At 71.0% G+C, this 51165-nt stretch carries 50 protein-coding genes and 1 tRNA gene (1 of these 51 cut by a window edge); 24 read left to right on the top strand and 27 right to left on the bottom strand.

Annotated features, from left to right (window positions below):
* Nucleotides 1-124: 124 nt before the first annotated feature.
* The 6 genes from AB0N17_RS10925 to fabG form a co-directional block, all read right to left on the bottom strand.
* Nucleotides 125-496: a hypothetical protein gene (locus AB0N17_RS10925; RefSeq protein ID WP_366010862.1), complete on the bottom strand. Its 372-nt coding sequence runs from the start codon at nt 494-496 to the stop codon at nt 125-127.
* A 28-nt stretch (nt 497-524) separates the two neighbouring features.
* Complete coding sequence (locus AB0N17_RS10920) at nt 525-743, bottom strand: hypothetical protein (RefSeq protein WP_366010861.1); 219 nt, start codon at nt 741-743, stop codon at nt 525-527.
* Nucleotides 740-1045, bottom strand: coding sequence for a hypothetical protein (locus AB0N17_RS10915; RefSeq protein ID WP_366010860.1), 306 nt, complete (start codon nt 1043-1045; stop codon nt 740-742). Before AB0N17_RS10915 ends, AB0N17_RS10920 begins: the two co-directional genes overlap by 4 nt.
* Before the next feature lie 112 nt (nt 1046-1157).
* Nucleotides 1158-2120: a ParB/RepB/Spo0J family partition protein gene (locus AB0N17_RS10910; RefSeq protein WP_366010859.1), complete on the bottom strand. Its 963-nt coding sequence runs from the start codon at nt 2118-2120 to the stop codon at nt 1158-1160.
* A gap of 189 nt (nt 2121-2309) precedes the next feature.
* Nucleotides 2310-2630 (bottom strand): hypothetical protein, encoded by a 321-nt coding sequence (locus AB0N17_RS10905; protein ID WP_366010858.1) that lies wholly within the window; start codon nt 2628-2630, stop codon nt 2310-2312.
* A 137-nt stretch (nt 2631-2767) separates the two neighbouring features.
* Nucleotides 2768-3499 carry a 3-oxoacyl-ACP reductase FabG gene (gene fabG / locus AB0N17_RS10900; protein WP_366010857.1) on the bottom strand — a complete coding sequence of 244 codons (732 nt, stop codon included), beginning with the start codon at nt 3497-3499 and terminating at the stop codon, nt 2768-2770.
* Nucleotides 3500-3843: 344 nt separating this feature from the next.
* Between fabG and AB0N17_RS10895 the strand changes: the two genes are divergently transcribed.
* The gene (locus AB0N17_RS10895) at nt 3844-4668 is read left to right on the top strand and encodes a helix-turn-helix domain-containing protein (protein ID WP_366010856.1); all 825 of its coding nucleotides are present in this window, start codon (nt 3844-3846) and stop codon (nt 4666-4668) included.
* 78 nt (nt 4669-4746) lie between these two features.
* On the opposite strand, the gene AB0N17_RS10890 is transcribed toward AB0N17_RS10895, so the two are convergent.
* The gene (locus tag AB0N17_RS10890) at nt 4747-5658 is read right to left on the bottom strand and encodes a recombinase family protein (RefSeq protein ID WP_366010855.1); all 912 of its coding nucleotides are present in this window, start codon (nt 5656-5658) and stop codon (nt 4747-4749) included.
* A gap of 311 nt (nt 5659-5969) precedes the next feature.
* Complete coding sequence (locus AB0N17_RS10885) at nt 5970-6212, bottom strand: DNA-binding protein (protein ID WP_289921348.1); 243 nt, start codon at nt 6210-6212, stop codon at nt 5970-5972.
* Between the two features lie 143 nt (nt 6213-6355).
* On the opposite strand from AB0N17_RS10885, the gene AB0N17_RS10880 reads away from it, so the two are divergent.
* The gene (locus tag AB0N17_RS10880; protein WP_366010854.1) at nt 6356-7972 is read left to right on the top strand and encodes a tyrosine-type recombinase/integrase; all 1617 of its coding nucleotides are present in this window, start codon (nt 6356-6358) and stop codon (nt 7970-7972) included.
* 136 nt (nt 7973-8108) lie between these two features.
* Here AB0N17_RS10880 and AB0N17_RS10875 read toward each other — a convergent pair whose 3' ends face one another.
* From AB0N17_RS10875 to AB0N17_RS10865, 3 genes are all read right to left on the bottom strand, one after another.
* Entirely contained in the window at nt 8109-8663 is a 555-nt protein-coding gene (locus AB0N17_RS10875) for a histidine phosphatase family protein (protein ID WP_366010853.1), read from the bottom strand.
* Nucleotides 8664-8999: 336 nt separating this feature from the next.
* Nucleotides 9000-10730: an IclR family transcriptional regulator C-terminal domain-containing protein gene (locus AB0N17_RS10870; protein WP_366010852.1), complete on the bottom strand. Its 1731-nt coding sequence runs from the start codon at nt 10728-10730 to the stop codon at nt 9000-9002.
* A gap of 100 nt (nt 10731-10830) precedes the next feature.
* Entirely contained in the window at nt 10831-12291 is a 1461-nt protein-coding gene (locus AB0N17_RS10865) for a M6 family metalloprotease domain-containing protein (RefSeq protein WP_366010851.1), read from the bottom strand.
* 278 nt (nt 12292-12569) lie between these two features.
* On the opposite strand from AB0N17_RS10865, the gene AB0N17_RS10860 reads away from it, so the two are divergent.
* Nucleotides 12570-13217 carry a helix-turn-helix domain-containing protein gene (locus AB0N17_RS10860; protein WP_366010850.1) on the top strand — a complete coding sequence of 216 codons (648 nt, stop codon included), beginning with the start codon at nt 12570-12572 and terminating at the stop codon, nt 13215-13217.
* A gap of 303 nt (nt 13218-13520) precedes the next feature.
* A complete protein-coding gene (locus tag AB0N17_RS10855) occupies nt 13521-15059 on the top strand; it encodes an MFS transporter (protein ID WP_366010849.1) in 1539 nt (512 codons plus the stop codon).
* A 10-nt stretch (nt 15060-15069) separates the two neighbouring features.
* Here the strand turns inward: AB0N17_RS10855 and AB0N17_RS10850 are convergent, their stop codons facing one another.
* Nucleotides 15070-15579 carry a MarR family transcriptional regulator gene (locus AB0N17_RS10850; protein WP_366010848.1) on the bottom strand — a complete coding sequence of 170 codons (510 nt, stop codon included), beginning with the start codon at nt 15577-15579 and terminating at the stop codon, nt 15070-15072.
* Nucleotides 15580-15685: 106 nt separating this feature from the next.
* On the opposite strand from AB0N17_RS10850, the gene AB0N17_RS10845 reads away from it, so the two are divergent.
* Nucleotides 15686-16477: a class III extradiol ring-cleavage dioxygenase gene (locus tag AB0N17_RS10845; protein WP_366010847.1), complete on the top strand. Its 792-nt coding sequence runs from the start codon at nt 15686-15688 to the stop codon at nt 16475-16477.
* A 19-nt stretch (nt 16478-16496) separates the two neighbouring features.
* On the opposite strand, the gene AB0N17_RS10840 is transcribed toward AB0N17_RS10845, so the two are convergent.
* Nucleotides 16497-17015 (bottom strand): N-acetyltransferase family protein, encoded by a 519-nt coding sequence (locus tag AB0N17_RS10840; protein WP_366010846.1) that lies wholly within the window; start codon nt 17013-17015, stop codon nt 16497-16499.
* A 192-nt stretch (nt 17016-17207) separates the two neighbouring features.
* Here AB0N17_RS10840 and AB0N17_RS10835 point away from each other — a divergent pair, with 192 nt between their 5' ends.
* Together AB0N17_RS10835 and AB0N17_RS10830 are read left to right on the top strand one after the other, a co-directional pair.
* Nucleotides 17208-18206 carry a sigma-70 family RNA polymerase sigma factor gene (locus tag AB0N17_RS10835; RefSeq protein ID WP_366010845.1) on the top strand — a complete coding sequence of 333 codons (999 nt, stop codon included), beginning with the start codon at nt 17208-17210 and terminating at the stop codon, nt 18204-18206.
* 485 nt (nt 18207-18691) lie between these two features.
* Complete coding sequence (locus AB0N17_RS10830; RefSeq protein ID WP_366010844.1) at nt 18692-19366, top strand: TetR family transcriptional regulator; 675 nt, start codon at nt 18692-18694, stop codon at nt 19364-19366.
* An 85-nt stretch (nt 19367-19451) separates the two neighbouring features.
* On the opposite strand, the gene AB0N17_RS10825 is transcribed toward AB0N17_RS10830, so the two are convergent.
* The gene (locus AB0N17_RS10825; RefSeq protein WP_366010873.1) at nt 19452-20417 is read right to left on the bottom strand and encodes a YafY family protein; all 966 of its coding nucleotides are present in this window, start codon (nt 20415-20417) and stop codon (nt 19452-19454) included.
* A gap of 62 nt (nt 20418-20479) precedes the next feature.
* Here AB0N17_RS10825 and AB0N17_RS10820 point away from each other — a divergent pair, with 62 nt between their 5' ends.
* The 5 genes from AB0N17_RS10820 (at nt 20480) to AB0N17_RS10800 (ending at nt 26998) form a co-directional block, all read left to right on the top strand.
* Nucleotides 20480-21982 carry an MFS transporter gene (locus AB0N17_RS10820; protein WP_366010843.1) on the top strand — a complete coding sequence of 501 codons (1503 nt, stop codon included), beginning with the start codon at nt 20480-20482 and terminating at the stop codon, nt 21980-21982.
* 240 nt (nt 21983-22222) lie between these two features.
* Nucleotides 22223-22984, top strand: a complete 762-nt coding sequence (locus AB0N17_RS10815) for a DeoR/GlpR family DNA-binding transcription regulator (RefSeq protein ID WP_366010842.1) — start codon at nt 22223-22225, stop codon at nt 22982-22984.
* Nucleotides 22981-23928, top strand: coding sequence for a 1-phosphofructokinase (gene pfkB / locus AB0N17_RS10810; protein ID WP_366010841.1), 948 nt, complete (start codon nt 22981-22983; stop codon nt 23926-23928). Before AB0N17_RS10815 ends, pfkB begins: the two co-directional genes overlap by 4 nt.
* A gap of 487 nt (nt 23929-24415) precedes the next feature.
* Nucleotides 24416-26614, top strand: coding sequence for a fructose-specific PTS transporter subunit EIIC (locus AB0N17_RS10805; protein ID WP_366010840.1), 2199 nt, complete (start codon nt 24416-24418; stop codon nt 26612-26614).
* 114 nt (nt 26615-26728) lie between these two features.
* On the top strand, nt 26729-26998 hold the full coding sequence (locus tag AB0N17_RS10800) for a hypothetical protein (protein ID WP_366010839.1): 270 nt from the start codon (nt 26729-26731) through the stop codon (nt 26996-26998).
* 90 nt (nt 26999-27088) lie between these two features.
* On the opposite strand, the gene AB0N17_RS10795 is transcribed toward AB0N17_RS10800, so the two are convergent.
* The 4 genes from AB0N17_RS10795 to AB0N17_RS10780 form a co-directional block, all read right to left on the bottom strand.
* Nucleotides 27089-27835, bottom strand: a complete 747-nt coding sequence (locus AB0N17_RS10795) for a DUF6227 family protein (RefSeq protein ID WP_366010838.1) — start codon at nt 27833-27835, stop codon at nt 27089-27091.
* 157 nt (nt 27836-27992) lie between these two features.
* Nucleotides 27993-29210, bottom strand: a complete 1218-nt coding sequence (locus tag AB0N17_RS10790) for an Ig-like domain-containing protein (RefSeq protein ID WP_366010837.1) — start codon at nt 29208-29210, stop codon at nt 27993-27995.
* A gap of 164 nt (nt 29211-29374) precedes the next feature.
* On the bottom strand, nt 29375-30400 hold the full coding sequence (locus AB0N17_RS10785) for a P1 family peptidase (protein ID WP_366010836.1): 1026 nt from the start codon (nt 30398-30400) through the stop codon (nt 29375-29377).
* A 44-nt stretch (nt 30401-30444) separates the two neighbouring features.
* Nucleotides 30445-31683, bottom strand: coding sequence for a low temperature requirement protein A (locus AB0N17_RS10780; RefSeq protein WP_366010835.1), 1239 nt, complete (start codon nt 31681-31683; stop codon nt 30445-30447).
* 80 nt (nt 31684-31763) lie between these two features.
* Here AB0N17_RS10780 and AB0N17_RS10775 point away from each other — a divergent pair, with 80 nt between their 5' ends.
* A complete protein-coding gene (locus tag AB0N17_RS10775; protein ID WP_366010834.1) occupies nt 31764-31940 on the top strand; it encodes a hypothetical protein in 177 nt (58 codons plus the stop codon).
* Between the two features lie 19 nt (nt 31941-31959).
* On the opposite strand, the gene mscL is transcribed toward AB0N17_RS10775, so the two are convergent.
* The 6 genes from mscL to AB0N17_RS10745 all read right to left on the bottom strand — a co-directional run bounded on the left by mscL (nt 31960) and on the right by AB0N17_RS10745 (nt 37721).
* Nucleotides 31960-32436, bottom strand: coding sequence for a large conductance mechanosensitive channel protein MscL (mscL, locus tag AB0N17_RS10770; RefSeq protein WP_366010833.1), 477 nt, complete (start codon nt 32434-32436; stop codon nt 31960-31962).
* A gap of 138 nt (nt 32437-32574) precedes the next feature.
* Nucleotides 32575-33147: a hypothetical protein gene (locus tag AB0N17_RS10765; RefSeq protein ID WP_366010872.1), complete on the bottom strand. Its 573-nt coding sequence runs from the start codon at nt 33145-33147 to the stop codon at nt 32575-32577.
* Between the two features lie 153 nt (nt 33148-33300).
* Nucleotides 33301-34134 carry an S-methyl-5'-thioadenosine phosphorylase gene (locus AB0N17_RS10760; protein WP_366010832.1) on the bottom strand — a complete coding sequence of 278 codons (834 nt, stop codon included), beginning with the start codon at nt 34132-34134 and terminating at the stop codon, nt 33301-33303.
* A 100-nt stretch (nt 34135-34234) separates the two neighbouring features.
* A complete protein-coding gene (locus AB0N17_RS10755; RefSeq protein WP_366010831.1) occupies nt 34235-34558 on the bottom strand; it encodes an FmdB family zinc ribbon protein in 324 nt (107 codons plus the stop codon).
* A gap of 67 nt (nt 34559-34625) precedes the next feature.
* Complete coding sequence (locus AB0N17_RS10750) at nt 34626-35924, bottom strand: MFS transporter (protein WP_366010830.1); 1299 nt, start codon at nt 35922-35924, stop codon at nt 34626-34628.
* A gap of 291 nt (nt 35925-36215) precedes the next feature.
* A complete protein-coding gene (locus tag AB0N17_RS10745; RefSeq protein WP_366010871.1) occupies nt 36216-37721 on the bottom strand; it encodes a potassium/proton antiporter in 1506 nt (501 codons plus the stop codon).
* 213 nt (nt 37722-37934) lie between these two features.
* Between AB0N17_RS10745 and AB0N17_RS10740 the strand changes: the two genes are divergently transcribed.
* Entirely contained in the window at nt 37935-40787 is a 2853-nt protein-coding gene (locus AB0N17_RS10740) for a penicillin acylase family protein (RefSeq protein ID WP_366010829.1), read from the top strand.
* Nucleotides 40788-40876: 89 nt separating this feature from the next.
* On the opposite strand, the gene AB0N17_RS10735 is transcribed toward AB0N17_RS10740, so the two are convergent.
* Entirely contained in the window at nt 40877-41458 is a 582-nt protein-coding gene (locus AB0N17_RS10735) for a 5-formyltetrahydrofolate cyclo-ligase (protein WP_366010870.1), read from the bottom strand.
* A 133-nt stretch (nt 41459-41591) separates the two neighbouring features.
* Here AB0N17_RS10735 and galU point away from each other — a divergent pair, with 133 nt between their 5' ends.
* From galU to AB0N17_RS10700, 7 genes are all read left to right on the top strand, one after another.
* Nucleotides 41592-42503: a UTP--glucose-1-phosphate uridylyltransferase GalU gene (gene galU, locus AB0N17_RS10730; RefSeq protein ID WP_366010828.1), complete on the top strand. Its 912-nt coding sequence runs from the start codon at nt 41592-41594 to the stop codon at nt 42501-42503.
* Nucleotides 42500-43822 (top strand): gephyrin-like molybdotransferase Glp, encoded by a 1323-nt coding sequence (gene glp, locus AB0N17_RS10725; protein ID WP_366010827.1) that lies wholly within the window; start codon nt 42500-42502, stop codon nt 43820-43822. The genes galU and glp overlap by 4 nt, the downstream gene beginning before the upstream one ends.
* 86 nt (nt 43823-43908) lie before the next feature.
* A complete protein-coding gene (moaC, locus tag AB0N17_RS10720) occupies nt 43909-44421 on the top strand; it encodes a cyclic pyranopterin monophosphate synthase MoaC (protein WP_366010826.1) in 513 nt (170 codons plus the stop codon).
* Nucleotides 44418-44918 (top strand): MogA/MoaB family molybdenum cofactor biosynthesis protein, encoded by a 501-nt coding sequence (locus AB0N17_RS10715; RefSeq protein ID WP_366010825.1) that lies wholly within the window; start codon nt 44418-44420, stop codon nt 44916-44918. The genes moaC and AB0N17_RS10715 overlap by 4 nt, the downstream gene beginning before the upstream one ends.
* Nucleotides 44919-44938: 20 nt before the next feature.
* Nucleotides 44939-45568, top strand: a complete 630-nt coding sequence (locus AB0N17_RS10710) for a GNAT family protein (RefSeq protein WP_366010824.1) — start codon at nt 44939-44941, stop codon at nt 45566-45568.
* Between the two features lie 186 nt (nt 45569-45754).
* A complete protein-coding gene (gene glpR, locus AB0N17_RS10705) occupies nt 45755-46939 on the top strand; it encodes a gephyrin-like molybdotransferase receptor GlpR (protein WP_366010823.1) in 1185 nt (394 codons plus the stop codon).
* A gap of 93 nt (nt 46940-47032) precedes the next feature.
* A tRNA-Ala gene (locus tag AB0N17_RS10700) sits at nt 47033-47106 on the top strand.
* A 49-nt stretch (nt 47107-47155) separates the two neighbouring features.
* On the opposite strand, the gene AB0N17_RS10695 is transcribed toward AB0N17_RS10700, so the two are convergent.
* The gene (locus AB0N17_RS10695; RefSeq protein ID WP_366010822.1) at nt 47156-47632 is read right to left on the bottom strand and encodes a GNAT family N-acetyltransferase; all 477 of its coding nucleotides are present in this window, start codon (nt 47630-47632) and stop codon (nt 47156-47158) included.
* Nucleotides 47633-47713: 81 nt separating this feature from the next.
* Between AB0N17_RS10695 and AB0N17_RS10690 the strand changes: the two genes are divergently transcribed.
* Nucleotides 47714-48517, top strand: coding sequence for an exodeoxyribonuclease III (locus AB0N17_RS10690; protein WP_366010821.1), 804 nt, complete (start codon nt 47714-47716; stop codon nt 48515-48517).
* 26 nt (nt 48518-48543) lie between these two features.
* Here AB0N17_RS10690 and AB0N17_RS10685 read toward each other — a convergent pair whose 3' ends face one another.
* Entirely contained in the window at nt 48544-49164 is a 621-nt protein-coding gene (locus AB0N17_RS10685) for a MerR family transcriptional regulator (protein ID WP_366010869.1), read from the bottom strand.
* Nucleotides 49165-49342: 178 nt separating this feature from the next.
* On the opposite strand from AB0N17_RS10685, the gene AB0N17_RS10680 reads away from it, so the two are divergent.
* The gene (locus AB0N17_RS10680) at nt 49343-50971 is read left to right on the top strand and encodes an NAD(P)/FAD-dependent oxidoreductase (RefSeq protein WP_366010820.1); all 1629 of its coding nucleotides are present in this window, start codon (nt 49343-49345) and stop codon (nt 50969-50971) included.
* Nucleotides 50968-51165, top strand: the beginning of a protein-coding gene (locus AB0N17_RS10675; protein ID WP_366010819.1) for an alpha/beta hydrolase. The gene runs 756 nt beyond the window's last position; 198 of the gene's 954 nt are visible here — the first part of the coding sequence; it begins with the start codon at nt 50968-50970; its stop codon lies off the right edge, out of view. Before AB0N17_RS10680 ends, AB0N17_RS10675 begins: the two co-directional genes overlap by 4 nt.

Here is a 51165-nt window from a genome sequence, read left to right as displayed (position 1 = left end):
CGCCCGCCGAGATGTGGGCGTTCAGGCTGAGACGGTTGAAGCCCTTGCCGTCGGCGGGTCGTGTCGGTGCTGGCTCAGGCAGGTAGATCGGCATGAAGGCTCTTACTGTGACGGGGAGTTGAGGTCAGGAAGTGAGCTGCTCGCCTGGTGCGGTCCTGGCCTTGCCGGAGCGGAAGGCGAGGAGGGCGACGAGCGTGCGGTCGGCCCTACTGCCGGGGTGTTCCGCATAGAGCCGTCCCACGATGAACTCCTGCTCCAGGTGGCGTTCGAGATGGAGGAGCCAGCCTGCGATCGCGGTGATGGTGCTGTGCACGGGCGTATGGGCGTGGGGGTCTTTCGCGCCGTGCCAGGTCAGGATCACGGCTGGAATGTCGTCCAGCAGCGTGGGTTGGGCGCGCCAGCCCGGGCGGCCCTTGTCCGGCGAGTAGGACCTTATGTGACGGCGGTGCAGGGCGCTTCGGACATCGCCGAGCAGCGTCTCGGTGTTCGTGCTCACAGACTTACTCCTTGCAGGGGTGCGGGTGTCAGAACAGTTCCTCTTGACCGTCGACGTCGCCCGGCTGCTCGCGGCCGGACCGACGCGGGCCGGGATCAGGGACGGTGTCGCCGAAGAGGGCGGCGGTGCCGAACCGGTCAGGTACGGCAGCGATCCGAGCGGGGCCCGCCGGTACGGGAAGCCCGTTGGGGGCCGCTACGTCGAAGTCGGCGCGGCCCATGACGGTCCAGTCCCTGCCAGTGGTCACTTGCTCTCCTTGTGAGGCTGGGCGTTCCCGGATGCTGCGAGGACGGCGTCCGCCCAGTCCCGTACGAGTGCGGTCCCGGCCCGGCCTGCCGCCTCGCCTGGCGTGTGGCCGTCCTCGAGGGCCTTCAAGTAGCGAGCCGCGGTGACCTCCAGAGCGTTGGACGAGGTGAAGGTCTTCATGAGGCGGTCGATGTTCGTGCCGTGCATGTGGTTGAGGGCCTTCGCGGCGAAGGCGACGATCATGCCGACGTCCTTACCGAGCTGCTCGGCCTGGGCGGGGGTGAGGGGCGCGCTGTAGCGCATGACGAACGTGCTCCTGTGCTGTAGCGGGGTTTCGGGAAAGAGGCGGCGCGGAGTTGTGGCTGCGCCGGCCGGGGTGCGGACGCGGTTGCCCGCAGCCCCGGAGCTGAGCCGGTCAGGCCGCGACCGGCTCCCGCTCGTCGGCGGCGTCCGACTCGTCGGTGTGGTCGGCCTCGGCCTCCGGGTTGACCGTGACGAGCTGGCGGGCCTCGGCGTGCGCCTTGGCCTGCTTGAGCTGGAAGCGGGCCTTGGTCAGCGACTCGGCGACCCGGTCGAGCTGCTCCAGGCGTGCCCCGACCTGCGTCTCAAGAGTCTCGGCGAGCTTCAGCGGATCGGTCTTGCCGATCTCGTCGAGCAGCGCCCGTACCTGCTCGATCTTGTCGAGCGTGCTGCGGGTCTTCTTCTGCGTGGCGGCGCGCTCGGTGCGCTGCTCCTCGGTCATCTCCTCGACGACCATGAGGACGGCCTGGTCCTGCTGTTGCTTCATCGCGTAGGCGAAGTGCACGATCTCGTTGTCCGAGGCGAACTCGCCGCGCACGAACTTGCTGAGGACGGAGCCCTGGTTGGCGAGGTTGAGGGCGGCGATCTGCACGGCTGCCTGCGTGCCGATCTTCCCGTCCTGTACGAGCTCCTGGACCTCTATGCGCAGGTCGAGCAGGGCCAGGCGCAGCTTCACGTAGGTGGTGGTCTTCGCGAAGTCGGCGGCCACGGACTCGATGGTCGCGCCCTCCTCCTCGTCGAGGATCCGCTGGTAGCCGTGCGCTTCCTCGAACGGCGTCATGTCCTCGCGGGTCACGTTCTCCGACATGGACCGCTTGAACCGCTGGAGTTCGCTCTTCTCGGAGATGATGTTGGCGCGGATCTTGGTGCGGCCGAGGATCTGGTGGGCGCGGAAGCGGCGCTCGCCGGAGACGATCTCGTAGCCGCCCTGCTCGTTGTCGGGGCGGACCTCGATGGCCTGCATGAGGCCGTACTTGTCGATCGAGCTGGCCAGTTCGTTCAGCGCGTCCTCGCTGAAGTACTCGCGCGGCTGGCGCGGGTTGCGGTGGACCTGGCTCATCTTGAGGACGCGCTGCATTTCGGGCTCCAAGTGGTGCTTGTGAGGTTTCTTTCTCCCTCATCTCTTGAGTTAATTCTACTATGCATATAGGAGGTGTCCACTCCCGGCATGCCGCGCCAACGTGACCTCGACCACGTTCGTAAATGGGCTCTGACATGCGGAAACGCTGATGGGCGCCGGGGGAATCCCGACGCCCATCAGCGTCATCTAAGACTGCTCGTCCACCTGCTCGCGCCAGCCCCGCACCTGCGGCGGCGCCCCCGAGACGGGAACGGCGAAGCACTCCTTGCGGATCGGGCACGCCCTGCATACCCGCGCCGCCGTCCGCTCGCCGCCCGGCGCCTTGAGTCCTGTCCACCCGGCATGCTCGGCGCACAGGGCCGCCGACCACGCCACAGGCTTGGCCAGCGCCTTACGCCTGCCTGCGAGTCCGGCCAGCGCGGCCATGCGGTCCGCATCGCGGCCGCGGCTCGATCCTGTCCGGGCGGGCTGCGCTGCCAGCGCCAGAATGCGGTCGACGTCGATCACGCCGGCCCCCTTGTCCCGGCAGTGCGTAGACCGGCTGCCCCTTTCCGAGCTTGTGCGCAGTGCCGCCGTCCCGCCTTACGGCCTTGCCTCCGTCTTCCCCCGCAGCCCCTAGCGGGCTGCCTCGATACGGCCACCTGTTAGTGCCCCATTCCCGCGCCGCCGTCGACCGGGATCACCGCGCCGGTGATGTAGGAGCCCTCGTCGATGAGGAACCGCACGGTGCGCGCGATCTCCTCGGGCTGCCCGAGGCGGCCGAGCGGGACCTGCCCAAGCAGTGCCTTGATGCGGTCATCCGGCAGGGCGGCGGCCATGTCCGTGGCGGTCAGCCCCGGCGCGACGACGTTCGCGGTGATGCTGCGCGAGCCGTACTCGCGGGCGATGGACCGGGCCAGTCCGATCAGCCCGGCCTTGGAGGCGGCGTAGTTGGTCTGCCCGGCCTCCCCGTGCATCGCAGTCGCCGACGAAATGAACACCATCCGGCCGCCCTTGGCGCGCAGCATGCTCGGCAGAGCGCGCTTGGCGACCCGGTAGGCGGCGGTCAGGTTCGCATCGAGGACTGCGGTGAAGTCGTCCTCGCTCATGCGGGCGAGCAGCCCGTCACGGGTGATCCCCGCATTGGAGATGAGGGAGGTGACCGGGCCGTGCTCGGCCTCGGCCTGCTTGAACGCCAGGTCGACCTGCTCAGGGTCGGTCACGTCACATCGCACGGCAAGGAAGCGACCCCCGGTGTGCTCCTGGCCCGGCAGGTAGGAATGGGCGGGGGGCTCGCCGGAGCGGTAGGTGACGGTCACGTTGTGGCCGGCCTCGGCAAGCTCGGTGGCTATGGCGTAGCCGATGCCTCGGTTGCCGCCGGTGATGAAGACGCTCATGCCTGACACCTCTGGGATCGTCGTCGATGCAATGTCCGCCCGCGGCTCGTCGCCCGGTGGGGCGGAGATCGGAGGCGAGAGGGCCGTCGAGGAGGTGGCCCCGGCGGCGGTGCCACACATTGCCCGGATTCCATCCCGTTAGGCCGGTTCTAGGCGTGCCGGTATCCGCAGAACCGGCACTGGGGGTACGGGTTATCGCCCGCCCGAGGTGTCGGAATGTCCGGAATGGTACTGAACATGCCCGTCTTATCCGGCAGGCCCCTCAAGTCGGACACATGTATAAGCTGCGTTAGGGTTTCCTAATACTTTTCCTGTTCTTTACTTCAGGGGAGCTCTACACCTTCATGTCGCGGAACCTGCCTCCGATCACCCGCATGCTCAAGTCCTGGCGCGAATCACGCGACCCGCACGCCGTGCCTGGATTCACCGCCCGCTACGGTGCGCGCCGCCGCACAGGCCTCACCCAACGGGACGTGGCCGAACTGACGGGAGTGACCGAGGGTTGGTACGGAAAGCTGGAGCGCGGCGTCCTCGATCACGTCGGCGACGAGTTCCTGGAGAGGATCGTGCGCGTCCTCGGCCTGGACAGCGCGCAACGCGCCCACCTGTGGCTGGAGGCCAACGGCTGCGAACCGCCACCACTCCCGCACTCAGACGCCAGCTCCATCGACCCCGTAGGTGCGGCCATCGTCCACAGCCAGATATATCCCGCGTACACCTACACCCACAGCTGGGACGTACGCGTCTTCAACCAGGCCGCGGCCCGCGACTACCCGTGGATGCTGCACGGCATCAACGTCATGATCTGGGCGCTCACCTTCCCCGAGGCGCGCCTGCAGCTCATCGACTGGGAGGAGACCTGGGCCAAGCCCATGGCCTCACAACTGCGCCTCGCGCACAAAGCGAACCCGGACGACGCACGCCTCAGCCAGGTCTGCGACCACATCAGGCAGGCCGATCCGGTCGCCCGCCGAATCCTCGACGACGACGTCACCACCGTCACCCATCCCGACGGCGACCGCCGCCGCGTCTACCTGCCGCACCAGCACGAGGAGACCGAGGTCGAGTTCGTGGCCCTGGAGAGGCTGCGCGACAACATCCGGCTCATGATCGTTGCACCCGGAGACCTCGCTCAGCAGGCCATGCCCTCCGCCATCCCTGGCATGTAGCGACTGGGGGGCGTTCGCGATCACCGACCGGGGTGCGGCTGGCCCCGCCCCGGTCACCAACGAGGTCGCGATATTGGTTCAGCTGACGGGCTGCCGCCAGTCGAGCAGGACCCGCTTCTCCGGGGCCTGGCTGCCCTCCGCGCGTCCAACCCGCACGTGCTCGATCTCCAGCAGTACCAGAGCCCGCTTCGAGGCGAACGGGGCCGTACGCCACCAGGCGACCAGGTCGTGCACGTCACCGATGGGCAGGTCTGTCATCTGCTCCAGGTACTTCAAACGCACCTTGGACGTCCGCAGGTCTTCCTTGCTGGCCTTTTGCGCGGCGACGAACGCGGCCTTCACCATCAGCCCGCGCCCGTACAGGTCGCCGATGCCGGCGAACCGCTCGTCGGCGCCCGCAATGTGCTCCTTCAAGCGGGCGATCTCCGCCTCGATGTCACGCTGCAACTGCTCAAGCCGCTCACGCGCCCCCGGCTTCAGCAGTTCAGCCAGAACGTGCTCGGCTACGAAGTCTTCGAGCTTCTCGGCGTTGATGCGTGTTCTCCCGCAGCCGTCGCACTTATAGGACGGCGGGGCCTCAGCGTGGGCGCGGCTGCCGATCATGCCCTGCGTGCACTCGTCGCACACCGCGCACCCGCCGGTGACCAGGTACTCGTGGGCGTCACGCGGCATGCCACGCTTCTCGCTGCGCTCCACGAACAGAGCCTGCAGACGCATGTAGACGTCCGGCTCCAGAACCCGCTCGTCCCAGCCCTCGATCGGCTCGCCGTTCTCATCTAGACCCGCGAGCCGCGGATTGACCAGCAGCCGGTGCAGAACTTCGCGGCGGAACTCGTTGCCGCGCGGAGTCAGCATGCCCTTGCTCGTCAGCCACCGCGTCGCCTCGGCTTCCGAATCGCCACCGAACAGCAGCGTGACGGCCTCCCGCAGCAACGGCGCCTCCTGCGGATGCACCACCCCTGCGCGCACGTAGCCCGACAACCGTCCCACGCAGCTGACTCCGATCAACAATTCGCACCTGCGACCCCTCGTGCCGACGACGCGTTAGGAGTCCCTTAGACCTGACATAGGCCAATGTATATCTGGGTCGAGGGTCATGTGTGCGTAAGTTCCCATGGAACCGGTCAGTCTTAACGCGATATTTGCAGGCCAGGGGACATCACCTGCTGGCGTATGTGGCGCAGTTCATAGCAACCTGTAGGGGGTGATCTGCATCTTCAGTAATTACATCCACGCTGGAGCGAGGCAGAAGAGAGGCCCGGACGTGTGCAAACGACGCAACGCCCGGGCCACATAGGTGGCTACACATCCAAAGTGATCCCCAACGCCTTCCACAAGCTCGCCGTCGACACCTTCTGCGTCTGACCCAGCGGAATCGTCTGTGCCGGGAACGCGCCGTCCCTGATCAACTCGTACGCCTTGTCCGAACCGATCCCCAACGCGCGAGCCGCCGTCACCACACTCACCGCAGCCGGCAGGGACCTCACTTCCTCGACCGACATCCCGCCGCGACGCCCCTCGGAACGAGTGCGCTGCACGGTCATCGCAGATGAGGACAAAGGTGGTCACATCCCTCTTCCCCGCGCCACCTGGCAGGAAGCATACGGCGCCCAAGGAAGCGTCACCTTCGCTACAGCAAGATCAGGACACGTAAGGAACAACCCAGCACATTCTTGGGGGGAACCGCGTGTTCAAAGGCAGCACCTACAAGCGATGCGCCTGCAAGGAGCCCGTACTCGACGCATCCGGACAGCCCGTGCCCGGCAGCAACGGACAGCCCAAGCTGCGCCAGCTCGGATCCGACTGCCCCCTCCTCAAGAAACGCGACCACGGCTCCTGGTACTACTACGTCAAGCTCCCCGACGGCCCCCGCGGCGAACGCCGACGCCCCCGCAAGGGCGGCTTCCTCACACAGAAGAAAGCCGAGGAAGCAGCACAAAAGATCTGGGACGAGGCCCAGGGCGGCGTCGACGTCGAATCCAAGGAGACCGTCAGCGAGTACCTGCACCGCTGGCTCAAGAAGCGCGTCGACCTCAAGCGCAGCACCCGCGACGACTACGAGACCATCCTCACCGGCGTCTTCATCCCCACCCTCGGCCACCTGCGCATGCGCGAGCTCCGCGACCGCCAGATCCAAGAAGTCTTCCAAGAGATATGGGACTTCAACGAGGTCAAGCGTGCCAACCGCATCGCCGCCCAGCAGGCCAAGACGATCTGTGACATCGCCTACAAGACCTGGAAGACCGCCCCCAAGCCCAAGCCGCCCGAACTCCGACAGGCCTGGCACCAGGCCCGCGAGGCACTCAAGGAAGCACGCACAAAGCCCCGCCAGGACACAGGCCCCGGCAGGCAGCTGAAGTTCCTCAACACCCTCTCCAAGGCCTTGGACGACGCAGTCGCCGAAAAGCTCATCACCGAGAACTGGGCCAAGCTCGTCACGATCCCCAAGTACGACAAGCCCGACCCGCTCGTATGGACCGACGAGCGCGTAGCCCGCTGGCGCGAAACCGGCGAAAAGCCCGGCCCCGTCATGGTGTGGACCCCGCAGCAGACCGGCGAGTTCCTCGACGCCGCCGTCGCACACCCCCTGTACATCATGTGGCACCTCATGGTCTTCCGCGCACCCCGCCGCGGCGAAGCAACAGGGCTGCCCTGGACCGAAGTCGACATGACCAAGGGCACCGCCAACATCGTCGAAACCCTCGTCACCAACTCCGCCTACGAAGTCTGGGAAGACACCCCCAAGAGCCGCGCCAGCAGACGCTCCGTCACCTTCGACCACGCCACCTTCGCCCTCCTCACCGCCTGGCGCGACGTGCAGAAAGCCCAACGCGAAGAATGGGAAGCCAAACACCGCGCCGAACCCGACACGTACGGCCCCTACGTGAACAGCGGCTGCGTCTTCACCCAGGCCGACGGAAGCCCCTGGCACCCAGATAACGTCTCCCAAGCCTTCGAACGCTTCATCAAACGCCTGGACCTGCCACCCATCCGCCTCCACGACCTACGCCACTGCGCCGCCTCCCTCAGCCTCGCGGCCGGCCTGTCCATGAAGGCCATCCAAGCCCTCCTCGGCCACGCCTCCTACTCGCTCACCGCCGACACCTACACCTCCCTCATGCCGCAGTTCGAGCAGGAAGCCGCCAACGCGCCCGTCAGCCTCGTTCCCCGGCAGAACGCACCCGAGAAGCCCACCGACCCCGACGGAGACAACGAGACGGAACCGACACCCGCGAACACACCCCAGGCAACGCCCCAACTCACCCTCGTTCACGGCGGAACCGCCAACGAGGCGGCAGCCTGAACTAGGAAGTCCCCGAAGGCGCCGGCCTTCGGGGACTTGCTCTTGAGCGGCGCGCTCGACCGCGCTGGCCGATCAGACCATCCGGACAGTCACGGCCCGGATCGCTGCACCACTCGGCGGACGCAAACGGCGACACCTACTCCAGATGCGATACCGAAGCGATCTCCATCACGGACAGGTGATCCAGCGTGGTAATCGCGCACGAGGGAACGCCCTGTTCCATGAGTTCGATCGGCACCGCTTGGTCGCCGATCAAGGTGCGCAACAGGTCCACCGTGGCGCCGCCGTGTGTCACGACGGCAATCGGGCCCGTTTCTTGGGCCAGGTCGGCCAGACAGGCCCGCATCCGCTCGGCGGTAGCGCGGGAGGAGCCACCAGAAGAAGGGACAAAATCTCGGTCCCTCACCGAAGCTGCCCAGTCCGCCTGGAACTCTTCGATGCGCTGGGACTCATCCCAGTTCATCCGCTCGCGCAGGCGGGCGTCCTCTTCAACCTGCAGTCCGGTCCGTGAGGCAATCATCTGCGCGGTCTCGCGAGCGCGCCGCAAGGGGCTGGTGAACAGCGCCCGCACACCAACCTGCCGTACCCACTCGGCCGTCTTGGCGGCCTGTCGTCGCCCCAGCTCAGTCAGGTCCGGATCACCAGGCTCACGCTTCTTCTCCGCGTGCTGCACCAGGTAGATGACAGTCATGTTCGTAGCGTGGCGGATCCACGGGGCGTCATCCACCGAAATACCGGCTGTCGAAGATCGCCTTGACCGACGACTCCAGCCGAAGCACAGCACTCTCTGACGGCGCGTCCCCACCCTGTCCCCACCGCAACGAAACAGCCCCCTGGAAGACCGTTTCCAGGGGGCTGTTGAATGCGTTGACGCAGGTCAGAGAGCTGCGATGGAGATTGATCAAAGGTGAGTCTCACGCTTTAGGAGAGCGGTGCTCTATCCCCTGAGCTACGAAGGCAGTGGTGCTGTGGTGGCGGTGCCACCGCCGACAGTGTAGCGGGTGGCGGATCACTGTGGGTGGTGTGTTCAGGACGGTGGGACGGGGGTGAAGCGGGACGCGGTGTGCAGGTCCGTTTCGAGGTGGTCGGCGGTTGCGCGCAGCTCCGGGAGTAGGTCCCGTACGCACGCGTCCAGGGTGCGGCGGGCCGCGTGGGTGGCGACGTTCAGCGCGGCGATCGTGCGGCCGGTGCGGTCCCGTACCGGTACGGCGATGGAGCGCAGGCCTGATTCCAGTTCCTCGTCCACCAGGGCGTATCCCTGTGCGCGGACCTCGGTGCCGGCCAGGAGGACGCGGCCCAGTGACGTCGTCGCCGCGGGCAGGCGGGTGCCCACCGTGATGTGGACGGTCAGGACCCGGCTCGCGCCGGCCCCCGCCGTGTACTGGATCTCCGTGCCGTCGGCCGTCAGTACCGCCAGTGCCGTCGGCTCGTGCAGTCGGTCCGCCAGGGCGCGGAGGTGGGGGTCGGCGAGGCGGGGCAGTGTCGTGCGGGACAGGGGTGGGAAGCCCAGGTCCAGGACGCGCGGGGTGAGGGTGAAGGTGTGGTCGGGGCGGGCGGTCACCAGGCCCAGGTGGGCGTGGGTGAGCAGGGCCCGGCGGGCCGTGGCCCGGGACAGGCCGGTGGCCCGGGACACCTCCGTCAGCGTCAGTGCCGGGCGGCCCGCGCCGAACGCGGTCAGCACGGTCAGGCCCCGGGCCAGGGACTCCACGAAGTCCCGGCCCAGCTCGTGCTTGGACGCCGTGGTCCAGGCGGCCAGGCCGGAAGGCGGCGGGCCGGGCTCCGGCGCGGGCGCGGTGCGCAGGTCGGCCTCCATCGCCGCGACCGCCGTACGCAGCCGGGGGAGGAGGCCGGTGCGCAGGCTGTCCGCCGAGTGGCGGCTGGTGTGGCTGACCACGCTCGCCACGCACGCCACCCGGCCCGTCTCCGGGTCCCGTACCGGTACGGACACCGCGACCAGCCCCGGTTCGATCAGCTGGTCGTCCACGGCCCAGCCCTCCCGCCGCGCCCGCTCCACGCGGTCCGGGAAGTCGTCGGCCGGTGCCGGGTGCGCGGGGACGGCGGGGAAGGAAGCGGCCTGTGGGTCCGTGGTGCGGCGGGAGTGCCAGCGGGCCCAGTCCTGTTCCGCCCACTCCGTCGCGAACAGCGGTCCCGGGGCGGTGCGTTCGGCGGGGAGCAGGTCGCCGATGCGGAAGCTCACGGACATCGCGCGGCGACGGGTGGCCTGGTGGATGAAGCGGATGCCGTCGAGGTCGGCGACCGCGAGCGACACCGACTCGTCCAGCTCGTCGGCGAGGGCGTCGGCCCGCGCGTCGAGCAGTGCGGGCAGGCGCAGGGCGGCCAGGTAGGCGTTGCCCAGCCGCATCACGCCCGGGGCGAGGACGACGTCCCGGCCGTCGAGGCGGACGTACCCCATGCGGGCCAGGGTCGCGGTGATCCGGTCGACCGTGGAGCGGGCGAGACCCGTGGCCCGCTCCAGCGCGCCCGGGCTCAGCGTGCCGCCCGCCTCGGTGAGGTGCCGGAGCAGCCCGACGCCACGGATCAGCGGCCCGACCGCCTCCGCCGGCGTCCCCCTTTCGGAGTGCGGCCCGCTTTCGTCGTGCGGCCCGCTTTCGACGTGTGGCCCGCATTCGGCGTGCGTTCCAGTTTCGGCGTGCGGCCCGCTGGCGACGTGCGCCCCGGTCGCGGAAGGTGTCCCGGCTCCGGTGGGCATCCCCGCCTCCGCCGGCGTTCCCGGCTCGGCGTCGGCGTCGGTATCCACTGCGGTCCTCGCGGGCATCGTCTCTCCGGTACGGCGTACGGGCCCGGTACGGCATACGGGCACGCCTACCGTAAACCCCGGCCGCCCCGGCCCAGCTCCGCTATCCCCGCGTCACCCGCACCCGGTAGTTCCCGTCCGAGTCGACGTCCACCACGTCGACGGTGATGTGGTGGGCGGGGTCCTTGAAGGACTCGCCGGGGGTGAAAGGGGCGTCGGAGAGTTCGGCCTGGACGTTGGGGCTTCGGGTGCAGCCGCCGCTGTTGCGGTGGCTGTCGAAGACCTTGACCGGACCGCGTCCGGTGTCGACCGTGGCGTCGATCCGGTAGATCAGCAGGCCCGGCCGGCACACCGCCTCGTCGTTGCCGCCCTGGGCCCGTACCTCCATGGCGTAGGCACTCCGACCGTCGATCGGTACGATGATCAGCTTGCCGCCGTCCTCTTTGTACAGCGGTGACAGCCGGTACTCGGCCTTGCCGCGCGTCGCGGCGCAGCCCACCTGGGAGCCGTCCAGCCAGCCCAGCTTCCACTTGTGCCAGCCGAGCATGTCGTTGCCGGCGCCCCAGTCCTCGCTCATGATGTCCCAGTGCCCGACTGCGCTCCCGCCCTCCTGGGTGTAGAGGTCGGGCAGGCCGAAGGTGTGGCCGTTCTCGTGCGGCAGCACCCGGTACCCGGTGTGGTCGTACGAACCGGAGCCGTCGTCCTGGCGGGAGTAGACGAAGGACGCGTTGGAGACGGGCACCCCGTCGGCGACCGGGGCGTCACCGTTGCCGGCGAAGGTCACGGACAGGACGGTGTCCAGGGCGGAGGGGCCGGCGTTCGGGGTGATCAGCACGTTCAGCAGGTCGTACGAGCGGAAGTCCACGCTCGGGTCGGCCGCGGCCACGATGTCCTGCACCAGCTGCCGGTACCCGGGGTCGAAGGGCGCGCCGCGCTCTATGCCGTACGCCTTGAACGGTTTCGGCATGCGCAGCCAGTGGGTGATGGGGGTCTCCGGCTGGTAGTCCAGGCGGCCGTACGACGCGGTGCGGAACCACTCCTGGGTCTGCGGGAAGAACTCGTGGAAGCGGTCCATCGCGTTGCCCGGCCCGGTCGCGTCCGAGAAATCGACCATCAGGGTCAGGGCGTGGACCGTGCCGGTGGAGCGGGAGTAGCCGTGCGGGGTGGGGACGCCCTCGGTCATCTGTACGTCGTGGCTTCCGTGGATCATGCACGGGGAGAAGGCGGCGGAGCGGGCCAGACCTATGGGGCCGGCGGTGGTGGGCGCCGTCAGACGGGCGGTCCCGGCCGCGGTGCTGACCGTGAGGGTCAGCGCCGTCACCACGGCGAGGGCGGCCGCGCGGCGCGGGCGTATGCGGCGGCGTGCGCGGGAGCGGTGCGCGGGAAGTGGCCGGTGGCGGGCGGGAAGTGGCCGGTGGCGGGCGGCGGGGTGACCTGCGAGGGGGAGGGCGTGGCCGCGGCCTATCAGGGCGAGACGGCCTATGAGGGCGAGACGGCCTATGAGGGCGAGACGGCCTATGAGGGGGAGGCGTATGCGGCGGGGCGGCTGCGGCTGCTGCTCCATGCACGGACCTCTCGCTCCACGGCAGCCGCCGGTCGCCGGCTGCACCCTTGCGATCACCCTGTGTCGGGTGGGTGGAGGGCGCTCGCTGGAGGAGACCGATCGTGGGAAAGCCGGTCCGCACGGGGGTGAAACCCGGCCGGAGATGAGTGTGTCTCAGGTCACACGCTTTCAGGGCGGGGGCGGGAAATAACCGGGGAGCGTTTCCCCGTTTAGCCCTGTGTCCGAGCGAAACGGGGACTGCTTCCCCGGATCGCCCCCCACGTTCCGAGGAGTACGCCGTGCCGACCGCGACCTCCCCCGCACCGCGCAAGGTGTCCCGGCCTCGCGCCGACGCCCTGCGCAACCGGGAGCGGATCGTCACCGCCGCCCGGGAGATGTTCGTCGAGCACGGCCCGGACGTGCCGCTCGACGAGATCGCCCGCCGGGCCGGTGTCGGCAACGCGACGGTGTACCGCAACTTCCCCGACCGCGAAGCCCTCGTCCGCGAGGTCGTCTGCTCCGTGATGGACCGGACGGCCGAGGCGGCCGAGGCGGCACTCGCGGAGACCGGGGACGCCTTCGCCGCGCTGGAGCGCTTCGTGCACACGTCCGCCGACGAGCGGATCAGCGCGCTGTGCCCGATGATCTCCAGCACCTTCGACCAGCACCACCCCGACCTGGAGGCCTCCCGCGAGCGCGTCGAACGGCTCGTCGAGGAGGTCATGGGCCGGGCGCAGGCGGCCGGACAGCTCCGGCCCGACGTGAGTGTCGGGGATCTGCTGATCGTCGTGGCCCAGTTGAGCCGGCCCCCGGCCGGCACGGACTGCCTCCACGGCGACCGCTTCGTCCACCGTCACCTGCAGCTGTTCCTGGACGGCCTGCGGGCGCCCGCCCGCTCCGCCCTGCCGGGTACGGCCGTGACCCTGGAGGAGCTGCGCTGCTCCTGATCCATCAGCTCTGATCCATCAGCCCTGATCCGTCAGCTCCGACCGACCAGCTCCCGACCGATCGACCCGGTAGTCCCGACCGATCGACCCGGCAGTCCCGACCGACCGATCCGGCTGTCCCGACCGATGAGTCCGGTACCCGGGCCCAGTCCCTCATCCGTACGCCTGCCCTCGCGGCCGTCACGGCGACGAGCCGCGCCCTCACTCCTCCCGTTTTTTCGCTCTACTCCGCCTTTTCCGTCACGAAGTCCGTCACGAAGTCCGTCACGAAGTCCGTCACGCAGTCCCGAAGTGGGTACCTCCATGTCCGAAACAGCCCTCAAGGCTCCGCGCGTCGCCGCCCCCAGCGGTGACGCCAACCGCTGGAAAGCGCTCGTCTTCATCGCGCTCGCCCAGCTGATGGTCGTCCTCGACGCCACCATCGTGAACATCGCCCTGCCGTCCGCCCAGAAGGACCTCGGCATATCCGACGGCAACCGGCAGTGGGTCGTCACGGCCTACGCCCTCGCCTTCGGCGGTCTGCTGCTCTTCGGCGGCCGTATCGCCGACAAGTGGGGCCGCAAGCGCGCCTTCGTCACCGGCCTGGCCGGCTTCGCCCTCGCCTCCGCGCTCGGCGGTGCCGCCACCAGCGGCACGATGATGTTCGGCGCCCGCGCCCTCCAGGGTGTCTTCGGTGCCCTGCTCGCCCCGGCCGCGCTGTCCCTGCTGGCCGTGATGTTCACGGACGCCAAGGAGCGCGCCAAGGCGTTCGGCATCTACGGCGCCATCGCCGGCGGTGGCGGTGCCGTCGGCCTGATCCTCGGCGGCTTCCTCACCGAGTACCTCGACTGGCGCTGGACCTTCTTCGTGAACGTCCCGTTCGCCGTCGTCGCCGCGGCCGGCGCCTACTTCGTCATCCGTGAGCCCGAGGGCGGCCGCAACAGCGCCCCGCTCGACATCCCCGGCGTGGTCCTGTCCACCCTGGGCCTGGTCGCGCTGGTCTACGGCTTCACGCGCGCCGAGTCCGACGGCTGGGGCGACGCGCTGACCGTGACCATGTTCGTCGCGTCCGCGGTGCTGCTGCTGGCGTTCGTGGCCGTGGAGTCGCGGGTGAAGGCGCCGCTGCTGCCGCTGCGCGTGGTCAGCAACCGCAACCGCGGTGGCATCTACCTCTCGCTGGGCCTGGCCATCATCGGCATGTTCGGCCTGTTCCTCTTCCTGACCTACTACCTGCAGATCGTGAAGGGCTACTCGCCGGTCAAGACCGGCTTCGCCTTCCTGCCGATGATCGCGGGCATGATCACGGGCTCCACCCAGATCGGCACCCGTCTGATGACCCGGGTCGCGCCGCGCCTGCTGATGGGCCCGGGCTTCCTGGTCGCCGGTCTCGGCATGCTGCTGCTGACCCAGCTGGAGATCGACTCCTCGTACGGCATGCTGCTGCTGCCCGCGATGCTGCTGCTCGGCCTCGGCATGGGTACGGCGTTCATGCCGGCGATGTCCCTGGCGACCCAGGGTGTGGAGCCCCGGGACGCCGGTGTCGCCTCCGCCATGGTCAACACCTCGCAGCAGGTGGGCGGCGCGATCGGCACCGCCCTGCTGAACACCATCGCCGCGTCCGCGAAGACGTCGTACATCAAGGACCACATCGCCGGTGCGGCCACCAAGCCGCAGCAGCAGCTGGTCGGGCTGCAGGGCATGGTGCACGGCTACACCTCGGCGATCTGGTTCGCCGTCGGCATCCTGGGGCTCGCCGCCCTGATCGCCGTCACCTTCGTCAACACCGGCCGGCCGGGCAGCACCCCCGTGTCCTCCGGCGAGGGCGTCGAGGACGAGCTCCCGGTGCCGGTGGTGGCCCACTGACGGTGATCCCCTAGCGGAGCCAGGGCAGGTCCGCACCCGCTTCGTCCGGCTGAAGGCCCTCGGCGACGATCTCCATGATCTCGCCGAGGGCCTTCTGCTGCTCCGGGCTGAGCCGGTCGAACAGGGCCTGGCGTACGGCGGTCACATGGCCGGGCGCGGTGTGCTTCAGCACCTCGGTGCCCTCGTCGGTGAGGACCGCGAACTGGCCGCGCTTGTCGGAGGGGCAGTCCTCGCGGCGCACCCAGCCGTTCTTCTCCAGCCGTGCGATGGCGTGCGAGAGCCGGGAACGGGTGATCTTCGCCCTCATCGCCAGCTCGGTCATCCGCAGCCGGCGGCGCGGCGCCTCGGCGAGGGTCACCAGAAGGCCGTAGTACACGTGCGGCATGCCCGCGTCGCGCTGCAGCTGCCGGTCGAGGTGGTCCTCCAGCAGGGTGGTGGCGTGCAGGTAGGCACGCCAGACGCGCTGTTCCTCGTCGGTGAGCCAGCGGTGCTGTGCGGCGGAGTCCGGGGCCGTGTTCATGGGGTCCACTGTACGAGGCATCTCCTTGAAACTTGAACAAGTCGGGCGTACCGTTGTCCGGTAGAGCTTGAGAGTTAAAGCAATGCCGTCCTTGGGAGCCGCCGCCATGTCCACCAGCACCCCGGAGCGCATGCCCGCCCTGTACCTCAGCCACGGCGCCCCGCCGCTCGCCGACGACCCGGTCTGGCCGGGACAGCTCGCCGCCTGGTCCGCCGGCCTGCCCCGCCCCAAGGCGATCCTCATGGTCTCCGCCCACTGGGAGGAGGCCCCCCTCGCGCTGGGCGCCGTGGAGACCGTCCCCCTGGTCTACGACTTCTGGGGATTCCCCGAGCACTACTACCGGGTCCGGTACGAGGCCCCCGGCGCACCCGCGCTCGCCGAATCCGTCCGCAAGCTGCTGCGCGCCCCCGGCATGCCGGTCCAGGACATCCCCGACCGGGGTCTCGACCACGGCGCCTACGTCCCGCTGGTCGAGATGTACCCGGACGCCGACATCCCCGTCCTGCAGATCTCCATGCCCACCCTCGACCCGGTGCGCCTGATGGACATCGGCCGCAGGCTCGCGCCGCTGCGCGACGAGGGCGTGCTGATCGTCGGCTCCGGCTTCTTCACCCACAACCTCGCCGCACTCCGGCACACCGGCGGCGGCGTGCCCAGCTGGTCGTCCGAGTTCGACGACTGGGGGCGGCGGGCCCTGGAGGCCCGGGACTGGGACGCCCTGCTGGACTTCCTGGACAAGGCCCCGGCCGGCCGTTACGCCCACCCGCGCACCGAGCACTTCGCCCCTCTCTTCGTCACCATGGGCGCGGCGGAGGCGGACGGGTCGCCGGCCGCGCAGAAGTCGGTGATCGACGGGTTCTGGATGGGCATGGCGAAGCGGTCGGTGCAGTTCGGGTGAGCCGGGGCGGCGGGCCGGTCTACAGCGGCTTCTCGTACCAGGCCACGTCCCAGTAGCGGCCGAACTTGCGGCCGACCTCGCCGTACGTGCCGAGGTGCCGGAAGCCGAAGCGGGCGTGCAGCCGCACCGAGGCCTCGTTGGGCTGGGCGATCCCGGCGTAGGCGCGGTGCACGTCCTCCTCGGCCAGCGCCGTGAAGAGGGCGTCGTAGAGCAGGCTGCCGACCCCGTGCCGGCCCGCGTCCGGGGCGACGTACACCGAGGTCTCCACCGACGTGACGTACGCGGGCCTCGGCCGGAAGGGGCTGGATGTCGCGTATCCCAGAATCTCCTGTGACCGCGCTCGCGTGGCAACCATCAGGCGGTGCGGGCCGTCTTCCGGGTGGGAGAGCAGCCAAGGGCGGCGCTCTTCCGCAGTGAAGATCGCGGTATCGAATGTGATCGCCGTCTCACGTACGTAGTGGTTGTAGATCTCCGTGAGGGCGTCGAGATCGTCCTCGATCCCCGGCCTGACCTGCACCTCTGCACGTTCCGTCGGCATGTCGCCTCCCCGTGTGGCGGACAGGGTACTGCATGATCAGAAAAATTGGGGGCAGGGTTGGGAATTCTGTCCGGATTCCAGTCGTTGTTTCCCACGGATGCAGGGCACTCGGAGAGAGTCCCAGTGACAGTCCCCGCCCGTGCCGAGCGTTCGTTGGACCACCCGCCAGCCCACCATCGCAAGGGAGCACGCATGGCAACCCGTGCCGTCGCCCGTCGTAAGTCCGCCACCGGCGAGACGGCCGACTCGGCAAGCAGTGTTCGCGCTCATGGCGGCGAGATCGCGGACCGCGACCTGGTCGGCATGTACCTGGACGAGATCGCGCGCACACCGCTGCTCGACGCCGCCAAAGAGGTCGAGCTGTCCCAGACCATCGAGGCGGGTGTCTTCGCGCGGCAGGTCCTCGACGGCGAGGAGGAGTCCCACACGGACGCCACCCGGGAGGAGCTCGAAGCCCTGGTCGATGCCGGTGAGCGGGCCAAGGACGTCTTCATCCGCTCCAACCTCCGCCTGGTCGTCGCGGTCGCCCGGCGTTATCCGCGCAGCGGCCTGCCCCTGCTGGACCTGATCCAGGAGGGCAACGCCGGCCTGGTGCGCGCGGTCGAGAAGTTCGACTACCGCAAGGGCTTCAAGTTCTCGACGTACGCCACCTGGTGGATCCGCCAGGCGATCACCCGCTCCATCGCCGACCAGTCCCGCACCATCCGGCTCCCCGTCCATCTGGTGGAGGAGCTGGGCCGCATCCGCCGCGTGCAGCGCGAGTTCAACCGCGAGCACGGCCGCGACCCGGAGCCCGCGGAGATCGCCGCGGAGCTGGACGCGACACCGGAGCGCGTCACGGACGTCCTCGACTGGTCCCGTGACCCGGTCTCGCTGAACATGTCGGTGGACGACGAGGGCGAGACCCAGTTCGGCGACCTGCTGGAGGACACCTCGGCGGTCTCCCCGGAGCAGTCCGTGCTGACCCTGCTGCGCAGCGAGGAACTGGACGACCTGATCGGCCGCCTGGACCAGCGCACGGCCTCCATCATCAAGATGCGGTACGGCATCGACGACGGCCGCGAGCGCACCCTGACCGAGGTGGGCAAGGAGCACGGCCTGACCCGTGAGCGCATCCGCCAGATCGAGAAGCACGCCCTGCTGGAGTTGAAGAAGCTGGCCCGCGACACCGGCTTCGACGCGGCGGCGTAACGGGAGCACAGCCGGGAGGCGCAGCGGGCGTGCGGTCCCTGTGGGCCGCGCACGCCCGTGGCGAAAGACGGCGCAAACATGGCGTGGTCCTGTCGCTTCAACGCCGACGCCCGAGGGAAAAACCCTTGCAGGCCCGAGGAGTTGGAGCCCAGGACCGCACTCCCCCACCGCACGCACCGCACGTCGCGCACACCGCATCGCACAGCAGGCTGGCCACGCACGAGCCACGTCCCGACGCAATCCCCCCCCGGCGCCGGGACTTTCCCCAAGCCGGGCTTCGGCGCCCATCCCCCCTGGGCGTCGGGGCCCGGCTCTTCGCCGTGTGCGTGTCCGTGCCGATCAAGGGCGCCATGCCGTCAGGGACACTCCGCTGGAACGGCGGTGCCGTCAGGGACACTCCGCTGGAACGGCGGTCCACCCCGTACCTGAACCCCGGGGTGAACCGCCGGATGGCAGATTCTGCCACACGGGCATAGCCTGCCCAGATGAGCACCACCCCCAGCCCGCCCGACCAGCCGTTTTCCGCCTCCGCGCCGCCGCTGTCCCTCACCGAACGCCGGAAGGCCGAAACCCGGATGGAGATCGCCAGGGCGGCGGCCGCCCTGTTCGTCCGCCGGGGCCTGCGGGCGACCCGCGCCGAGGACATCGCCCAGGCGGCGGGCATCGCACCGCGCACGTTCTACCGGTATTTCGCCACGAAGGAGGAGGCGGTCGCCCCGCTGTACGCGGCGGGCGCCCAGCGCTGGACGGAGGCGGTCCGCACCGCCCCGGGCCGGCTCACCGTCCCCGAGGCCCTGCACCACGCCGTGCACCAGACCCTCACCCCCGGCGCCGGTGTCTCGGCGATGTCCTGGGAGTGGGTGCGCACCCTGATCCGCCTGGCCGACGCCAGCCCCGCCCTGCGCAAGGTCTGGGCGGAGGTGTGCCAGACGTCGGAGGTGGCCCTGGCCGAGATCCTCGCGGCCCGTGGGGCCGGGGCCGGCCCGGGCATCACCCCCGATCTCCGCTTCGCCGCCGCCGTGGCCGGTGCCGCCGTGCGCGTGGCCGTGGAGGCCTGGGCCGGTACGGCGGCCCCGCCCACCGGCCCGGACGGTCCCGCGGCCCTCGCGCTGCGCAACCTGGAGGCGTTGCGGGACTTCGGCTGGGGCAGCCGGAGGTAGCCGGGCTTCACCGGCGTAGGAGAGGTGGCCCGATGTGGCCGGACGGTGCTGGCGCACCGTGTCGGTCAGAGAGGCCGTTGCCGGGTCAAGGGGACGTCGCCCGTGCCAGGCGGCCCCCCAACTCCCGGGCGCATTCCACGAGTTCGCGTGGTGCCCGCACGGTGAACTCGTGGCCCAGCATCGCCAGCCGCACCGCCAGCCACTCCACCGGGTCCCCGGTGGTGCCCCGGAGGACGCAGCCGCCCTCGCCGTCGTCCTCCGGCACCCCCAGCCAGGCCGGCACCCCGGGGGTGACGCGTTCCGCCGGTGCGGCGAACCGCACCACGAACTCGTACGTCTCCTGCCGCCGTTGGATGGACTGCCGCAGATATTCGGCGGCGCTCCCGGTCGGCAGCTCCCGGGGCGCGAACCGGACGCCGGTCGCGAACGGCTCGCTCACCCGGTCCACCCGGAAGGTGCGCCAGTCCGCGCGGTCGAGGTCGTAGGCGACCAGGTACCACCGCCGCCCCGTCGACACCAGCCGGTGCGGCTCGGTCAGCCGGCGGGACTCGCCGCCGTCCTTGTCGCGGTAGGCGAACCGCAGCCGCTCCTGCCCGGCCACCGTGGAGGCCATCACGGTCAGCGTCTCGGGCGCGATGCTCGGCCCGTCCCCGCTGGTCAGCGGCGTGGTCGCGGCCTGCAGTGTGGACACCCTGTGGCGCAGCCGGGCCGGCAGCACCTGCTCCAGCTTCGCCAGGGCCCGTACCGACGCCTCGTCCACGCCCTCCAGGGCGTGCCCGGCCCCGGCCCGCAGCCCCACCGCGATGGCGACCGCCTCCTCGTCGTCCAGCACCAGCGGCGGCATCGCCTTGCCCGCGACCAGCCGGTACCCGCCGTCGGAGCCCTTCGTGGCCTGCACGGGATAGCCCAGCTCGCGCAGCCGGTCGATGTCCCGCCGCACGGTGCGCCGGGACACGTTCAACCGGTCGGCCAGCTCGCCGCCGGGCCACTCACGGGGCGTCTGGAGGAGGGACAGGAGCTGCAGCAGCCGGGCCGGTGTGTCCGTCGTCATGAGGACGAGCATGCCGTACCAGTAGGACATGATCTGACCTAATGCGGTCCTAACGTGAACGCATGACCTCCACGGAACAGACCCTCAGCACCCACGGGGCTCCGGGCGACCGGCGCCGCTGGTTCGCCCTGGCGATCGTCATGACGGCCGCCTTCATGGACCTCGTCGACGTCACGATCGTCAACATCGCCATCCCGTCGATCCAGCGGGACGCCGGCGCGTCCGTCAGCCAGATCCAGTGGATAACCGCGGGCTACGCCCTCGCCTTCGCCGCCGGCCTGATCACCGGTGGCCGCCTGGGTGACATCCACGGGCGCCGGCGGCTGTTCCTCCTCGGCATCGGCGGCTTCACCCTGGCCTCCGCCCTGTGCGGCTTCGCCGTGAACCCGGAGATGCTGGTCGCCTCGCGCGTCCTGCAGGGCGGCATGGCGGCGATGATGGTCCCGCAGGTGCTGTCGATCGTGCACGCCACCTTCCCGGCCCACGAACGCGGCAAGGTGTTCGGCATGTTCGGCGCGGTCGTCGGCCTGGGCGCGGTGTCCGGACCGCTGCTCGGCGCGCTCCTGACGGAGTGGAACCTCTTCGGCCTGGAGTGGCGGCCCATCTTCCTCATCAACCTGCCGGTCGGTGTCCTGGCCTGGCTGCTGGGCCGTCGCTTCATCACCGAGTCCAAGGCGCCGAAGGCGATGAAGCTGGACCTCGTCGGCGTCGCGCTGGTCTCCCTGGGCCTGCTGATGCTGCTCTACCCGCTCACCCGCGGGCGGGAGCTGGGCTGGCCGCTGTGGGGGTACGTCTCGATGGCCGGCGCCCTCGGGGTGTTCGCGGCGCTGGTGGTGTTCGAGCGGCGCAAGGCGGCCCGGGACGGTTCCCCGCTGATCGAGCTGTCGCTGTTCAAGGTGAAGAGCTTCGCCGCCGGTATCGCCGTACAGACCGTCTTCGGGATCGCGCTCGGCATCTTCTTCCTGGTCTGGACGCTGTACATGCAGATCGGCCTGGGCTGGCGCCCGTTGCGGGCCGGGCTGACCGGGGTGCCGTTCTCCCTCGCGGTGTCGACGGCGGCCGGGTTGTCGGTGCAGAAGCTGGTCCCGCGGTTCGGCCGGAAGGTGCTGCAGGCGGGCGCGCTGATCATGGGCGTCGGCGTGCTGGTCTATCTGTGGGAGGCGCACCGCTACGGCCAGTCCATCGCCTCCTGGCAGATGGCACTCCCGCTGGTGGTGATGGGCGTCGGCATGGGCCTGATCGTCGCCCCGCTGACCGACGCGGTGCTCTCGGAGGTGCCGCGTGAGCACGCCGGTTCCGCGTCCGGACTGATCAACACGGTGCAGCAGATGGGCAACGCGCTCGGACTGGGCCTCGTGTCGGTGGTGTTCTACGGCGAGATCCGCGACGGTCTGACCCGGGCCCAGGTCGGCCCGGCCTTCGTGCACGCCTTCCAGTACGCGCTGTGGTGGGTCGCGGGGATCATGGGCGCCATCTTCCTGCTGATGTCCGCCCTGCCGAAGCGGCCGGCCCAGCACGTGGAGGGGGCCGAGGCGCCGGTGCGGGAGCCGGAGCTGGTGCACTGAGCCGCCTGTGAACGAAGGGCCCGGCACCCTGGTGCCGGGCCCTTCGCGTGCCTTCGCGTGCCTTCGTGTGTCCTTCGCGGGCTCTTTCCGCGTCCTGCGTATGGGCCTGCGGCGTCCGATCATGTCCGGTTCGAGCCCGAACCTGTTTACTTTCCGGAAAACCGGGCGTAGCCTCCGAGAGAAACCACACGTTCGGGCATCAGCCGGAAACGAACGGACACCAAGGCGGAGGCGACCGACATGTACGCACCGGAACGGCAGCAGGAGATCCTCCGGCTCGCCCGTGACGGCGGCCGGGTGGACGTGCTGTCGCTGGCCGAGGAGTTCCAGGTCACGGCGGAGACGATCCGCCGCGATCTGAAGGCCCTCGACCGTGCCGGCCTCGTCCGCCGGGTGCACGGCGGCGCCATCCCGGTCGGCCGCCTCGACTTCGAGCCGGATCTCACCGAGCGCGAGTCCACCGCCGCCGACGAGAAGGACCGCATCGCCAAGGCCGCCCTCGCCGAACTGCCGACCGAGGGCACGATGATCCTCGACGCCGGTACGACGGTCGCGCGGGTCGCCGCCGCCGTCCCGCTGGAGTCCGCCCTCACGGTCGTCACGCACAGCCTGCCCATCGCCGCCCGCCTCGCCGACCACCCGGGCATCCAGCTCCACCTGGTCGGGGGGCGCGTACGGCACCGCACCCGCGCCGCCGTGGACGCCTGGGCGCTCCGGGCGTACGGCGAGATCCGCGCGGACGTCCTGTTCGTGGCGGCCAACGGCTTCTCCGCCGAGCACGGACTGACCACCCCCGACCTCGCCGAGGCCGCGGTGAAGCGGGCGGCCGTCGCCGCGGCCCGCCGGGTCGTCCTCCTCGCCGACTCGTCCAAGCACGGCCAGGAGCACTTCGCCCGCTTCGGCGACCTGAGCGACGTGGACCTGCTGATCACCGACAGCGGGCTGAGCCGAGAAGACGCCGCCGTCATCGAGCGCGGCGGCACGGAAGTAGTGCGCGCATGATCCTCACCGTCACCCCCAACCCGTCCCTCGACCGCACCTACGAGGTCCAGGCCCTGAAGCGTGGTGAGGTCATCCGCGCCGACACCGAGCGCATGGACCCGGGCGGCAAGGGCGTGAACGTCTCGCGCGCCGTCGCCGCCGCCGGACAGCGTACGGTCGCCGTTCTGCCCCTGGGAGGCGCGCCGGGCGCACTCGTCGCCGAGCTGCTCGACGCGCAGGGCATCGAGGTCGCCCCGGTCTCCGTCACGGGCGCCACCCGCTCGAACATCGCGCTCGCCGAGTCCGACGGGGTGCTGACGAAGATCAACGCGCCGGGCCCGGAGCTGACGGAGGCCGAGCAGGAGCTCCTCCTGGACACGGTCCGCGAGCAGTCCCGTGACGCCGACTGGATCGCCTGCTGCGGCAGCCTGCCCCGGGGACTCGCGCCGTCCTGGCACGCCGACGTCGTCACGCGGGCGCACGCCGGGGGAGCGCGTATCGCCCTGGACACCTCGGGGCGTGCGCTGCTGGAGGCGCTGCGCGCGCGACCCGACGTCGTGAAGCCCAACGCCGAGGAGCTCGCGGCGGCCGTCGGGCGCCCCCTGGCCACCGTGGGCGACGCGCTGAAGGCGGCCGAGGAACTGCGCGGGATGGGTGCGCGCGCCGTACTCGCCAGCCTGGGCGCCGACGGTCAGCTCCTGGTGGAGGACGCGGGCGCCTGGTTCGGCAGCGCACACGTGGACACCGTCCGCAGCAACGTCGGCGCCGGGGACTCCTCGCTCGCCGGTTTCCTGATCGCCGGCGGCAGCGGCCCCGAGGCCCTGGCCTCCGCCGTCGCCCACGGCACCGCCGCCGTCCAGCTCCCCGGCAGCGTCATGCCGACCCCCGCCGACCTGGATCCGGCGGCGGCGACGGTCACCGCGGAGATCCCGCTCGACCGCGAACTGACGGAGCCGGTCTCATGACCACGCCCACGCCCCGCCACCCCCACCCCGGCACCTGCCGGCTGGGCACACGTCCCGGCACCCGCACCGCCACCGGGTGGCTGGGCACCCGCACCGCCACCTGCCGGCTGGGCACCCGCCCCGGCACCCGCAGGCTGGGCGCACGTCCCGCGTCCACACCCCTGGACGCACCCGCCAGGCCGACCCCGACGCGGCGAGGCTCCCTGTTGCCCGTGACCGCGGGCCGCCCCGGCACCCGCCGACCGGGCATGCGCCCCGCGTCCGTACCCCTGGACGCGTTCGCCCGGCCGGCCTCGGTGCGGCGAGGGTTCCCCTTGCTCGTCGTCGACCGGTGTCGGCACAGCCACCCGGGCCGCTGTCGTACCGCCCCCGGGCGGCGGGGTCTCCCCGGTCCCGCCTCCCGCACGGCCTCGGCCCCCCACCGCACCCCCGTCCCCCTCCCCGCCCACCTCTCCCCCCGGGCGATACGCGTGCAGAGGAGCCCGCGATGAGTGACATGATCACCGCGGACCTGGTCGACCTCGACCTGTCCGCCGACTCCAAGGAAGCGGCGGCGCGCGCCCTCGCCGAACGCATGGTGGCCCAGGGCCGGGTGACCGACCTGGAGGGCTTCCTCGCCGACGTGGCCGCCCGCGAGGCCCAGATGCCCACCGGCCTCGACGGCGGCATCGGCATTCCGCACTGCCGCAGCGCCCATGTCACCGAGCCGACCCTCGCCTTCGGCCGCAGTGCCGCCGGCATCGACTTCGGTGCCCCGGACGGCCCCGCCGACCTGATCTTCCTGATCGCGGCCCCCGCCGGCGCCGACGACGCCCACCTGACGATCCTCTCCTCGCTGGCCCGCCAGCTGATGAACGCCGAGTTCACCTCCGCGCTGCGGGCGGCGGACGACGCGGAGACGGCGGCGGCGCTGATCCGCGGGGAGGAGCCGCCGACGGCACCTCCGGCGGCGGCTGCGGACGAAAGCAAAGGTGAGAGTGAGGGCGAGGGTGAAGGCGCGGGTGAAGGCGCGGGCGCCGAGGGTGCCGCGCAAGGCGCTGTGAGCGCCCCCGAAGACACCGCTGCGGCGTCGGTGGCGGCCTCCGCCGACGCCGCAGCGGACCATACGGCGCCCACGGCGGCCCCGTCCGCCCCGGCGCAGGAGCCCTCCGCCGACGCCGGCCCGGATTCCGGCGAGCGCCCCTTCCGAGTCGTCGCCGTCACCTCCTGCCCGACCGGCATCGCGCACACCTACATGGCGGCCGAGTCCCTGGAGAACGCGGGCCGTGCGGCCGGAGTCGAGGTGCTCGTCGAGACACAGGGCTCGGCCGGCTTCACCCGGCTGGACCCGGCCGTGATCGCGGCGGCGGACGGTGTGATCTTCGCGCACGACGTCCCCGTACGCGACAAGGACCGCTTCGCGGGCAAGCCGGTCGTCGACGTCGGTGTGAAGGCCGGCATCAACCGCCCCGCCGAACTCCTCGCCGAGGTCCGCGAGAAGGCGGCGCGCGGCGAGACCACCGCGTCGGCGCCCGCGTCGGGCGGCACGCCGGTCGAGCGCGCGGGCGGCTCCTCCGAGGGGTACGGCACCAAGCTCCGCAAGTGGCTCATGTCCGGTGTGAGCTACATGGTTCCGTTCGTCGCCGCCGGCGGTCTCCTCCTCGCCCTGGGCTTCGCGATCGGCGGCTGGCAGGTCAACAAGGCGCCGTCGGTCATGGACCACTTCGTGTGGACGCAGACCGACAGCTGGGGCGCCCTGCTCTTCCAGATCGGCGGCGTGGCCTTCAAGTTCCTCGTCCCGGTCCTGGCCGGCTACATCGCCTACGGCATGGCCGACCGGCCCGGTCTCGTCCCCGGCTTCGTGGGCGGCGCGATCGCCCTGGACATCAACGCGGGCTTCCTCGGCGGCCTGGCGGCCGGTCTGATCGCCGGTGGCGTGGTGATGGCGATCCAGAAGGTGCGCATCCCGGCCGCGTTGCGCGGCATCATGCCGGTGGTGGTGATCCCGCTGATCTCCTCGGCGATCGTCGGCTTCCTGATGCTCGTCGTGATCGGCAAGCCCCTGGCCTCCGCCCAGAAGGGCCTCACCGACTGGCTGAACGGCCTCACCGGCGCCAACGCCATCCTGCTGGGCGCCCTGCTCGGCCTGATGATGTGCTTCGACCTCGGCGGGCCGATCAACAAGGTCGCCTACACCTTCGCCACCGCCGGCATCGCCGTCTCCGACCCCAGCGACTCGGCGATGAAGATCATGGCCGCCGTGATGGCCGCCGGTATGGTCCCGCCGCTGGCGATGGCCCTGGCCACCACCGTGCGCGGCAGGCTGTTCACCCCGGCCGAGCGCGAGAACGGCAAGGCCGCCTGGGTGCTGGGCGCCTCCTTCATCACCGAGGGCGCGATTCCCTTCGCCGCGGCCGACCCGCTGCGGGTCATCCCGTCCTCCATGGTGGGCGGCGCACTCACCGGCGCCCTGTCGATGGCCTTCGGCGCCACCCTGCGCGCCCCGCACGGCGGCATCTTCGTGGTCCCGCTGATCGGCAACCCGTTCCTCTACCTGATCGCCATCGCCGCCGGCGTCTGCGCCTCCACGGCCCTGGTGGTCCTGCTGAAGGGCATGCGCAAGCAGAGCCCCGAGAACACGCCCACCGACCCGGCCGCGAACCCGGCCGCGGCCCCCGAGGAGACCAAGCAGCCGGTGGCGGCCTGACCGCCGCACCCCCTGCGTCTTGTCCCTTTCGTTCGCTGTGAGTTGTTCACGGCACCTGCGAGATACGTCACGGTCCGGGGCCAAAGTCCCGGACCGTGGTGTGTACTGGGAGGCATGCCTGAGCATGTCTCGACTCTCCAGTGGGCCGGTGCGGCCGTCCTCACCCTGGCCGGTGTGGCCTGGGCGTTCGGCGTCCTGCGCCTGCTGCGCCGCTTCCGCACGGAGGCCCTGCGAGAGCTGCCGGCTGTCCGCCCTGCCGGCCCCGTCCGCCTCCCCGTGCTCCCGGCCCAGCCGCAGTCCGGCCCGCCGCGGGAGTCGGTGGAGCTGACCCCGGCGGAGCGGGACGCCTTCGCCGGACTCGTACGGCAACTCGGCGATCACTGACCGGGAACCGGTCACGCCTCACCCGTTCCGCCTCGGGCCGCTGTCCCTGCCGTGCCGCTGTCCCTGCAGTGCCGCTTCCCTGCAGTGCCGCTATCCCCGCCGCGCCGCGCGCTGCTCCATGGCGTCCCGGGCCGCCTGCTCCGACATGTACACCTCGCACATGTGCCGCCCGTCGGGCGTCGCCGTGTGCTCGGCCTCCCACAGAGAGACCTCGCCGCCGTCCGGCAGCAGGAAGGCGTGCTCGTACAGCGCGTAGCTCAGCCCGGCCCGTCCGGCCCGCCCCGGGCGCCCGAACGCCTGCGTGATCTCGTGCGCGGTCGCCGTCGCCAGCAGCGCCGCCGTGTCCGCGCCCGGCCGGTCGGGGTTCTCCGCGCGGCGCAGGAGCCGGCGCGCATGGTCCGCGGAGTCGTCGGAGGCGAACACGTGCCGGGGCTCGGGGACCGCCCACAGTCGCATCAGCGCGGGCAGCTCGAACTCGGGGGTGTCCAGGGGGAGTCCGAGGCGTGCCGTGGCCGCCTGCAGCTCCTCCTCGTCGACGTAGACCTCGTGCTCCGGGGGGCCGCCCGGCGTGAGGTTGTGCACCAGCTCCCACAGCGTGTCCGCCGAGCCGTCGGCGAGCAGCCACGTGTGCCGGTACGTCTCCCGGTGCAGTCCCGCGCTGTGGTGCGCGGAGTGCAGCGAACTGTCGTGTGCCAGCGCGCACTCGAGCCGCCGGAGCACCTCGTCCGGCAGCTCGAACGAGTTCAGGGCACGGCCGAGGAGTCGCGCGAGATGCTCCTCCGGAGACTCGGGCGACTCGGCTGGTTCGTACGCTGCCGTCTCGTACGGAACGCTCAAGGTTTCTCCCGGCGTTGCTGCATGTCACCTTGTGGGTGCATACCGTAGCCCCTCGGTCGGACATCGTGTGGGGAACCGAGAAAACGTGCGCCCGGTAAACGCGCGGGGCCGCGCGGAAAGTTCCCGTGCGGCCCGTCGTCCCGTCAAAGTCTGCTGCTCAGGCGGCACTTCCGGCGGTCCAGGCGCTCCAGGACATGTTCCATCCGTTGAGGCCGTTGTCCGGGGCGACCGTCGTGTCGGGGGAGTTCTTCACGACCACGACGTCCCCGATGAGCGAGTTGTCGTAGAACCACTTGGCGGAGGTGGCGCCCTGTGCGCCCTGCACGTCCGCGAGCCCTACGCAGCCGTGGCTGGTGCCCTCCCGGCCGAAGGGCGGGTTGCCCTTGTTGTACCAGTAGTTGCCGTGGATGAACGTCCCCGACGACGTCAGCCGCATCGCGTGCGGCACGTCCGCGATGTCGTACTCCCCGCCGAACCCGACCGTCGAGCCGTTCATCCGGGTCTGCACGAACTTCTCGGAGATCACCATCTGCCCGTTGTACGTCGTGTGCTGCGGGCTGCCGGCCGAGATCGGCACCGTCTTGATCGTCCTGCCGTCCCGGACCACCGTCATGGTCTGCGTGTGGACGTCGACCGTGGAGACCTGCGACCGCCCGATGGTGAAGGAGACGGTCTTCTTCTGCACGCCGTAGACGCCCTTGGCGCCCTCGACCCCGTCCAGGTCGATCTTCATCGTGACCTTGGAGCCGGCCTTCCAGTAGTCCTGCGGCCGGAAGTCCAGCCGGCGGTCACCGAACCAGTGCCCGGCCACCTGCTGGCCGCTGCTGGAGTTCACCGTGATGTGCCCCTGCACGGCCTTCTTGTCGGTGATCGACTTGTCGAAGGTGAACGACACCGGCATGCCCACCCCGACCGTCGTGCCGTCGTCCGGGGTGTAGGTGCCGATGAAGCTGCCCGCCGAGGTGACGGTCGTGAAGATGGAGTTGGCCGCCGCGGTGCGTCCGTCGCCGTCCTTCGCGGTGGCGTCGATCTCGTACTTGGTGCCGCGCTCCAGCTGCTGCTTCGGCTTCCAGGTGCTGCCGTCCGCGGATATCGCCCCCGGCACGGTCCGCCCCGAACCGGCCACGGTCATCTTCACGTCGGTCAGCTTGCCGTCGCTGACCTTCACCCCGGTCGCGTTGATGGACGCGCTGGTCGATCCGTCCTTGGCCGAGATGACGATCTTCGCCGTCGAGGTCCTGGCGGAGCTCTTGCCGCCCTTCCCGTTGTCGTCGGCGCTGGCGTCGCCGCCGCACGCGGTCAGGGTGAGGGCGCCGACCATCAGGGCGGCACAGGCCACCAGTGCGCGCCGCGCTGCAATGTCCGGCGATGTCACGGGCTGCTCCAGGTTCGTGTGATGTGCGTGATCCGTTCCAGTGCGTGAAGAAAGAGGGATCCGCCGCCCGGGCCGGTTCCCCCCGACTCCCCTGAACGCGATCACGTGACAGAACCGCGACAATCCGACGCCCCGACGCCGTCCTCGGTGCCCGCCGTCGGGCGTCACGCCGGCCCGTACAACTCCCCGTACGACGGCCACACACCCCCCGGTCCGCCGACCGACCCGGCGGCGCGTACCGCCCGGACGATCGCGCGCGTGACGAGATCCGCGCCGGCGGTGAGGATCTCGTTGAGCGCCAAGGGGTGCCCGCCGAGCGGGCGGGTGCCGGTCGCCAGCGCGAACACCGTGTCCCCGTCGTGCAGGAGGTGCACCGGCCGTACGGCCCGCGCGATGCCGTCGTGCGCCGTGCCCGCCAGCTTCTGCGCCTGCGCCTTGGAGAGATCCGCGTCGGTCGCGACCACCGCCAGCGTGGTGTTGAGCGGTGGCGGAGGGCTGCCGGCGGCGGCCTCCTCCAGGCGCCGGCGCGCCGCCTCGTGCACCCGCTCGTCCGGATACTCCACCCGTCCGTCGAAGAACTCCCCGTACAGCGCCCCCGTTCCGGGATCCACCACGGCCCCCGCGGCGTTCGCCACGACCAGCGCGGCCACGGTGATCCCCGAGTCGAGCACCGTGCTCGCGGTGCCCACCCCGCCCTTGAGCCGTCCGGCCACGGCGCCGGTACCGGCCCCCACGCAGCCCTCGGGAACGTGGGCGCCCGGCGCGCTCGCCGCCGCGGCCTCCACCGCCGCGCGTCCCGTCGCCGCGTCCGGCCGTGCGCGGAAGGCCCCGCCGCGTCCCAGGTCGAAGACGCACGCCGCGGGCACCACCGGCACCACGTGCGCCGGATCCGTCCCCACCGGTACCCCGCGCCCCTGCTCCTCCAGCCAGGCCATCACACCGGAGGCCGCGTCGAGCCCGTAGGCGCTGCCGCCGGTCAGCACGACCGCGTCGACCCTCTTCACCACGTTGCGCGGGTCGAGCGCGTCGGTCTCCTTGGTGCCGGGGCCGCCGCCGCGCACGTCCACCGCGGCGACGGCGCCGCCCTCGGGAGCGAGGACGACCGTGGTGCCGGTGAGCCAGCCGTCCCCGTCGCGGGTGGCGTGCCCCACCCGAATCCCGGCGACGTCCGTCAATGCGTCAACTGTCATGGGGCTCAGTCTGGCCCAGCCCCGGGCGCGCCCGAGTGGCTCGCTCAGCCGGCCGGTACGGCGGCGCTCGCCCGGCGCTCCCGGCCGGCCCTGCGCACCGCCAGCACCACCCCGGTCGCCACCGCACCGGCGGACACCAGCCCCGTCGCGAGCACCGCCCAGTCGCCCAGGAAGGTGCAGCAGATCACCAGCAGGGCGGTGACCGGCAGGACCAGCTGCTCGGCGACGCCCACCTTGAAGTGGCGGGCGTGCAGCGCCCACACGGTCAGCAGGTACAGCGCCGTCGGCAGGGTGACGGAGGCCGAGGCGGACAGGACCGAGATGTGCGCCGTGCCCACCGCCTGTTCCACGGCCACCTCCAGGCCCGCGCCGATCGCCGCGGCCGAGGCGAACACGAAGTAGTGGCCGTAGCCCCAGACGAACGCCCGCCTGCTGGTGCGCAGGTGGCCGTGGATCGGAACCACGAAGTAGATCCACCATGCCGCGAAGACGATCAGCAGCCCGCCCGTCGCGATGGGCAACAGCTCGGTCAGCGCGGTGTGTTCGTCCACGGCCGACTTCACCGCGACCGTGGCCGAGGCGATCGTCTCGCCGAGCACGATGATCGTGAACAGGCCGTACCGCTCGGCGATGTGATGGGGATGCCAGGAGGTCTGGTGGTGCCTCTCCGCGTACAACGGCACGCACAGTTCCGCGACCACCATCACGAGGAACACCCAGGGCCGGGCCGGGCCGGGCAGCACCACCAGGCCGAGCCAGCCCACCTGGCACAGCAGCACCCCGCAGGCGTACCGCACGGCCGTCGTCCGCTCCGCGCCCGGCGCCGATCTCGCGGCCCTCAGCCACTGCCAGACCAACGCCAGCCGCATGATCACATAGCCGAGCCAGACCAGCAGGAAGTCGTGGTGCGTGAAGGCCCGGGAGATGCCGGCGGCCAGGACCAGGACGCCGGCGATCTGCACCAGGGTGACGATCCGGTAGAGCGGGTCGTCGTTGTCGTACGCCGAGGCGAACCAGCTGAAGTTCATCCACGCCCACCAGATGGCGAAGAACACCATCGCGTAGTTGAGGACGCCTTCGCCCGCGTGTCCCGCCGTGACCGCGTGGACCAGCTGCACACCGGCCTGTGCGACCGCCACGACGAAGCACAGGTCGAAGAACAGCTCGAGCGGGGAGGCGACGCGGTGGGCCTCGTCGCGCCCGCGCGCGGTGAGCCGCCGCAGGGGGCCGGGGGAGTGTGGTGCGCCCGGGGAGGCGGGAGCGGGAGCGGAACTCGGCGTCATGTCTCTCAGCACAGCAGAAATCTTCCCCGAAATCCTTGTGAACGGATTCACAAGTGGTTGGGGGGCCGTATCCTGGGGGCATGAGCGCCGCCCCCGCACCCGAACCCCGCGAACCCAAGCCCGCGCTGGTCTTCGACGACCCGCTGGACCAGCAGTCCTCGGACGACACCGACCGCGGGTGGGGCGAGCGCCCGGACGGCGGCGGTGCCGCGGACCTGAAGCGCTTCCTCGACGAGAAGCCGCCCCACCACCTCTGAGCCGCCCGCGACAGCGCCCTCAGCGCTCGGCGGGCCCCGAGCCGCGCTGCGCGACCAGAGCGTCGCGGATCTCCTTGAGGACCTCCAGCTCGGTCACGTCCATGACCTCCTTGGCGCCCTCCCGGGCCGCCTTCTGCGCCGCCTGCCGGGCCAGGTACCTCGACATCGGCAGCACCATCAGGAAGTACACCACCGACGCGGTGATCACGAAGGTGAGCGTGGCGCCTAGGACACTGCCCCACAGGATCGGCACACCGCTCTTGACCGTGCCGTCCGGGCTCACCGCGCACGGGTCCTTCAGGCACAGGCTGTAGTGATCCAGGTTCTGCGTGCCGATCGCTCCCACCAGCGGGTTGATGATCCCCTTCACCACCGAGTTGACGATGTTGGTGAAGGCCGCACCGATGACCACCGCGACTGCCAGATCGACGACGTTGCCGCGCATCAGGAAGGCCTTGAAGCCGTGCCAGACGCTCGGTTCCTTCTTCGCGCTCACCTCGGGGACTCTCCTTGCGTGCACAGGGTGTGGAATCGAACGCTCCGCAACCTACGGCACCATGCCGCCATTGTGTCCAATTCCGTGGCACGATCCGGCGACTCGACGGCGCGCCGCCGCGACACCGTCGGAGGCGGTTCAGCACAGCGTCACCGCCAGACGCGCCGTGGCGCTCGCGCCGACGAGCCGTGCCGCCGTCGCCCGCGGCACCGACAGCACCACGAGCGCCCCGCTCTCGGCCGCGCCCTGCACCGGCTCCGGCACCTTCGTCACCCGCACACCGCGGGCGAGCACCTGGGCGCCGCCCCCGGCGGACGGGTCCTCGGCGGCGATGACGTCGACGCGGTCGCCGGGCCGCAGCAGCCCGACCGTGGCGCCGTCGGCGATGCGCACCGGCGCCGTCACCAGGGCCGCCCCGCCCTGGCGCCGTACCGGTTCCACGGCCGGGTGGCCCCGGGCCCGCCGTGCGTCCGGTTCCGTGGTGGTGCGCGGTCCGGCGGTCACCAGGGCGGCCGCCGTCACCGCGAGGCCGGCGGCGACGGCCCGCCTGCGGTGCCGTACGAGCCGTTGCAGCAGATACCGCCCGCCGCGCACGCGCACCGGCGGGAACTGCGGGACCTCACAGGTCGCGGGGGCGTCCGTGCCCAGCGGGCGCGGAAGACGCAGGGGAGGCGGGAACGGGGACGGCAGGGACGACGGGGACAGAGGCATGGCGATCACCGCCTGTGACGAGGACATCGGCTGGCCCTGCCACGATGACGCCTCGCGCCGCAGCCCGCCGGAGACGGTGGATCACGGACGGACTGTGGACAACTCCCTCACCCGAAGGGGGAATTCCGGTGGGCTGTCCACAGGTACGTACCCCTAGGGCAGCTCGAAGCCCGGGTCCATCCCGCCGAGGGCGTTCACGCACAGGCAGTCCCGGTCCGCGGTCTCCGGCAGCGCCGCCACCGCGTCGAAGAGCACTCCGCGCAGCCGGTCCACGTTGGCCGCGAAGACCTCCAGGACCTCCTCGTGGGAGACGCCCTCGCCGGTCTCGGCGCCCGCGTCGAGGTCGGTGACCAGGGTCAGCGAGGTGTAGCACAGCTCCAGCTCCCGGGCGAGGGCCGCTTCCGGATGGCCCGTCATGCCCACGACCGACCAGCCCTGTGCCTGGTGCCACAACGATTCGGCACGGGTCGAGAACCGCGGTCCCTCGACGACGACCAGCGTGCCTCCGTCCACCGGCTCCCAGTCCCGTCCGTGCGCGGCCTTCAGCGCGGCGGCCCGGCCGGCGGGGCAGTACGGGTCGGCCATGGACACGTGCACCACGTTGGGCACCGTGCCGTCCGGCAGCGGCAGGCCGTCGAAGTACGTCTGCATCCGGGACTTGGTCCGGTCCACGAACTGGTCCGGTACGAGGAGGGTGCCGGGGCCGTACTCGGGGCGCAGCCCGCCCACCGCGCACGGGCCGAGGACCTGCCGCACGCCGGCCGAGCGAAGGGCCCACAGGTTGGCGCGGTAGTTGATGCGGTTCGGCGGCAGGTGGTGGCCGCGGCCGTGCCGGGGCAGGAAGGCGACCCGCCGGCCGGCGATCTCGCCGAGGAAGAGGGAGTCGCTGGGCGGTCCGTAGGGGGTGTCGACCTCGACCTCGGTCACGTCGTCGAGGAACGAGTAGAAGCCCGAGCCGCCGATTACGCCGATCTCTGCGTTCGCCATGACCAGCACACTAGCTGGCCGCGGAACAGCGGGGGAGCCGCTCCCGGAAAGCACCGAAGACCCCGCCGTCGCATGACGGCAGGGTCCGGGGAGAGAGGTCTCAGGCGGCGGAGCTCGACGAGGACGCCGAGGACGCCGACGACGTCGAGGACGACTTCGAGTCGCTCGACGCAGAGCTCGTCGACGAGGTCGACGAAGACGACGAGGAGCTCGACGACGAGGACGCCGGGCTGCTGCTCGACGAGGAGCCGCGCGAGTCGTTGCGGTAGAAGCCGGAGCCCTTGAAGACGATGCCGACCGCGGAGAACACCTTCTTCAGGCGGCCACCGCAGCTGGGGCACTCGGTCAGGGCGTCATCGGTGAACTTCTGCACCGCCTCGAGGCCCTCGCCACACTCGGTGCACTGGTACTGGTAGGTCGGCACTGTCTTCCTCCTGGCACTCTCACTCGATGAGTGCTAACGACCATCAATAGTGACGTATTCCCGGGGATCAGTCCACCGTCACCGGCACGCGGTGACCGACGCCACGTGCGACGGTGCGGTTCCGCTGCCGGGTGGACAGCCGCGACCGCAGGGCCAGCAGGGTCACCAGGGCCAGCACGGTGCCGCCCAGCGGGACCAGGAATCCCGCGCCGTCCCACAGCCGGTCCTCCAGCTGTCCGGCGACGGTGACGGCGGCGGCCTGCCCGAACGCGACCGCGCCGGTCAGCCAGGTGAACGCCTCGGTGCGGGCGCCGTCCGGGACCAGGGACTCGACCAGCGTGTAGCCGGTGATCAGCGCCGGCGCGATGGACATGCCGACCAGCAGGCCGAGCCCGGCGAGCAGCGGCACCGAGTGCGCCGTCCACAGGGCGGACGCGGTGATCGCCAGCGCGGTGTAGCCGACGACCAGGCGCCGCTGCGGGGCGACCTTCCAGGCGATCGCGCCGCACACGATGCCGGACAGCATGTTGCCGGCGGCGAAGACGCCGTACAGGACGCCGTTCAGGCCGGGCTCGCCGATGGACTCGGTGAACGCGGCCAGCGACACCTGCATGCCGCCGAAGACGGACCCGATGCCGAGGAAGGTCACGACCAGCACCCGTACGCCCGGGACGCGCAGCGCCGAGGCGTGCCGCACGCGCGCGTGCCCGCCGTCGGCGGTCACCGAGGGCTGGGTGGCCTTCTGGGCGGCGAACAGCAGACCGCCGACGAGCGTCAGCGCGCCCTCCGTGACCAGGCCGGCCGCCGGTGTGACGGCGGTGCACAGCGCGGTCGCCAGCAGCGGGCCGAAGACGAAGGTCAGCTCGTCCGTGACCGACTCGAACGCCGCGGCGGTGGTCATCAGGGGCGACCCCTGCAGCTTCACGCCCCAGCGGGCCCGCACCATGGGGCCGACCTGGGGCACCGAGGCGCCGGTCGGGACGGCCGCCAGGAACAGCGCCCACAGGGGGGCGTGCGCCAGCGCGAGCGCCGTCAGGGTCAGGCCGGACAGGGTGTGCACGAGGACGCCGGGGACCAGGACGGCACGCTGGCCGTACCGGTCGGCGAGACGGCCGCTGTACGGCGCGAACAGGGCCATGGAGACACCGGTGGCGGCCGCGGCCGCGCCTGCGGCGCCGTAGGAGCCGGTGGTGTGCTGCACGAGCAGCACGATGGAGATGGTGAGCATCGCGAACGGCTGGCGCGCCGCGAAGCCCGGCAGCAGGAACGTCCAGGCGCCGCGGGTGCGCAGCAGCCGTCCGTATCCGGGGCGGGAGGAGGCCGGCGAGATCTTCTCCGGTTCGGTGGTGGTGACCGTGGATCCCACGGCCCGTGCCTTTCTGCCGCCTGGTAGCGGGGCCTGGTGAGGCCCGGGTGCCGAGAGCTGTCCTCTTGCGCGGACTGCGGTAGATACCGGTGCCCACTGCGGGTGGGGACGACTCGGCCGCCATACGGTCGCGCCAGCTCTGCGTCAGGCAGAGTTGGTTCGATCAGGGTGCGCCTTCATGGTACAGGGGCGATCGCGTCGTACAGCTGTGAAAACGAGCACCGTGGACAAGGGCACCTGGGATTTCGCGGTGCGTTCACCCAGACGTCCGATTCGGCGCGGAATGCCGCGTCAGCGCGAGCCGCCCGCCCCGTCCGTGCCGAGCCAGCTCGCCAGCTTGCCGCCGCGGGCGACCGCGCGCAGGCGCCGTTCCGCCGCGTCGCGGACCGGGTCGGTGGCGACGACCAGGAGTTCGTCGTCGTGCCGCAACACCGTCGTGGGCAGCGGAACAAACGATTTTCCTTCGCGGACGACGAGGGTGACGGCGGCCCCCGGCGGCAGCCGCAGCTCGTTGACCTCCACGCCGTGCATCCGGGAGCCCTCGGGCACCGTGATGGACAGCAGGTGCCCGCGCAGCCGCTCCAGGGGCGCGGACTCGATGCCGAGGTCGGCGGCCTCGCCCTTCTCGCCCAGCCGCAGCGTGCGCGCCAGCCAGGGCAGGGTCGGCCCCTGTACCAGGGTGTAGACGACGACCAGCACGAAGACGATGTTGAAGATGCGGCGGCTGCCGGTGACGCCGTTCACCATCGGGATGGTCGCCAGGATGATGGGCACGGCGCCGCGCAGCCCCGCCCACGACATCAGGGTCTGCTCCTGCCACGGCACGCGGAACGGCGCCAGGCTGAGGACCACGCTCAGCGGGCGGGCCACCATGGTCAGGATCAGGCCGATGAGTAGGGCCGGGACGACGTCGTCGCCCAGGTCGTGCGGGGTGACCAGCAGGCCGAGCACGACGAACATGCCGATCTGGGCGATCCAGCCGAGCCCCTCGGCGAAGCCGCGCGTGGCGGGCCAGTGCGGGAGCTTGGCGTTGCCGAGCAGCATCGAGGCCAGGTAGACGGCCAGGAAGCCGCTGCCGTGCGCGAGGGCGCCGGCGGCGTACGCCGTGACGCAGATGGCCATGACGGCGATCGGGTACAGGCCGGAGGCGGGCAGGGCCACGTGCCGCAGGCCCCAGGAGCCGAACCAGCCCACCGCGGCCCCGATGGCCGCGCCGATGGCCAGCTCCAGGACGATCTCGCCGAGCAGGAGGTACCAGTGCTCGACCGGGCCGGCCGTGGAGAAGGCGACGACCAGGATGACCACCGGGGCGTCGTTGAAGCCGGACTCAGCCTCCAGCGTGCCCGTCACGCGCGCGGGCAGGGGCACTCTGCGCAGCACGGAGAAGACCGCGGCCGCGTCCGTCGAGGACACCACCGCGCCGATGATCAGCGCCTGCCGCCACTCCAGCCCGACCAGGTAGTGCGCGCCCGCCGCGGTGACGCCGACGCTGACGGCGACTCCGAAGGTCGCCAGCACGGAGGCGGACGACAGGACCGGCCTGATCTCTTTCCACTTCGTGCCGAGACCGCCCTCGGCGAGGATCACCACCAGGGCCGCGTAGCCCATGACCTGGGTCATGGCGGCGCTGCTGAAGTTGATGTGGCCGATGCCGTCCTGGCCCATCAGGACGCCGATCGCCAGGTATACGAGCAGGCTGGGGAGCCCGCTGCGGGAGGAGACCCGGACGGCCGCGACGGCGACGAGCAGGACCACGGAACAGACGAGCAGGAGCTGGTTGAGGTGGTGGACAGTCAGCGGCGGTTCCTCCCCTGGGTTCTCCGGTTACTTCGTTACCTTACCTAACTCTTGACGCTTTCTTGACGCTCGGCGGGGGAAGATCGAACGCTCGTGCGCGCTGGTTCCCGACTCCGCGTCAAGGGGGACGGGGCCCTGCGCCTATGGTTGCTCCAGCGCTCATTCAAAGTCACAGCCCGACCTGCCGCTCGCGTTAGGACAGCAAGGACAGCGATGCCCCCCAACACCACCGCCACAACGGGTGACACCGCCACCACGGGTGCCACGTCCGTCAAGACCGGCAGGAAGAAGGGGCGCAAAGCCCGATTGCTCGTGCTGGTCCTGGTCCTGGCCATCATCGGCGGCATCGCCTATGGCGCCTACTGGTCGATCAGCACCGTCCGCGCCTCCTTCCCGCAGACCAAGGGGTCGATCACGCTCGACGGCCTCTCCGGCCCGGTCGACGTCAAGCGGGACGGCAACGGCATCCCGCAGATCTACGCGTCCTCCGCGCAGGACCTGTTCATGGCGCAGGGCTACGTCCAGGCGCAGGACCGGTTCTACGAGATGGACGTGCGCCGGCACATGACCTCCGGGCGCCTGTCGGAGATGTTCGGCAAGAGCCAGGTCAAGAACGACGCGTTCCTGCGCACGCTCGGCTGGGACCGCGTCGCCCAGCAGGAGTACGACACCAAGCTGTCGGCCTCCGCGAAGAAGTACCTCCAGGCCTACGCCAAGGGAGTCAACGCCTACCTGCAGGGCAAGGACGGCAAGGACATCTCCCTGGAGTACGCGGCCCTGGGCTTCACCAACGACTACAAGCCGCAGAAGTGGACCCCGGTCGACTCCGTCTCCTGGCTGAAGGCGATGGCCTGGGACCTGCGCGGCAACATGCAGGACGAGGTCGACCGCGCCCTGATGACCAGCCGCCTGGGCCCGCAGCAGATCCAGGACCTGTACCCGGCGTACCCCTACGGCCGGAACAAGCCGATCGTGCAGGAGGGCCAGTACGACGCGCTGACCAAGTCCTTCCGGCAGGGCGGCGCCACCGGCACCTCCCAGGGCGCGGGCTCGACGAGCACGACGGGCTCGACCGGTACGACCGGTACGACCGGAAGCACCACGGGCGCCTCTCAGGGCACCACGGGCACGACCGGCTCCTCCTCCTCGACCACCGCCGGATCGGGCCTCACGAGCCAGCTGGCGGGCCTCTACAACGTCCTGGACAACGTTCCGACCGCCGTCGGCGTGAACGGCCAGGGCATCGGCTCCAACTCCTGGGTCGTCTCCGGCAAGTACACGATCACCAAGAAGCCGCTCCTCGCCAACGACCCGCACCTGTCGGCGTCGCTGCCGTCCGTCTGGTACCAGATGGGCCTGCACTGCCGCACCGTCTCCAGCGCGTGCCCCTACGACGTCAGCGGCTACACCTTCGCCGGCATGCCCGGCGTGATCATCGGCCACAACGCGGACATCGCGTGGGGCATGACCAACTCCGGGGTCGACGTCACCGACCTCTACCTGGAGAAGGTGAGCGCGAACGGCTACCTGTACGACGGCAAGGTCCGGCCGTTCAAGACCCGCGAGGAGACCATCAAGGTCGCCGGCGGCGGATCCAAGACGATCGTCGTCCGCCAGACCCAGGACGGCATGCCGCTGCTGTCCGACCGCGACGACGAACTCGTCGAGGTCGGCAAGAAGGCCGCGGTCACCACCGCCGCACCCGACCGCGGCGACGGCTACGGCATCGCCCTGAGGTGGACCGCGCTCGACCCGGGCACCTCCATGGACGCCGTGTTCGCCCTCGACAAGGCGGCGAACTGGAGCGACTTCCGCTCGGCCGCCGCCCTGTTCGACGTGCCTTCGCAGAACCTGATCTACGCCGACACCGACGACAACATCGGCTACACGCTCCCCGGCAAGATCCCCACGCGGACGTCCGTGGACGACGGCTCGATCCCGGCGCCCGGCTGGGAGCCGAAGTACCGGTGGACCGGCTTCATCAAGCAGGGCGAGCTGCCCTACGAGTACAACCCCAAGAGGGGCTACATCGTCACCGCCAACCAGGCCGTGGTCGACAAGGACACGTACCCGTACACGCTCACCACCGACTGGGGCTACGGCACCCGCAGCCAGCGCATCACCGACCTGATCGAGTCCAAGATCAAGGACGGCGGCAAGATCTCCACCGACGACATGCGGCAGATGCAGCTGGACAACAGCAGTGAGATCGCCAAGCTCCTGGTGCCCAGGCTGCTGAAGATCAACCTGGACGACAAGCAGGTGCGCCAGGCGCAGAAGCTGCTGGAGGGCTGGGACTACACCCAGGACGCCGACTCCGCGGCGGCCGCGTACTTCAACGCCGTCTGGCGCAACGTCCTCAAGCTCGCCTTCGGCAACAAGCTCCCCAAGGAGCTGCGCGTGAAGGGGCAGTGCCTGTGGGTCGACAAGATCGACAGCACCGGCCCGGTGGACGACGACACCAAGGTGCGCGAGTGCGGCCAGCGCGACGCCGACCAGGCGCAGCCGGACGGCGGTGACCGCTGGTTCGAGGTCGTGCGCACCCTGATGGAGAAGCCGGACAGCGACTGGTGGAAGACGCCGGCGTCGGGCACCCGCAAGGCCACGCACAACGTGGACCAGCTCTTCGCCCGCGCCATGATCGACGCCCGCTGGGAGCTGACCGCCAAGCTCGGCAAGGACATCGACACCTGGAGCTGGGGCAGGCTGCACCGGCTGTTCCTGAAGAACCAGACGCTCGGCACCGACGGCCCCGCGGTCCTGCAGTACGTCCTCAACCGCGGCCCCTGGAAGCTCAGCGGCGGCGAGGCCACGGTGAACGCGTCCGGCTGGAACGCCGCCGGCGGTTACAACGTCGTCTGGGTGCCGTCCATGCGGATGGTCGTCAACCTCAAGGACTTCGACAAGTCCAAGTGGATCAACCTGACCGGCGCCTCCGGGCACGCCTTCAGCGCGCACTACACCGACCAGACGAGCCTGTGGGCCAAGGGCGAGCTGCTGCCCTGGTCGTTCTCGTCCAAGGCGGTCGACGGGAGCACGAGCGACGCGCTCGTCCTCAAACCGTGAGCCGCTGACCGTCCGGCCGCCGGGTCGCCCGGTCGCCCGGCATGAAACGGCCCTCCACGCGCGCGTGGAGGGCCGTTTCGCGTCCCTGCTCAGGCGCCGGGGAAGCGGCGCACGCCGGACGGGGTGACCACCGCGTGCACCGGGCGGTCGTGCGCCTCGGCGGGCACGCGCGCGACGACCTCCGTGTCGTAGAGCAGCACCACGAGCCGGGGCCGGGCGCCCGCACGCTCGAGACGGGCCAGCACACGGTCGTACGACCCCCCGCCGCGCCCGAGCCGCATCCCGCGCGCGTCCACCGCGAGCCCGGGCAGCAGCACGACGTCCGCGGCGGTCACGGCGTCCGCGCCGAGCCGGGCGCCGGAGGGCTCGAACAGCGCCACCTTCCCGCCGTGTTGGACCCGGGCGAGGGAGCCGGGGCCGGTGTACTCGCCCCAGTCCAGGTCGTTGTCGGGCAGGAGCACGGGAAGCAGCACGCGCACGCCCCGCGCGCGCAGCGCGTCCAGCAGGGCGGGCGTCGCGGGCTCGCCGCCCACCGAGACGTACGCCGCCACCGTGCGTGCCCGCGCCAGTTCGGGCAGTTCCACGGCGCGCTCCGCCAGCGCGCGGCCCTTCTCCTGCACGTCATCGTCCGTCAACCTGTTCCTCACCGCGAGGAACTCCCGCCGCAACATGCGCTTGTCAGGCTCGCCCGTGCGTCCGTCGTGTTCCACTGGTCGTTCTCGCACCCTTTCCCATTGCAGTCATAAAGGGTCAACCAACCGGAGCCACAGTTTCCATACAAAGGCACCGGATAAGGTTGCGGGCATGACTCAGTCGCACCCCAGGATCAGTAAGGCTGTCATTCCCGCAGCAGGTCTCGGCACCCGGTTCCTTCCGGCCACCAAGGCCACTCCCAAGGAGATGCTGCCGGTCGTCGACAAGCCGGCGATCCAGTACGTGGTCGAGGAGGCCGTGTCCGCGGGGCTCGACGACGTACTCATGATCACCGGTCGCAACAAGCGACCCCTCGAGGACCATTTCGACCGCAACTACGAGCTGGAGTCGGCGCTCGAGAAGAAGCGCGACGCCGAGCGGCTCGCCAAGGTGCGGGAGTCCAGCGACCTGGCCACCATGCACTACGTCCGCCAGGGCGACCCCCGGGGCCTCGGCCACGCCGTGCTGTGCGCCGCGCCGCACGTCGGCCACGAGCCCTTCGCCGTCCTCCTGGGCGACGACCTGATCGACCCGCGCGACCCGCTGCTGAAGCGCATGATCGAGGTCCAGGAACAGCACGGCGGCAGTGTGATCGCCCTCATGGAGGTCGCGCCCGAGCAGATCCACCTCTACGGCTGCGCGGCCGTGGAGGCCACCGCGGACGGTGACGTGGTGAAGGTGACCGGACTGGTCGAGAAGCCGGACCCGGCGGACGCCCCGTCCCACTACGCGGTCATCGGCCGCTATGTCCTCGACCCGCACGTCTTCGACATACTCCGCAAGACCGAGCCGGGCCGCGGCGGCGAGATCCAGCTCACCGACGCCCTCCAGCAACTCGCCCAGGACGAGAAGGTCGGCGGCCCGGTGCACGGCGTCGTCTTCCACGGCCGGCGCTACGACACCGGGGACCGTGGCGACTATCTGCGTGCCATTGTCAGACTCGCGTGCGAACGTGAGGACCTGGGCCCGGACTTCCGGTCCTGGCTTCGCAGTTACGTAGCCGAGGAGATGCAGCAATCTTGAGCAGCGCCGCGACCCGCCCCGCCGGCCCGGACCACCTGTGGTCGGTGGACGAGCACCTGGAGGACATCCTCTCGACCGTCCGCCCCCTCGAACCCATCGAGCTGCAACTGCTCGACGCCCAGGGCTGCGTCCTGGTCGAGGACGTCATGGTGCCGGTGTCCCTGCCGCCGTTCGACAACAGCTCCATGGACGGGTACGCGGTGCGGGTCACGGACGTGGCGGGCGCCAGCGAGGAGTTCCCCGCCGTCCTGGAGGTCGTCGGGGACGTCGCGGCGGGCGCGGCCGACCTCGTCCGGGTCGGTCCCGGCCAGGCCGTCCGCATCATGACCGGTGCCCCGCTGCCGCCCGGCGCCGAGGCCGTCGTCCCCGTCGAGTGGACCGACGGCGGGCTCGGTGAGGGCCCCGCGACCGGCATGCGGGCCCGGAGCCTGGCACCGGAGGGCGCCGAGGGACAGGTGCGCGTGCACCGCCCCGCCGAGGCACGCGCGCACGTGCGCGCCAAGGGCAGCGACGTGAAGGCCGGCGACCCCGCCCTGGAGGCCGGGACCGTCCTCGGCCCGCCGCAGATCGCGCTGCTCGCCGCGATCGGCCGCGGCACGGTACGCGTGCGCCCGCGCCCCCGCGTGGTCGTCCTGTCCACCGGCAGCGAGCTCGTCCAGCCCGGCGAGGAGCTGACGCCCGGCCGGATCTACGACTCCAACAGCTTCGCCCTCACCGCCGCCGCGCGCGACGCCGGCGCCATCGCCTACCGGGTGGGTGCCGTCGCCGACGACGCCGAGACGCTGCGCTCCACCATCGAGGACCAGCTGATCCGCGCCGACCTGCTGGTGACCACGGGCGGGGTGAGCGTCGGCGCGTACGACGTCGTCAAGGAGGCGCTGTCGCACGTCGGCGACGAGGACGAGCCGGGCGGTGGCGTCGAGTTCCGCAAGCTCGCCATGCAGCCCGGCAAGCCCCAGGGGTTCGGCTCCGTCGGCCCCGACCACACCCCGCTGCTGGCCCTGCCGGGCAACCCGGTGTCCTCGTACGTCTCCTTCGAGCTGTTCGTCCGCCCCGCCATCCGTGCCCTGATGGGCCTCCCGGACGTGCACCGGCCCCGTGCCCGCGCCGCCCTGAAGGCGGACGAGGCGCTCCGCTCGCCCAAGGCGCGCCGCCAGTTCCTGCGCGGGGCGTACGCGGACGGCGAGGTGACCCCCGTGGGCGGCTCCGGCTCGCACCTGGTCGCCGCGCTGGCGCACGCCGACGCGCTGATCGTCGTCCCCGAGGACGTGGAGTCCGTCGAGCCCGGCACCGAGGTGGAAGTGGTCCTGCTCGGCTGAGCTCCGCCGGTTGGCGGTACCGTGTCGCGCACACAGCAGGCCCGCGCACCGCACTGCGACGGGCCCGGACCGGGAGCGCCACAGCCATGACAGTGCCTTCCCGGGGGGAGACCCCCGGACCCCCTGCGCAGGACCGACTGACGCACATCGACGACGCGGGTGCCGCCCGCATGGTCGACGTGTCCGGGAAGGACGTGACCGCGCGCACCGCCCGCGCCGGCGGCCGCGTCCTGGTCTCACCGCGCGTGGTCGAGCTGCTGCGCGGTGAGGGGATGCCCAAGGGAGACGCCCTCGCCACCGCGCGGATCGCGGGCATCATGGGCGCCAAGCGCACCCCGGACCTGATCCCGCTGTGCCACCCGTTGTCGGTGTCCGGTGTGAAACTGGACCTGTCGGTCGCGGACGACGCCGTGGAGATCACGGCCACCGTGAAGACCACGGACCGCACGGGCGTCGAGATGGAGGCCCTCACCGCGGTGACTGTCGCCGCGCTCACCGTGATCGACATGGTCAAGGCGGTCGACAAGGGAGCGGTCATCACGGACGTACGGGTGGAGGAGAAGACGGGCGGCAAGTCGGGCGACTGGAGCCGGGCATGAGCTATCGCGCTCTGGTGGTCACCGCCTCCAACAGGGCCGCGGCGGGTGTCTACGAGGACAAGGGCGGCCCCTTGATCGCCGACGGCCTGACGGGCTTCGGCTTCGCCGTCGACGGGCCCCGGGTCGTGCCCGACGGCGACCCGGTGGAGGCGGCCCTGCGGGCCGGCGTCGAGGCCGGGTACGACGTCATCGTCACCACCGGCGGTACCGGCATCTCGCCGACCGACCGCACGCCCGAGGCGACCCGCGCGGTGCTCGACCACGAGGTGCCGGGCATCGCGGAGGCCATCCGGGCGTTCGGACGGGAGAAGGTGCCGACCGCCGCGCTGTCCCGGGGCCTGGCCGGGGTGGCGGGGCGGACCCTGATCGTCAACCTGCCGGGTTCCACGGGCGGGGTCCGGGACGGCCTCGCCGTACTGGAGCCCCTGCTGGTCCACGCCGTAGACCAGATCCGCGGCGGCGACCACCCCAGACCCAGTAGTGGGGGTGCGAGCTGAACAGCCCTTCCTGGCCCGTCGTGCTGGCGGACGGCGACATCGTCCTCCGGCCGATAAGGCTGCGTGACCAGCGGGTCTGGCGCGAGGTGAACCGGCGCAACCGGGACTGGCTGCGCCCCTGGGAGGCGACCATCCCGCCGCCCACGCCGAGCGGGCCGATCGTGCACCGGCCGACCTACCGCCAGATGGTCCGGCACCTGCGCTCCGAGGCCGGAGCGGGCCGCATGCTGCCGTTCGTCATCGAGTACGAGGGGCGGCTCGTCGGGCAGTTGACGGTCGCCGGAATCACCTGGGGTTCGATGTGCTCGGGGCACATCGGCTACTGGGTGGACGAGGGGGTGGCCGGGCGCGGGGTGATGCCGACGGCCGTCGCGCTCGTGGTGGACCACTGTTTCCGCGCCGTCGGACTGCACCGCATCGAGGTCTGCATTCGCCCCGAGAACCGGCCCAGCCGCCGGGTCGTGGAGAAACTCGGATTCCGCGAGGAGGGGCTGCGGCCGCGCTATCTGCACATCGACGGCGCCTGGCGGGACCACCTCGTCTACGCGCTCACCGCGGAAGAGGTGCCCGACGGGTTGCTCGCGCGCTGGCAGCGGGCGCACTCCCAGGGGCCGCAGCGCACGCAGAACAGCCCGGGGAATCCCGCCTAGACCCCGAAATTGAATATGTGTTCGAAATTGATCGGCTGTTGACCGTCTCGGAGCTTTGAAATTCGCGTCCACGGGCGCCCGCTGATCGCATCGGTCGCAAAAAAAGCTGGAAATATCAGCCAGATCGTGCGACACACCGGCCCAATTGGCGGATGGCCCCACGCAAACCCCTCTACCGTGTGAGGCGTGAGCAGCAGCGGCCTCATCTACGCAGTCATTGTCGGGGCCTGGGCCGCCTACTTGGTGCCGATGTGGCTCCGTAGGCAGGACGAGCTGAACGAGGCCCGTCCGACGGAACGCTTCAGCACCGCCATCCGGCTCCTGTCCGGACGGGCGGGTATGGAGCGCCGGTACGCCAAGGACCTGCGGGCGCGCTCCACCCAGGAGGGGGAGCCGGACGCCGTCGATCCGGACGCCGTCACCGACTCGGTGGACGTCCGGGCCTTCGCCGTGCCCCCGACCCGTCGTCAGGTCCACGCGGAAACCGAGCCGGAGGCGCCCGGAAGCACGGAACCGGAGCACCGCCGGCCCGCCGCGACGGCACCGCCGTCCACCCCAGCCCCCGCGCGGGGGCGCGTCCCGGCACCGCGGTCCACCCCCTCGGCACAGACGGCCGCAGCGCGCGCCCGGCGCTCGAAGGTCCTCGCGCGCCGCCGGCGCACCACCGTGGTCCTGTTCTTCGCCTTCACCCTCGGCGCGGTCGTCGCCGCCGTCGGCGGGCTCTCCTTCCTGTGGGCGCCCGCCGCGCCCGCCGTCCTGCTCAGCGGGTACATCGCCTACCTGCGCAGCCAGGAGCGCCGCCGGTTCGCCTACCAGATGGACCGCCGCGCCGCCGAGGCCGCCGCCCAGCGTCTGCGCGAGCGCCAGCCCCGCCGGCGCGCGTCCCTCGACACCGGCCCGGCCGCCGACGAACCGGAGGAGGCCCGGGAGACCGACACGGACACCGGCCTCTCCGCGCTCGCCGCCGACCGGCGCGCCCTCGTCGAGCAGACCGACCACGCCGAGTGGGTCGACCAGCAGCGCGAACGGCAGCGGCGGCCCGGCCACGGAGACAGCTGGGACCCGGTACCCGTACCGCTGCCGACGTACGTCACCGCGCCGGTCGCGCCGCGCGCCACCTCCGACGTGGATCTGCAGGCGCCCGACACCTGGAGCTCGGCGCGGTCCAGCGCGGTCGTCCCGGAGCAGGAGACGGCACCGGCGGCCGAGGACGAGGGCGACGGGTCCGCGTCCGCGTCCGGGGACAGGCCGGCGGGCGGCCGCAGCGACGCGCGGCGGGCGGCCTCGGCCCGCCGGGCACGCGAGCGCGGACGCACCCCCCTCTTCGACCAGTACGAGGACGGCGACCGCCCGCGCGCCGCCAACGAGTGACGGCCGTCACGCCCCTGGAAGCCCGCCTCTGACCAGTCGGGGAGCGGATTTCCAAGCACCCCGATCGGGATGCTAAAGTTTCACTCGTTGCAAGGGCCTGTGGCGCAGTCCGGTAGCGCACCTCGTTCGCATCGAGGGGGCCAGGGGTTCAAATCCCCTCAGGTCCACGCAGCATGAAGCCCCAGTCGGCGAGAGCCGACTGGGGCTTCATCGTGTCTACAGCCGCTTCGCGTAGCAGCGGCTCTCCTCGTACTCCCGGTAGTAGCCGAACTTGGCGCACGCCTCGTAGCCGCTGGAGGTGTACAGGGCGATGGCCTCCGGCTGCTTGGTGCCGGTCTCCAGGACCATGCGGACGCGCCCGGCCATACGGGCGTCCTCCTCCAGAGCCGCGAGCATGCGGCGGGCCAGGCCGAGGCCCCGCGCCTGTGCGACCACGTACATGCGCTTGAGTTCGGCGTCGCCGTCCTCGTTGCCCTCGCCGTTGTTGTCCTGGCTGCGCCAGCCCCCGGTGGCGACGGGGCGGTCGTGCTCGTCGTACGCGATCAGGTACACACCCCGGGGCGGCAGGAAGTCCTCGGCGGCGAGGACCGTGGCGTCGCCCTCGTCGCCGTAGCGCAGGCTGTACTCGGCCTGGACCTCGTCGTTGAGCTTCACGGCGTCGGGGTGGTCGAAACGAACACGGCGTATATTCATGCTGAGTATCGTACTTCTATGCAGACGCATCGGGGCGTCGGGCGGTGCGGACTCCGACCAGTGTGCCGGTATCGTGCCCGGGTGCTGACTGTGACCTCGGTGAACGTGAACGGGCTGCGAGCCGCCGCCAAGAAGGGCTTCGTGGAGTGGCTCGCCGGAACGGAGGCGGACGTCGTCTGCCTCCAGGAGGTGCGCGCCGAGCCGCACCAGCTGCCCGAGGAGGTCCGGCAGCCCGACGGCTGGCACGTGGTGCACGCCCCGGCCGCCGCCAAGGGACGCGCCGGCGTCTCGCTCTACACGCGACGTGAGCCCGACCGCGTCCAGGTCGGGTTCGGCTCGGCCGAGTTCGACGGCAGCGGCCGCTACGTCGAGGCCGACCTGCCCGGCGTCACCGTCGCCTCCCTGTACCTGCCCTCCGGCGAGGTCGGCACCGAGCGGCAGGACGAGAAGCTCCGGTTCATGGGCGAGTTCCTGGCCCACCTCAAGGCACTGCGCGAGCGGGCCGCCGCCGACGGCCGCGAGGTGGTCGTCTGCGGCGACTGGAACATCGCCCACCGGCAGGCCGACCTCAAGAACTGGCGCGGCAACACCAAGAACTCCGGCTTCCTGCCCGAGGAACGCGAATGGCTCGGCCGGGTGTTCGCCGCGGACGAGGGCGGCTACGTCAACGTCGTCCGCGCCCTGCACCCGGAGGCCGAGGGCCCGTACACCTGGTGGTCGTACCGGGGGCGGGCCTTCGACAACGATTCAGGATGGCGCATCGACTACCACGGCGCCACGCCCGGCCTTGCCGCCAGGGCCGTCAAGGGCTTCGTCGAGCGCGCGGCCACCCACGCGGAGCGCTGGTCCGACCACGCGCCGGTGACGGTCGTCTACGACCTCTAGCCGTCGGTCGCGACCGCGGGCGCCGGTCAGCCGCGCTTGCTGGTCCGGCGGTCCAGGGCCAGGGAGAGTTCCGCCTCCACCACGCTGCGGGCCAGGGGGCGCAGGCGTTGGAGGTCCTCCTCCGGGGCGTGGCGCAGGATGAGGTCGGTGAAGAGTTCGGCCAGGGCGTCGGCGTGTTCGCGGACGCGGGCGGCGGCCGTGAGGACCTCGCCGAGCGGGATGCCCTCGCGGACCAGCGCCGAGGAGACGTCCAGCAGCCGGCGGCTGATGTGGACGATCTCGTCGCCGTCGGTGCCGAGGTAGCCCAGGTCGAGGGCGGCGGCGAGGTTCTCGGGGGTGACCTCGCCCTCGAAGCGGGCGGCGAGTTCCTCGGGGGTCAGGTGGACCGGCTCCTCCTCGCTCGGGGTGCCGACGCCGAGGAGGTCGGCGACGTCCCGGCCCTGGTCGAGCGCTTCCGCGAGTTCCGCGATGCCGTTCAGGGTGTGGCCGCGCTCCAGCAGTGCCGCGATGGTGCGCAGGCGGGCCAGGTGGTGGTCGTCGTACCAGGCGATTCGGCCCTCGCGGCGGGGTGGCCCGATCAGTTTGCGCTCGCGGTAGAAGCGCAGGGTGCGCACGGTGATGCCGGCGAGGCGCGCCAGCTCCTCCATGCGGTACTCGCGCCCGCCTTCCTTGCGTTCTGCGTCCTCTGCCACGCCCGCAGCCTATGTTGTACCGCCGGTAACTTTCTTTCACCCGCCCCCTACCGCTCGGTACGGAGCTGCTCTACAGTCCCATTGCGCCAGTGTTCACTGGCAGAGTTCCTAGGCGATGCGTGGAGGCTTCGGGATGGCCGAGCACGAGCATGTGCGGGTGGCGGTGATCGGGTCCGGGTTCGGCGGGCTGGGGGCCGCCGTGCGGTTGCGCCGCGAGGGGATCACCGACTTCGTCGTCCTGGAGCGGGCGGACGGCGTCGGCGGCACCTGGCGGGACAACAGTTACCCCGGGTGCGCCTGTGACGTGCCCTCGCACCTGTACTCCTTCTCCTTCGCACCCAACCCCGAGTGGCCGCGCACCTTCTCCGGGCAGAGCCACATCCGCGCCTACCTGGAGCACGTCACCGACCTGTTCGGGCTGCGCCCGCACATCCGCTTCGGCTCCGAAGTGAAGCTGATGACCTGGGACGCGGAGAACCTGCGCTGGAACATCGAGACCGCGCGCGGGTCGCTCACCGCCGATGTCGTCGTCTCCGCCACGGGGCCGCTGTCCGACCCGAAGATCCCCGAGATCCCCGGTCTCGCGTCCTTCCCCGGCGAGGTGTTCCACTCCGCGCGCTGGGACCACGACTACGACCTGCGCGGCAAGCGCGTCGCCATGGTCGGCACCGGCGCCTCCGCCATCCAGATCGTGCCCGCCATCCAGCCGCAGGTCGGCCGGCTCACGCTCTTCCAGCGCACCCCGCCGTGGGTGATGCCCCGCGTGGACCGCGCCATCAGCGGCGCGGAACGCCGGCTGCACCGGGCGCTGCCCTTCACCACCCAGCTGCGGCGCGGGCTGCTGTGGGGCATCCGGGAGCTGCAGGTGCAGGCGTTCACCAAGCACCCCGACGAGCTCGGGCTCGTGGAGCAGCTGGCCAAGCGCAACATGGCCCGCGCCGTGAAGGACCCGGCCCTGCGCGCCAAGCTGACCCCGGACTACCGCATCGGCTGCAAGCGGATCCTGCTGTCCAGCACCTACTACCCGGCGCTGGCCAGGCCCAATGTGGACGTCGTCGCCAGCGGACTCAGTGAGATCCGCGGCTCGACGGTCGTCGCGGCCGACGGCACCGAGGCCGAGGTCGACGCGATCATCTTCGGTACGGGCTTCCACGTGACGGACATGCCGATCGCCGAGCGCGTGGTCGGGGCCGAGGGCATCACGCTCGCCGAGTCCTGGAAGAACGGCATGCAGGCGCTGCGCGGTGCCGCGGCCGCCGGGTTCCCGAACTGGATGACGATCATCGGGCCCAACACCGGCCTCGGGAACTCCTCCATGATCCTCATGATCGAGTCCCAGCTGAACTACATGGCCGACTATCTGCGGCAACTGGACGTCCTCGGAGGCCGTACGGCCCTCGATGCCCGGCCGGCGGCCGTCGAGGACTGGAACCACAGGGTGCAGGAGCGCATGAAGCGGACCGTGTGGAACACCGGCGGCTGCACCAGCTGGTACCTGGACGCGAGCGGGCGCAACACCACCATCTGGCCCGGTACGACGACCGAGTTCCGGCGGGCGACCCGGCGGGTGGACCTGGCGGAGTACGAGGTGATCCGCAAGCCCGCGACGGCGCGGCCGACGGGCCGGGACGCGAAGGACCAGGACGTCACGGGCCAGGACGCGAAGGGCCAGGACGCGAAGGTCCAGGACGCGCGGCCGAAGGCTCAGGTGACGAGGGCGAAGGCCTCGAAGGCCGCCCGGCAGAGCGAGGCCACCGCATGAGCCGGCCCGCCTCCGTGACCTCCGGTCCCTACGCCCCGCCCGCCCCCGCCAGCACACTGACCGTCGTCTCCGCCGACGGCGCCCGGCTGCACGTCGAGGTGCACGGGCCCGAGGACGCGCCCCCCGTCGTCCTCTCCCACGGCTGGACCTGCTCGACCGCCTTCTGGGCCGCCCAGATACGGGAGCTGGCGACC

It is taken from the genome of Streptomyces sp. NPDC051133 (assembly GCF_040682635.1).
Taxonomy (GTDB): domain Bacteria; phylum Actinomycetota; class Actinomycetes; order Streptomycetales; family Streptomycetaceae; genus Streptomyces.
Note: the sequence above shows the minus strand (reverse complement) of the source record. Positions and strands in the feature narration are given on the sequence as shown.

Coding starts and splice junctions, on each gene's coding strand:
- AB0N17_RS10780 (WP_366010835.1), bottom strand. CDS start 31,683: ATGACGCCGAGTTCCGCTCCCGCTCCCGCCTCCCCGGGCGCACCACAC.
- AB0N17_RS10740 (WP_366010829.1), top strand. CDS start 37,935: ATGCCCCCCAACACCACCGCCACAACGGGTGACACCGCCACCACGGGT.
- AB0N17_RS10735 (WP_366010870.1), bottom strand. CDS start 41,458: ATGTTGCGGCGGGAGTTCCTCGCGGTGAGGAACAGGTTGACGGACGAT.
- AB0N17_RS10910 (WP_366010859.1), bottom strand. CDS start 2,120: ATGCAGCGCGTCCTCAAGATGAGCCAGGTCCACCGCAACCCGCGCCAG.
- AB0N17_RS10685 (WP_366010869.1), bottom strand. CDS start 49,164: ATGGAGGAGCTGGCGCGCCTCGCCGGCATCACCGTGCGCACCCTGCGC.
- fabG (WP_366010857.1), bottom strand. CDS start 3,499: ATGAGCGTCTTCATCACCGGCGGCAACCGAGGCATCGGCTACGCCATA.
- pfkB (WP_366010841.1), top strand. CDS start 22,981: ATGATCCTCACCGTCACCCCCAACCCGTCCCTCGACCGCACCTACGAG.
- AB0N17_RS10785 (WP_366010836.1), bottom strand. CDS start 30,400: ATGACAGTTGACGCATTGACGGACGTCGCCGGGATTCGGGTGGGGCAC.
- AB0N17_RS10805 (WP_366010840.1), top strand. CDS start 24,416: ATGAGTGACATGATCACCGCGGACCTGGTCGACCTCGACCTGTCCGCC.
- AB0N17_RS10885 (WP_289921348.1), bottom strand. CDS start 6,212: ATGACCGTGCAGCGCACTCGTTCCGAGGGGCGTCGCGGCGGGATGTCG.
- galU (WP_366010828.1), top strand. CDS start 41,592: ATGACTCAGTCGCACCCCAGGATCAGTAAGGCTGTCATTCCCGCAGCA.
- AB0N17_RS10800 (WP_366010839.1), top strand. CDS start 26,729: ATGCCTGAGCATGTCTCGACTCTCCAGTGGGCCGGTGCGGCCGTCCTC.
- AB0N17_RS10765 (WP_366010872.1), bottom strand. CDS start 33,147: ATGCCTCTGTCCCCGTCGTCCCTGCCGTCCCCGTTCCCGCCTCCCCTG.
- AB0N17_RS10825 (WP_366010873.1), bottom strand. CDS start 20,417: ATGACGACGGACACACCGGCCCGGCTGCTGCAGCTCCTGTCCCTCCTC.
- AB0N17_RS10850 (WP_366010848.1), bottom strand. CDS start 15,579: ATGAACACGGCCCCGGACTCCGCCGCACAGCACCGCTGGCTCACCGAC.
- AB0N17_RS10695 (WP_366010822.1), bottom strand. CDS start 47,632: ATGAATATACGCCGTGTTCGTTTCGACCACCCCGACGCCGTGAAGCTC.
- AB0N17_RS10820 (WP_366010843.1), top strand. CDS start 20,480: ATGACCTCCACGGAACAGACCCTCAGCACCCACGGGGCTCCGGGCGAC.
- AB0N17_RS10715 (WP_366010825.1), top strand. CDS start 44,418: ATGAGCTATCGCGCTCTGGTGGTCACCGCCTCCAACAGGGCCGCGGCG.
- AB0N17_RS10815 (WP_366010842.1), top strand. CDS start 22,223: ATGTACGCACCGGAACGGCAGCAGGAGATCCTCCGGCTCGCCCGTGAC.
- moaC (WP_366010826.1), top strand. CDS start 43,909: ATGACAGTGCCTTCCCGGGGGGAGACCCCCGGACCCCCTGCGCAGGAC.
- AB0N17_RS10680 (WP_366010820.1), top strand. CDS start 49,343: ATGGCCGAGCACGAGCATGTGCGGGTGGCGGTGATCGGGTCCGGGTTC.
- AB0N17_RS10895 (WP_366010856.1), top strand. CDS start 3,844: ATGTCGCGGAACCTGCCTCCGATCACCCGCATGCTCAAGTCCTGGCGC.
- AB0N17_RS10915 (WP_366010860.1), bottom strand. CDS start 1,045: ATGCGCTACAGCGCGCCCCTCACCCCCGCCCAGGCCGAGCAGCTCGGT.
- AB0N17_RS10760 (WP_366010832.1), bottom strand. CDS start 34,134: ATGGCGAACGCAGAGATCGGCGTAATCGGCGGCTCGGGCTTCTACTCG.
- AB0N17_RS10835 (WP_366010845.1), top strand. CDS start 17,208: ATGGCAACCCGTGCCGTCGCCCGTCGTAAGTCCGCCACCGGCGAGACG.
- AB0N17_RS10845 (WP_366010847.1), top strand. CDS start 15,686: ATGTCCACCAGCACCCCGGAGCGCATGCCCGCCCTGTACCTCAGCCAC.
- AB0N17_RS10830 (WP_366010844.1), top strand. CDS start 18,692: ATGAGCACCACCCCCAGCCCGCCCGACCAGCCGTTTTCCGCCTCCGCG.
- AB0N17_RS10865 (WP_366010851.1), bottom strand. CDS start 12,291: ATGGAGCAGCAGCCGCAGCCGCCCCGCCGCATACGCCTCCCCCTCATA.
- AB0N17_RS10855 (WP_366010849.1), top strand. CDS start 13,521: ATGTCCGAAACAGCCCTCAAGGCTCCGCGCGTCGCCGCCCCCAGCGGT.
- AB0N17_RS10775 (WP_366010834.1), top strand. CDS start 31,764: ATGAGCGCCGCCCCCGCACCCGAACCCCGCGAACCCAAGCCCGCGCTG.
- AB0N17_RS10840 (WP_366010846.1), bottom strand. CDS start 17,015: ATGCCGACGGAACGTGCAGAGGTGCAGGTCAGGCCGGGGATCGAGGAC.
- AB0N17_RS10875 (WP_366010853.1), bottom strand. CDS start 8,663: ATGACTGTCATCTACCTGGTGCAGCACGCGGAGAAGAAGCGTGAGCCT.